This is a genomic window from Streptomyces sp. NPDC047880 (assembly GCF_040706515.1).
Lineage (GTDB): Bacteria > Actinomycetota > Actinomycetes > Streptomycetales > Streptomycetaceae > Streptomyces.
The window spans coordinates 165,959-222,792 of sequence record NZ_JBEZOK010000009.1 but is presented as its reverse complement, the minus strand read 5'-3'; the positions used below and the strand labels follow the sequence as shown (position 1 = coordinate 222,792).

49 protein-coding genes and 2 pseudogenes (2 of these 51 running past the window's edge) are annotated in these 56,834 nt (G+C 72.5%); 22 read left to right on the top strand and 29 right to left on the bottom strand.

Going from position 1 to position 56,834, the window contains the following annotated elements:
- A protein-coding gene (locus AB0937_RS16935) for an MFS transporter (RefSeq protein WP_366712548.1) crosses the window boundary here: on the bottom strand, positions 1-342 show its 5' portion. The gene continues 1,143 nt to the left of window position 1, outside the view; 342 of the gene's 1,485 nt are visible here — the first part of the coding sequence; it begins with the start codon at positions 340-342; the stop codon falls past the left edge of the window.
- A 257-nt stretch (positions 343-599) separates the two neighbouring features.
- Between AB0937_RS16935 and AB0937_RS16930 the strand changes: the two genes are divergently transcribed.
- The gene (locus AB0937_RS16930) at positions 600-1,205 is read left to right on the top strand and encodes a response regulator transcription factor (protein ID WP_366712483.1); all 606 of its coding nucleotides are present in this window, start codon (positions 600-602) and stop codon (positions 1,203-1,205) included.
- 274 nt (positions 1,206-1,479) lie between these two features.
- Here the strand turns inward: AB0937_RS16930 and AB0937_RS16925 are convergent, their stop codons facing one another.
- The 7 genes from AB0937_RS16925 to AB0937_RS16895 form a co-directional block, all read right to left on the bottom strand.
- Positions 1,480-2,883: a cytochrome gene (locus AB0937_RS16925; RefSeq protein ID WP_366712482.1), complete on the bottom strand. Its 1,404-nt coding sequence runs from the start codon at positions 2,881-2,883 to the stop codon at positions 1,480-1,482.
- A 131-nt stretch (positions 2,884-3,014) separates the two neighbouring features.
- The gene (locus AB0937_RS16920) at positions 3,015-4,121 is read right to left on the bottom strand and encodes an FAD-dependent oxidoreductase (protein ID WP_366712481.1); all 1,107 of its coding nucleotides are present in this window, start codon (positions 4,119-4,121) and stop codon (positions 3,015-3,017) included.
- Between the two features lie 161 nt (positions 4,122-4,282).
- Entirely contained in the window at positions 4,283-5,446 is a 1,164-nt protein-coding gene (locus tag AB0937_RS16915) for a substrate-binding domain-containing protein (RefSeq protein ID WP_366712480.1), read from the bottom strand.
- A 46-nt stretch (positions 5,447-5,492) separates the two neighbouring features.
- A complete protein-coding gene (locus AB0937_RS16910; RefSeq protein WP_366712479.1) occupies positions 5,493-6,551 on the bottom strand; it encodes an ABC transporter permease in 1,059 nt (352 codons plus the stop codon).
- Positions 6,548-8,098 (bottom strand): sugar ABC transporter ATP-binding protein, encoded by a 1,551-nt coding sequence (locus AB0937_RS16905; protein ID WP_366712478.1) that lies wholly within the window; start codon positions 8,096-8,098, stop codon positions 6,548-6,550. The genes AB0937_RS16910 and AB0937_RS16905 overlap by 4 nt, the downstream gene beginning before the upstream one ends.
- Before the next feature lie 103 nt (positions 8,099-8,201).
- On the bottom strand, positions 8,202-11,141 hold the full coding sequence (locus AB0937_RS16900) for a SpoIIE family protein phosphatase (protein ID WP_366712477.1): 2,940 nt from the start codon (positions 11,139-11,141) through the stop codon (positions 8,202-8,204).
- Positions 11,142-11,318: 177 nt separating this feature from the next.
- A complete protein-coding gene (locus tag AB0937_RS16895; protein WP_366712476.1) occupies positions 11,319-11,741 on the bottom strand; it encodes a YjbQ family protein in 423 nt (140 codons plus the stop codon).
- 173 nt (positions 11,742-11,914) lie between these two features.
- Between AB0937_RS16895 and AB0937_RS16890 the strand changes: the two genes are divergently transcribed.
- Complete coding sequence (locus AB0937_RS16890; RefSeq protein ID WP_366712474.1) at positions 11,915-12,991, top strand: NAD(P)-binding domain-containing protein; 1,077 nt, start codon at positions 11,915-11,917, stop codon at positions 12,989-12,991.
- Positions 12,992-13,013: 22 nt separating this feature from the next.
- Here AB0937_RS16890 and mltG read toward each other — a convergent pair whose 3' ends face one another.
- Both mltG and AB0937_RS16880 read right to left on the bottom strand, forming a co-directional pair.
- Entirely contained in the window at positions 13,014-13,859 is an 846-nt protein-coding gene (mltG, locus tag AB0937_RS16885; RefSeq protein WP_366712472.1) for an endolytic transglycosylase MltG, read from the bottom strand.
- A 43-nt stretch (positions 13,860-13,902) separates the two neighbouring features.
- Positions 13,903-15,705 carry an ABC transporter ATP-binding protein gene (locus AB0937_RS16880; protein ID WP_366712471.1) on the bottom strand — a complete coding sequence of 601 codons (1,803 nt, stop codon included), beginning with the start codon at positions 15,703-15,705 and terminating at the stop codon, positions 13,903-13,905.
- Between the two features lie 86 nt (positions 15,706-15,791).
- Between AB0937_RS16880 and AB0937_RS16875 the strand changes: the two genes are divergently transcribed.
- Complete coding sequence (locus AB0937_RS16875) at positions 15,792-16,241, top strand: MarR family transcriptional regulator (protein ID WP_366712470.1); 450 nt, start codon at positions 15,792-15,794, stop codon at positions 16,239-16,241.
- Positions 16,242-16,318: 77 nt separating this feature from the next.
- Here the strand turns inward: AB0937_RS16875 and AB0937_RS16870 are convergent, their stop codons facing one another.
- The 3 genes from AB0937_RS16870 to AB0937_RS16860 form a co-directional block, all read right to left on the bottom strand.
- A complete protein-coding gene (locus tag AB0937_RS16870; RefSeq protein WP_366712468.1) occupies positions 16,319-17,761 on the bottom strand; it encodes a cation:dicarboxylase symporter family transporter in 1,443 nt (480 codons plus the stop codon).
- Between the two features lie 175 nt (positions 17,762-17,936).
- Positions 17,937-19,541, bottom strand: coding sequence for a peptide-N4-asparagine amidase (locus AB0937_RS16865; RefSeq protein ID WP_366712467.1), 1,605 nt, complete (start codon positions 19,539-19,541; stop codon positions 17,937-17,939).
- A gap of 138 nt (positions 19,542-19,679) precedes the next feature.
- A complete protein-coding gene (locus tag AB0937_RS16860) occupies positions 19,680-20,411 on the bottom strand; it encodes a L,D-transpeptidase family protein (RefSeq protein WP_366712465.1) in 732 nt (243 codons plus the stop codon).
- Positions 20,412-20,775: 364 nt separating this feature from the next.
- Here AB0937_RS16860 and AB0937_RS16855 point away from each other — a divergent pair, with 364 nt between their 5' ends.
- The 4 genes from AB0937_RS16855 (at position 20,776) to AB0937_RS16840 (ending at position 25,363) form a co-directional block, all read left to right on the top strand.
- Positions 20,776-22,581 carry an ABC transporter ATP-binding protein gene (locus AB0937_RS16855; protein WP_366712463.1) on the top strand — a complete coding sequence of 602 codons (1,806 nt, stop codon included), beginning with the start codon at positions 20,776-20,778 and terminating at the stop codon, positions 22,579-22,581.
- A complete protein-coding gene (locus AB0937_RS16850; protein WP_366712462.1) occupies positions 22,578-24,359 on the top strand; it encodes an ABC transporter ATP-binding protein in 1,782 nt (593 codons plus the stop codon). The genes AB0937_RS16855 and AB0937_RS16850 overlap by 4 nt, the downstream gene beginning before the upstream one ends.
- A 252-nt stretch (positions 24,360-24,611) precedes the next feature.
- Positions 24,612-25,082 (top strand): DUF5709 domain-containing protein, encoded by a 471-nt coding sequence (locus tag AB0937_RS16845; RefSeq protein ID WP_366712460.1) that lies wholly within the window; start codon positions 24,612-24,614, stop codon positions 25,080-25,082.
- Between the two features lie 35 nt (positions 25,083-25,117).
- A complete protein-coding gene (locus AB0937_RS16840) occupies positions 25,118-25,363 on the top strand; it encodes a type B 50S ribosomal protein L31 (protein ID WP_366712458.1) in 246 nt (81 codons plus the stop codon).
- A gap of 45 nt (positions 25,364-25,408) precedes the next feature.
- Here AB0937_RS16840 and AB0937_RS16835 read toward each other — a convergent pair whose 3' ends face one another.
- A complete protein-coding gene (locus AB0937_RS16835) occupies positions 25,409-26,203 on the bottom strand; it encodes a metal-dependent hydrolase (RefSeq protein ID WP_366712456.1) in 795 nt (264 codons plus the stop codon).
- Between the two features lie 145 nt (positions 26,204-26,348).
- On the opposite strand from AB0937_RS16835, the gene AB0937_RS16830 reads away from it, so the two are divergent.
- From AB0937_RS16830 to AB0937_RS16820, 3 genes are all read left to right on the top strand, one after another.
- Positions 26,349-28,862 (top strand): DUF3516 domain-containing protein, encoded by a 2,514-nt coding sequence (locus AB0937_RS16830; protein ID WP_366712454.1) that lies wholly within the window; start codon positions 26,349-26,351, stop codon positions 28,860-28,862.
- 37 nt (positions 28,863-28,899) lie between these two features.
- On the top strand, positions 28,900-29,772 hold the full coding sequence (locus tag AB0937_RS16825; protein WP_366712453.1) for an acyl-CoA thioesterase II: 873 nt from the start codon (positions 28,900-28,902) through the stop codon (positions 29,770-29,772).
- 124 nt (positions 29,773-29,896) lie between these two features.
- Positions 29,897-30,793 carry a DMT family transporter gene (locus tag AB0937_RS16820; protein WP_366712547.1) on the top strand — a complete coding sequence of 299 codons (897 nt, stop codon included), beginning with the start codon at positions 29,897-29,899 and terminating at the stop codon, positions 30,791-30,793.
- 134 nt (positions 30,794-30,927) lie between these two features.
- On the opposite strand, the pseudogene AB0937_RS16815 reads toward AB0937_RS16820, so the two are convergent.
- The 4 genes and pseudogenes from AB0937_RS16815 to AB0937_RS16800 form a co-directional block, all read right to left on the bottom strand.
- Positions 30,928-31,711 (bottom strand): annotated as a pseudogene (locus AB0937_RS16815) (DNA-formamidopyrimidine glycosylase family protein); the annotation flags it as partial.
- A gap of 10 nt (positions 31,712-31,721) precedes the next feature.
- Complete coding sequence (locus AB0937_RS16810; protein ID WP_366712451.1) at positions 31,722-32,093, bottom strand: VOC family protein; 372 nt, start codon at positions 32,091-32,093, stop codon at positions 31,722-31,724.
- Between the two features lie 72 nt (positions 32,094-32,165).
- Positions 32,166-33,149, bottom strand: coding sequence for a DUF6397 family protein (locus AB0937_RS16805; protein ID WP_366712449.1), 984 nt, complete (start codon positions 33,147-33,149; stop codon positions 32,166-32,168).
- A gap of 177 nt (positions 33,150-33,326) precedes the next feature.
- Entirely contained in the window at positions 33,327-33,740 is a 414-nt protein-coding gene (locus tag AB0937_RS16800) for a roadblock/LC7 domain-containing protein (protein ID WP_366712448.1), read from the bottom strand.
- 104 nt (positions 33,741-33,844) lie between these two features.
- On the opposite strand from AB0937_RS16800, the gene AB0937_RS16795 reads away from it, so the two are divergent.
- Positions 33,845-34,273 (top strand): PPOX class F420-dependent oxidoreductase, encoded by a 429-nt coding sequence (locus AB0937_RS16795; RefSeq protein ID WP_366712447.1) that lies wholly within the window; start codon positions 33,845-33,847, stop codon positions 34,271-34,273.
- Positions 34,274-34,295: 22 nt separating this feature from the next.
- Here the strand turns inward: AB0937_RS16795 and AB0937_RS16790 are convergent, their stop codons facing one another.
- From AB0937_RS16790 to AB0937_RS16770, 5 genes are all read right to left on the bottom strand, one after another.
- Positions 34,296-34,901, bottom strand: coding sequence for an ATP/GTP-binding protein (locus AB0937_RS16790; protein ID WP_366712445.1), 606 nt, complete (start codon positions 34,899-34,901; stop codon positions 34,296-34,298).
- Between the two features lie 231 nt (positions 34,902-35,132).
- On the bottom strand, positions 35,133-35,558 hold the full coding sequence (locus AB0937_RS16785) for a DUF742 domain-containing protein (protein WP_366712546.1): 426 nt from the start codon (positions 35,556-35,558) through the stop codon (positions 35,133-35,135).
- Positions 35,559-35,580: 22 nt separating this feature from the next.
- Positions 35,581-36,018: a roadblock/LC7 domain-containing protein gene (locus tag AB0937_RS16780; RefSeq protein WP_366712443.1), complete on the bottom strand. Its 438-nt coding sequence runs from the start codon at positions 36,016-36,018 to the stop codon at positions 35,581-35,583.
- Complete coding sequence (locus AB0937_RS16775; protein ID WP_366712442.1) at positions 36,015-38,645, bottom strand: nitrate- and nitrite sensing domain-containing protein; 2,631 nt, start codon at positions 38,643-38,645, stop codon at positions 36,015-36,017. Before AB0937_RS16775 ends, AB0937_RS16780 begins: the two co-directional genes overlap by 4 nt.
- A gap of 104 nt (positions 38,646-38,749) precedes the next feature.
- Complete coding sequence (locus AB0937_RS16770) at positions 38,750-39,523, bottom strand: MHYT domain-containing protein (protein ID WP_366712441.1); 774 nt, start codon at positions 39,521-39,523, stop codon at positions 38,750-38,752.
- 172 nt (positions 39,524-39,695) lie between these two features.
- On the opposite strand from AB0937_RS16770, the gene AB0937_RS16765 reads away from it, so the two are divergent.
- A complete protein-coding gene (locus AB0937_RS16765) occupies positions 39,696-40,295 on the top strand; it encodes a class I SAM-dependent methyltransferase (protein ID WP_366712440.1) in 600 nt (199 codons plus the stop codon).
- Positions 40,296-40,331: 36 nt separating this feature from the next.
- Here the strand turns inward: AB0937_RS16765 and AB0937_RS16760 are convergent, their stop codons facing one another.
- On the bottom strand, positions 40,332-41,231 hold the full coding sequence (locus AB0937_RS16760; protein WP_366712439.1) for an oxygenase MpaB family protein: 900 nt from the start codon (positions 41,229-41,231) through the stop codon (positions 40,332-40,334).
- Between the two features lie 97 nt (positions 41,232-41,328).
- On the opposite strand from AB0937_RS16760, the pseudogene AB0937_RS16755 reads away from it, so the two are divergent.
- Positions 41,329-41,626, top strand: a pseudogene (locus AB0937_RS16755) (hypothetical protein).
- Between the two features lie 135 nt (positions 41,627-41,761).
- Positions 41,762-42,844 (top strand): hypothetical protein, encoded by a 1,083-nt coding sequence (locus AB0937_RS16750; RefSeq protein ID WP_366712438.1) that lies wholly within the window; start codon positions 41,762-41,764, stop codon positions 42,842-42,844.
- 58 nt (positions 42,845-42,902) lie between these two features.
- Here the strand turns inward: AB0937_RS16750 and AB0937_RS16745 are convergent, their stop codons facing one another.
- A complete protein-coding gene (locus AB0937_RS16745; protein ID WP_234749500.1) occupies positions 42,903-43,085 on the bottom strand; it encodes a hypothetical protein in 183 nt (60 codons plus the stop codon).
- Between the two features lie 158 nt (positions 43,086-43,243).
- On the opposite strand from AB0937_RS16745, the gene AB0937_RS16740 reads away from it, so the two are divergent.
- Positions 43,244-46,201, top strand: a complete 2,958-nt coding sequence (locus AB0937_RS16740) for a DEAD/DEAH box helicase (protein ID WP_366712437.1) — start codon at positions 43,244-43,246, stop codon at positions 46,199-46,201.
- On the top strand, positions 46,198-47,472 hold the full coding sequence (locus AB0937_RS16735) for an SWF or SNF family helicase (protein ID WP_366712436.1): 1,275 nt from the start codon (positions 46,198-46,200) through the stop codon (positions 47,470-47,472). The genes AB0937_RS16740 and AB0937_RS16735 overlap by 4 nt, the downstream gene beginning before the upstream one ends.
- Before the next feature lie 64 nt (positions 47,473-47,536).
- Here the strand turns inward: AB0937_RS16735 and AB0937_RS16730 are convergent, their stop codons facing one another.
- On the bottom strand, positions 47,537-47,887 hold the full coding sequence (locus AB0937_RS16730; protein ID WP_366712434.1) for a hypothetical protein: 351 nt from the start codon (positions 47,885-47,887) through the stop codon (positions 47,537-47,539).
- Between the two features lie 147 nt (positions 47,888-48,034).
- The gene (xylA, locus tag AB0937_RS16725; protein ID WP_366712432.1) at positions 48,035-49,201 is read right to left on the bottom strand and encodes a xylose isomerase; all 1,167 of its coding nucleotides are present in this window, start codon (positions 49,199-49,201) and stop codon (positions 48,035-48,037) included.
- Between the two features lie 130 nt (positions 49,202-49,331).
- On the opposite strand from xylA, the gene xylB reads away from it, so the two are divergent.
- From xylB to AB0937_RS16695, 6 genes are all read left to right on the top strand, one after another.
- Complete coding sequence (gene xylB / locus AB0937_RS16720; RefSeq protein WP_366712431.1) at positions 49,332-50,777, top strand: xylulokinase; 1,446 nt, start codon at positions 49,332-49,334, stop codon at positions 50,775-50,777.
- A gap of 15 nt (positions 50,778-50,792) precedes the next feature.
- Positions 50,793-52,001 (top strand): ROK family transcriptional regulator, encoded by a 1,209-nt coding sequence (locus AB0937_RS16715; protein ID WP_366712430.1) that lies wholly within the window; start codon positions 50,793-50,795, stop codon positions 51,999-52,001.
- A 225-nt stretch (positions 52,002-52,226) separates the two neighbouring features.
- The gene (locus tag AB0937_RS16710; protein ID WP_366712429.1) at positions 52,227-52,826 is read left to right on the top strand and encodes an N-acetylmuramoyl-L-alanine amidase; all 600 of its coding nucleotides are present in this window, start codon (positions 52,227-52,229) and stop codon (positions 52,824-52,826) included.
- A gap of 117 nt (positions 52,827-52,943) precedes the next feature.
- The gene (locus AB0937_RS16705; protein WP_366712427.1) at positions 52,944-53,345 is read left to right on the top strand and encodes a luciferase family protein; all 402 of its coding nucleotides are present in this window, start codon (positions 52,944-52,946) and stop codon (positions 53,343-53,345) included.
- 3 nt (positions 53,346-53,348) lie between these two features.
- A complete protein-coding gene (locus tag AB0937_RS16700) occupies positions 53,349-54,521 on the top strand; it encodes a bifunctional class I SAM-dependent methyltransferase/NUDIX hydrolase (protein ID WP_366712426.1) in 1,173 nt (390 codons plus the stop codon).
- Positions 54,522-54,649: 128 nt separating this feature from the next.
- The gene (locus AB0937_RS16695) at positions 54,650-55,882 is read left to right on the top strand and encodes a phosphodiester glycosidase family protein (RefSeq protein ID WP_366712425.1); all 1,233 of its coding nucleotides are present in this window, start codon (positions 54,650-54,652) and stop codon (positions 55,880-55,882) included.
- Positions 55,883-55,884: 2 nt separating this feature from the next.
- Here the strand turns inward: AB0937_RS16695 and AB0937_RS16690 are convergent, their stop codons facing one another.
- Positions 55,885-56,079 (bottom strand): hypothetical protein, encoded by a 195-nt coding sequence (locus tag AB0937_RS16690; protein ID WP_366712424.1) that lies wholly within the window; start codon positions 56,077-56,079, stop codon positions 55,885-55,887.
- A gap of 122 nt (positions 56,080-56,201) precedes the next feature.
- Positions 56,202-56,834: the 3' portion of a phosphatidylinositol-specific phospholipase C/glycerophosphodiester phosphodiesterase family protein gene (locus AB0937_RS16685; protein ID WP_366712422.1), read on the bottom strand. It continues 231 nt past the right edge of the window; the window shows 633 of its 864 coding nt (coding positions 232-864); its start codon lies beyond the right edge, outside the window; it ends in the stop codon at positions 56,202-56,204.

The window sequence follows — 56,834 nt, the reverse complement described above, 5'->3', positions numbered from 1 at the left end:
GATCAGGGCGAGGGAGGTCGGGGAGGCGATGGCGCCGCCGACGCCCTGGAGAGCGCGGGCACCGAGGAGTTGGCCGGCGTTCTGGGCGAATCCGCCGAGCAGGGAGGCGAACACGAAGAGCAGTACGCCGAAGACGAAGACGCGCCGCCGGCCGAGGATGTCTCCGGCCCGGCCGCCGAGCAGCAGCAGACCGCCGAAGGTGAGGGTGTAGGCGTTGACCACCCAGGACAGGCTCGTGGTGGAGAACTCCAGCGAACTCTGGATGTGCGGCAGCGCGATGTTCACGATGGTGATGTCGAGGACCACCATCAACTGGCACGAGGCGATGACGAGCAGAGCCATCGCGTTCCCGCCACCACCGGATTCCCTGGTGGTGGCCGCCTGTGGTGAAGCCGGCTGCGGGCTGCTGCCTGCGGTATCCACCGTTCGACGGTACGCCCGGCCCCCACACCCCACCACTCGATCACCGGCGGCCTCGGGCGGCGGCTCGCGCGGGGCCGTCCGGGGGCGGAAGCGGCCCGAACTGAAATGTCGGCGGTGTGCGGTGATAATCCGATCAAGGCGGCCTGATGGGCCGCGTACGGCGGAGAGGAGCGACCGTGATCCGCGTTCTTCTCGTCGAGCGGACTCGTCTCCTGCGGGGAGCGTTCGCCGCGCTGCTGTCGCGGGAGGACGACATCGAGGTCGTCGCCGAGGCCGAGGGCAACGGCGACGTGCTGGCGCGTGCCCTGGTGTGCCGGCCGGACGTGGCGGTGATCGGCGTGGATTCCCGGGAGGGCGAGGAGGTCGCCGTCCGCGGTGAGCTGCGGACGCGGCTGCCGGAGTGCCGGATGCTGCTGATGATGGCCTCGACGACCCCCGAGCGGCTGCGCCGCATGCTCGACCTGCGCGCGGCCGGTGTCATCAGCACCAACGCCCCGCCGGACCGGCTGGTCCACGGGGTTCGCAAACTGGTGCGGGGGCAGCGGTTCGTCGACCCGGAGTTCGCGCTGGCCGCGCTGGACGCGGGAGCCAACCCGCTGACCCCGCGCGAGGTGGAGGTGCTGCGGCTGACCGCCGACGGGACGCCCACTCGGGAGATCGCCGAGCGGCTGTTCCTGTCCGCGGCGACGGTCCGCAACCATCTGTCGGCGATCACCCGGAAGACCGGCGGACGCAATCGGATCGACGCCATCCGGATCGCCACGGAGTCGGGCTGGGTCTGAGCCTCACTCCCCCGCCCCGGCCCCCGCCCCGGTCCGCCCGTGACGGAGAGGGTGACGGAGAAACGGCCCCTGACACGGAAACGGCCGGGCAGGTCATCGAGGTGTACCTGCCCGGCCCCCGTGGGCCCTCGCGCCCTTTCCCGGGTCTGATACGAGCATCGCAGCACGGGAGCGCCGCCGGCCAGTACCTTTTGTCACGTCTGCGCTGTGAAAGCGTCATCCGGCAACCGTGAGGAACGCCTACGGGACGGGCGTTCGGCTCGGTCCCCGCATCTCAGCGTCCGCCGCGGATGAGGCCCGTCAGATAGCGCCACAGCGAGGAGCGCTGCCGGGCGGAGGGGTCGGGCAGGACCTCGTCGGCCACCCCGGGAGCGGGGTCGTCCGTCCACGGCCGCGGGGGCGGCGCGGAGGCGAGTTCGTAGCGCACGGGCAGGGAGCGCAGGCCGCGCATGAACGGTGAGGAGCGCCAGGGCAGTTGGTCGGCGGGCAGGGCGAGGTCGAGGTGGTCGAAGCGCTCGAAGAGGCGTCCCACTCCGGCCGCCGCGACCGTCGAGGCGAGCTCCCGGGCCGGGCACTGGCGCGGTCCCGCTCCCCAGGAGAGGTGGGCGCGGGTGCTGATGGTGGTGCCCGAGGCGACGTGGCCGGCGAAGAGCGGGTCGGCGTGGGCGGCGCCCGGGGAGACCCACACCGGGTCCCCGGCGCGGATGGTGTAGTCGCCGAGGGGGGTGTCCCGGGCCGCGAAGCGCGGGACGAAGTTGACCAGCGGCGGCTTGCGCATGACCACCCGGTTCATGCTCTCCCTGACCATCCCGGCGGACAGGCTGGCGCGCACGCTGGCTTCGCCCGAGATGACCTCCACCACGGTGTTGGAGATGAGGATGCCGACGTGGTCGGACGTCATGCCGAGCAGCATGAACAGCTCGCGGGCGAGCTGGTCGAGCGAGAGGTCCGGGTGGGCGGCCAGCAGGTACGAGGGGAAGTCGTCGCCCGGCTTCTCCAGCTTGTGCGCGGCCAGTTCGGCCAGGGTCGCCAGCAGGCGTTCCAGCGCGGCCTCGGCGTCCGGGCCGGCGTCGAGCACGCGCCACATGTCCATCAGCGCGTCGTCGCCCTGCGAGCCGGGGAAGCCCAGCAGATGGCTGGCCACCATCAGCGGCAGCGGCCGGGAGAACTGCGCGGACAGATCCGCGACCCCGGTCCTGCCGCCCTGCCCGACGAGGGTGATCAGTTCGTCGGCGTAGGCGGTGACGGCCGACTTCAGGCGCTTGGCCTGGGGGTGGCGGGGGTCCTGGAAGGGCTTGAGGGCGGCGTCCCAGGCGGTGCGCAGCGGGCGGTAGCCGGGGCCGCCCTGGATCAGGATGTGGTTGACCTCCAGGGAGGGTCCGAGCGGCCAGTCGGCGGGGACCCTGCCCTCGGTGCGGGCACGCCAGTTCTCCAGGCCCTTGGGCCAGCCGTCGTCGTCCTGGAGCACCTGGAGCGACTCGCGGTAGCCGAGCACCAGCCAGGCCGGCACCCCCAGGAGGTCGACCGGCGCGACGGGGCCGTGCTGCCGCCGGAGCCGCTCGTAGACGAGCGCGGGACGCGTCTCGTAGTCCCTGGTCAGCAGCGGTTCGGGCCGGAGTTCCTCCAGGCTCGTGCCGTCCAGGTCCACGGATCCGCCGTCACCCCGCTGGGATTCCATCCTCTTGCCACCCTCCGACACACCCTGTACCGGCACACCATCAGCCGGTAGCCGAAACGGTGGGGACCCTACCCCAGCGTGAACTCGCGGGTAACGACGGGGGTGGGGTGGCGGGGGCGGCCCGGCCGCGGTCAGGCGGCGGTGTAACCGAGTTGACGGCGCATGTAGGGGGTCAGCAGGCTCTTCGCCTTGGCCAGGGTGGTGGTGCGGCTGCCGAGCACGGCGGACTCGCCACCGGGCACGGGCAGCACGGTCAGTCCGTCGGCGGGTCCGAAGGGCACGATGAGCGGGGTGCGCCGGGTCGGGCGGTAGAGGCGCGGCTCCCTGCGGTGCTTGCCCGAACTGAGCAGGTAGGCACGGATGTTGTGGGCGGCCGTGTCGGCCTGGGCGAGGGCGGCGGGGGTGACCTTGAGTTCACTGACGTCGTTCACGTCCCCGACGGCGAACACGTCCGTCCTTCCTGCCACCCGGAGCGTCCGGTCGACCTTGACGCGGCCGGCTCCGTTGAGCCAGTCGCCGTGTCCGGCCAGGCGCAGCCAGAGGGTGTTCGGGGTGGTGCCCGTGGCCCAGAAGGACAGGTCGGCCTCGACGATCGCGCCGCGTGCGTCGCGGTAGGTGCCGAATTCGGTGCCGGGCGACATGAAGGAGTCGAGGCGCACCCGGACGTCGTGGGACTCCAGCCAGGCCAGTGCCTTGCGTCCCGGGCGGGCCAGGCCCGCGGAGTCGAGCAGCGCGGACCCGGAGTGGGCGAGGGTGACCCGGGCGTCGGGGCGGGCGAGGCGGATCTCGGCGCTGAGTTCGACGCCGCCGGGTCCGCCGCCGACGACCAGGACGTGCTCGGCCGTGGCGATGTCGCGCTGGTGCTCGGCGAACGACTTGGCCGCTTCCTCGGTGGTGGTGCCGGTGAAGCGGGCCGGCTCGGGGTAGTCGGCGCCGGTGGCGATCACGACCACGTCGTACGGCAGGCGCTCACCGGTGGCGAGGACGACCTGCCGCTCCGCGGTGTCGATGCGGACGGCCTTGCCGGTGACCACCCGGCCGTGGCGCAGCAGCCGGTCGTAGGGGATGAAGGGCGTGTGGGTCCACTCGGGGCGCACCCCGGCGCGCAGGGAGGCGACACGGTGGAAGAAGACCTCCTTGCGGTCGACCAGCGTGACCCGGGCCGTTCCGTCGAGCCGCCTGGCCAGCCGGACACCGGCGTAGCCGCCGCCGATCACCACTACGTCGCCGTCGTACACACCGAGTCTCCTGTACCTGGTGGGGGGAGCGAGGGCCGCCGCGGGCCCCGCTCGGTCGACCCTCGGCGGCCACTCGGCTGACGCGACAGTAGCGTTTGAAAGTTAAAGGAACTTCGGGATTCCGTGCATGTTCCGTGAAGGGATCGGTATCTGCCGTGCCGTCACTTCCCCCAGATCTTCCGGTAGGCCTCCCGGTATCCCGAGGGATCCCAGGCGGTGGCGCCTTGACTGTTGCGGGCGGTGGCGATGTGCACGGGGGCCACGTACCCGCTGTCGGGACGGCCGGAGAAGGCGCGGTTGAACTCGTCGACGATCTGCCAGCCCTGGAGGGACAGCGGCTCGGGCACGGTCGCGGCCTGGTACTGCCTGCTGTTGACGCGCTGGAAGGCCGACGGGTCGCCGTCGCCGGCCCCGATGTTGAACGGCGGGCCGGAGCCCTTCTCACCGGCGGCGCGGAAGGCGGGGGCGGCATCGGCGAAGTACAGGTCGTTGATGGCCACGGAGTGCGTCCAGAGGTCCTGGAAGCGGGAGAGCAGGGAGGAGATCTCCCGCGGGGTACGGCTGCTCGCGTCGGGGATCGGGATGTTCTCCACCGAGAGCAGCCGCACCCCCTGGCAGGCGGCCAGTTCCTTGCGGATCAGGTCGGACTTGTTCCGCGCGAAGGGGATCGACGCGTCGGTGATGAGCACGACCCCGGCACGGCCGTCGGAGTCCGAGATGATCCACTGCGCGCTGATGCGGGCCACGTCCCGGACACGTGTGGTGACGTTGGTGAAGAGGTCGGGCCGGCGGCTGGGGCCGGGGTCGGGGACCGCGTGCCAGCCGATGAGCGGGATGTCCTGTGCGGCGGCCCGGGCGGTCTGCCGGGCCGTCGAGTCGGGGTCGAACCCGCCGATGACGATGCCCGAGGGCCGCAGGGAGACGGCTTCGCTCATGGCCGCCTGGATGCCGGCCGGGGTGCCGCCGCCGTCGATCACCCGGACGTCCCACCCGATGGCCCGGGCGGCGTCCCGTACTCCGTTCGCCGCGCCCGCGACACCGGGGTTTGTCATGGTCTGGGCGACGTAGACGAGGTTCTTGCCGGACACCGCAGTCGGTCCGCCGGTGGGCCCTTCCCAGGGGATGTCGTTCCGCTCCGCCCGGGTGACGGCTTCGCGGGCCCGGGCGTGGACGGCGGGGCAGCCGCTCGGGCCCGTGGTGGTCTCGTCCACGTCGTCGGAAGAGCCGCGTTCGCAGCCGGTGAGGACGGCGACGGTGGCCAGCAGGGCGCACGAGGCGAGCCGCGCGGTGCGCACGGCGGGGGCGGCCTTGCGGGTGTGGTGCACGGGAGCTCCAGTGAGGGATCGACGCGGCGGGACCTGCCGTGGGGGCTCAGGGTGGGTCGGTGCCGCCCTGGCGCGCCGGAGGGGACGGGGGCGGCGCGGCGGGTGTGTCGCGCGCGGCGCCCCCGCTCAGCCGGCGGCGGGCGGCATAACCGGCCAGGCCCACGGCGATGAGCAGGGTCCCGCCGTTGAACAGCGGGACCGTCCAGAACTCGGCGCCCAGCTGGGCGATGCCGGTGAGGCCGACGGCCAGGACGGCGACGGCGACGACGGTGCCGAGGGCGTTGGGCCGGCCGGGCTTGATCGCGGTGGAGCCGAGGAGGGCGCCCACGAAGGCGGGCAGCAGGTAGTCGAGGCCGACGCTCGGGTTGCCGATCTGCTGCTGGGCGGCGAGCAGCACACCGGCGAAGCCGACGATCAGCCCCGAGGCGGCGAACGCGTGGACGGTGTACCGGCGGGTCGGGATGCCCATGAGGTCGGCGGCCCGCGGGTTCGACCCGACGACGTAGAGGTACCGGCCGAGCGGCAGCCGTTCCAGGACCAGCCAGAGGACGGCCGCGAGGGCGAGCACGTAGAAGGCGGGGACCGGGAGGCCGAGGAAGGAGGAGTCGTAAAGGTCGGTGAACGCCGGGGGCAGGCCCTGCGGCCCGGGGACGATCCGGCCGCCGTCGGTGATCCAGCCGGTCACGGCGTACATCATGCTGCCGGTGCCGAGGGTGGCGATGAAGGAGTCGATCCGGCCGAACTCGACGACCACGCCGTTGAGGACGCCCACGACCAGCCCACCGGCAAGCACGGTGAGGCAGGCGAGCGGCCAGGGCCAGTCCTCGTTGACGACGAGCTGCAGCACCATCACATGGGCCAGGCCGAGGCCGTAGCCGATGGAGAGGTCGAACGCGCCGGTGACGACGGGCACCATGGCGGCGAGTGCCAGGACCGCCGGGATCGACTGGTTGGAGAGGATCGAGTCGAGGGTGTCGAGCGTGGGGAAGGTGTCCGGCAGGGCCAGGGAGAAGGCCAGATAGAGCAGTGCGGTGAGGGCGAGCAGGCCGTAGGCGCCGATGTGGTGGCCGCCGGGCCGGCGCCGCGGCCGGGGCGGGGATGTCACGGGTGCCCGGCCGGGGACGGGGGCAGGGCCGAGGCCGCCCGGGTGAGTCCGGCGACGGTGAGGGCGGGGCCGCTCAGCTCGGCCGTCACGGTTCCGCGCACGAAGACCAGCGTGCGCCGGCACACGCTCGCCACCTCCTCGAAGTCGGTCGACAGCAGCAGCACCGCGAGGCCCGCGTCCAGCGCCTCGTGGAGCAGGCGGTGGATCGCGGCCTTGGCGCCGACGTCGACGCTCGCGGTCGGCTCCTCCAGGATCAGCAGCCGCAGGTCCGTCCGCAGCCAGCGGCCGAGCACGACCTTCTGCTGGTTGCCGCCGGACAGGGTGGCGAGGGGTGTCTCGGTGTCGCGGGGGCGCACCGAGAAGCGGTCGAGCAGGGCGGCGGCCCGGGCGCGTTCGCCACGGGGCCCGATCCAGCGCGGCGCGGATCCGCCTCCCGCTCGCGGGTTGGCCAGGAGGTTCTCCCGTACGGTCAGCTCGGCGAGGCAGCCCTCACGCAGCCGGTCGCCCGGCACCAGACCGGCTCCGCGGCCGACGGCCTCCGCGACGGTGCGGGGCCGGTACGGCCGCCCGTGCAGCACGGCCCGTCCCTCCAGGAGCGGGCGGGCGCCGGCGAGGGCGCGGCCGAGGTCCATGTGTCCGGCGTCGGACAGGCCGACCAGCCCGAGGACTTCCCCGGCGGCGAGTTCGAGGCTCACGGGCCCGGCCCGGGCGGTGCGCACGCCGTCGAGGGTCAGGACGGGGGCTGCGCGGTCCGCCGTCACAGTGGGCCGGTGGGCGGCCGGTTCTTCCGTCTCGCCGACGATGTCGCGGACCAGTCGCTCGGGGCTGTGTCCGGCGAGCCGGCCGTGGCTGACGAGCCGGCCGTCGCGCAGGACGGCGAAGGTGTCGGCGACGCGGTAGACCTCGTCGAGGCGGTGACTGACGTAGAGGATCGCGTGTCCGCCATCGCGCAGGTCGTGCAGGACGCGGAAGAGCCGGGCGCAGTCCGCGGCGGGCAGGCGGGCGGTCGGCTCGTCGAGGACGATGAGCCGTGCGTGTGCCGCCAGGGCCCGGGCGATCGCCACCAGGGAGCGGTCGGCGGGTGAGAGGTCGGAAACCGGCGTGCCGGGATCGAGGTGCGCGGCGACGACGCGCAGGGCCGCTACGCAGCGCGCGCGGGTGCGCCGCCAGGAGATCAGCCCCGACCGGCGGCCGTACCCGTTGGTCAGGGCGATGTTCTCGGCGACCGTCATCCACTCCACGAGACCGAGGTCCTGGTGGATGAACGACATGGCCCGGGTGGCGGCGGGGCTGCCGAGGGGCTCCCCGGCGACGGTGACCTGCCCCGCTTCGGCGTGGTGGACTCCGGCGAGGATCTTGATGAGTGTGGACTTCCCCGCCCCGTTGGGCCCGAGGAGGGCCAGGACGCTGCCGGGGTGGACGTCGAGGTCGGCTCCGGCCAGCGCGACGGTACCGCCGAACCGTTTACTCAGTCCGCGGATCCGGACCAGGGGTTGCGGCCCGAAGGCCGAAGCCGTCTCCGGGGGCGGGTCGGGAACGTCGCGCACGCGATCAAATTACAGCATTTCAGGCATTTCTCGGCCTGTTGCGGCACCAGCCCGCTGCGGCACCGAGGGGAAGGGCCTCCCGGTCACCTGGCTGGGACTCGTCTCACGCCGCGTCGAGCCCGCACTCGGCCCAGATCACCTTGCCCTCGGGCAAGTAGCGGGTGCCCCAGCTCTGCGACAGCTGGGCGACCAGGAACAGGCCGCGCCCGCCCTCGTCCGTACTGGCCGCACGGCGCAGGTGCGGTGCGGTGTTGCTGGCGTCGGAGACCTCGCAGATCAGGGTCCGGCCGTAGAGGAGCCGCACCCGGATGGGCTCGGCGCCGTGCCGGACCGCGTTGGTGATCAGCTCGCTGAGGATCAGCTCCGCGGCGAACGCGGTCTCGTCGAGCCCCCAGCCGGACAGCCACCGCACGGCGGACGCCCGCACCTCGCCGACCAGCGCCGGGTCGGCGGACAGCTCCCAGGTGGCGATGCGGCCGGGGTTCGCGGCGTGGACGCGGGCGACGAGCAGGGCGATGTCGTCGTGCGGATGCGCGGGCGCCACGGTGTCCAGGACGGCCCGGCAGGTCTCCTCCGGGGCGCGCTCGGGATGGGCCAGGGCCTCGCGCAACTGCTCCAGGACCACGTCGACGTCACGGTGCCGGTCCTCGATGAGCCCGTCGGTGTACAGCACGAGCTGGCTGCCCTCGGGAAGGTCGACCTCGACGGCGTCGAAGGGCAGGCCCCCGAGCCCGAGCGGCGGCCCGGCCGGCAGGTCGGGATAGGTGACGGCGCCGTCGGGGCGGACGAGCGCGGGCGGCGGATGACCGGCGCGTGCCATCAGGCACCGCTGCTCCGCCGGGTCGTAGATGGCGTAGAGGCAGGTCGCACCGATGACGCCGACGCCCTTGCCGTCGGGGTCCTCCCGGTCGAGGCGGCCCACGAGGTTGTCCAGATGGGTAAGGACCTCGTCCGGCGGGAAGTCCAGCTCGGCGAAGCTGCGGGCGGCGGTGCGCAGCCGGCCCATGGTGGCCGCGGAGAGCATGCCGTGGCCGACGACGTCACCGACGAGGAGACCGACGCGCGCGCCGGGCAGGGGGATGACGTCGTACCAGTCGCCGCCCACGTCGGCCTCGGCGGGCAGGTAGCGGTGGGCGACCTCGACGGCGTCCTGGTCGGGCAGACCGTGCGGGAGGAGCCGGCGCTGGAGGGCCAGGACCATGGTGCGTTCGTGGGTGTAGCGCCGGGCGTTGTCGATGGACAGGGCCGCACGGGAGGCGAGTTCCTGGGCCAGGGAGCGGTCGTCGTCGCCGAAGGTGCCGCCCGAGCGGTAGAAGGTGGCGACGCCCAGGACGACACCGCGGGCGAGCAGGGGCACCGCGATGAGGGAGTGGACGTGGGCCAGCAGGCGGGCGGTCGGCTCGGGGTCCTGGGCGAGCCAGCCCGCGGCGGCCTTCAGGTCCGGTTCCAGCACGGCCTCGCGGCTGCCGAGGCAGCGCAGATGGGGCGTGGCGGGGCCGAAGTCGATGCGCTTGCCGGGCGGAGTGAAGGGCAGATCCTCACGGATGCCGTGGACCACCGTGCGGCGCAGATCGGCGAGCGGGTCGGCGGGCTCCTCGCCGCGCAGCACGGCGTCGGGCAGGTCGATGGTGACGAAGTCGGCCAGTCCGGGGACCGCGGTCTCCGCCAGTTCCTCAGCGGTGCGGCGCACGTCCAGGGTGGTACCGATGCGGGTGCTGGCCTCGGACAGCAGCTCCAGGCGCCGACGGGCCGCCAGGGCGTAGGCCCCGACCTGCGGCTCTCCGAGCATCACCAGCCCCCGGGCCGCACCGGCCTCCTCGGACCGCCCGCCCGCGGCGCGCCCGCCTCCACTGCCCGCGCGGGCTCCGCCGGGCTCGGGACCGCTCCGGGCCTCGACGCCCGTGACGGCGGCACCGGGCTCGGCGAGACCCTGCCCGTCCGCTTCGCCGGGCCCCGCCGCCGCACCCTCTCCCTCGGCCGTCACGGTCGGGGCGGGGGCGGTGTCGAGTCGCCCGGGCGGCAGGGTGAGCGCCGGGCGCGCGGCGGACAGCGGGACCGTGGGGGCGGTGAGGCCGGACAGGTCGTCCGTCTGATGCGGTATGACGAGCGGCTCCCCCGTGGGCAAGCCGGGCAGCACAACCTCGATGGCGATGCCCCGCACACCGGAGCCGCTCGTCACCGGGCGGCTCACCAGCGTCACCCGCCGGCCGTCGGGCAGGGTCACCTCGATGGCACCGCGCTGCGCGCCGGCGATCAGCTCGGCGGCCCGCTCCTGGAGGATCGCCTGGTCACGGGGATGGAATACGTCCGCCAGGGCGTCCAACGCCACGCCACGACGCGGACGGGCGTCCCCGGCTCCGGCGGCAAGGTACGTCCGAAGCAGGGCCCGTTCGCGCGCGGAACTCTGCCCGAGGAGCCGCCGCTCGATGCCCTCGGCGGCCCGGCGGATGGCGACCCCCAGCGCGGGCCGTTCGAAGGTGGGTGGATATCCGAGGCACAGGACACCTTCGATGCGGCCGCTGAGCGGGTCCCTCACGGGCATCGCGACACAGGCGTTCCGCTGTGCGCGCTCGGCGAAGTGCTCGGCGCCGTGGACCCGGATGAGCTGCCGTTCCGTCAGGGCGAGCCCGATGCCGTTGGTGCCTGCGACCTGCTCGGCGAACACGAATCCCGGGACGATCTGGAGGTCCGGGAGGCTCCGGGTCATCGCCGGGTCCGCGAAGCGGCGCAGCAGGACCGTCCCGTTGGCGTCGGCGACCGAGATGTTGACCGGGCTGCCGGCGAACGTGGCCTGCAGCCGGTCGAGCACCGGCACGGCGGCCCGGACAATACGTCCGCCCGGGTCGAAGTCCTCCCGATAGGGGAGGTCGAAGGTGTCCGGCGACAACCCCAGGGACCGGCAGCGCTGCCACGAGTTCAGGATGGACGTCCGCACGCCCGTCTCTACGGGCTCGCCCTGGAGGAAGAGCTCACGCAGACTGGCGGGTCCCGTGCCATCCGTCGCACGCCCCGCCGGCCTGGGTTCCTCGCCGGACCGAACCACGCTTCGCCTCACTTGCGCCCGCGGAAATCCGCAGCTCGGGAAGAGAATCTGGCATTGATGAGAATACGGGCATTATGGTCGGGCGTCACGGCGCGCCGGGGCATACGGGGCCGGCGCCGGAGGCCGGCCGGGGCGAACGGGGCCCTCGGCCGGAGGCCGGGCGGGGCGCAGCCGTGCTCACCCCAGGAAACTCAGGCGCACCTTGCGTTCCGGGTTGTCCTTGTTGGTGTCCACCAGGCACACCGACTGCCAGGTGCCGAGCTCCAGCCGGCCGCCCAGCACGGGCAGGGTGGCGTGCGGCGGGACGATGGCTGGCAGCACGTGGTCGCGGCCGTGACCCGGGCTGCCGTGGCGGTGCTGCCAGCGGTCGTCGGCGGGCAGCAGGGTGTGCAGGGCGGCCAGAAGGTCGTCGTCGCTGCCCGCGCCGGTCTCCAGGACGGCGATGCCGGCCGTCGCGTGCGGAACGAAGACGTTGAGGAGGCCGTCACGGCCGGCGGCCGCCTCACGCAGGAAGGACTCACAGTCGCCGGTGATGTCGAGGACCCGCTCCGCGGTACCGGTGCTGACGTTCAGGACTCGGGTGGTGAAGACATCTGACATGCCCCCATCCTGACGCACGCGCCGGGCCGCTCCGTGCCGGACTCCGGTTCGGCGCGCCTCCTGCCGTCGTCCACGCGTGCCGGCAGCGCGGTGACCGTGAAGGGCCACGCCACCGCCCGGACGGGAAGATCCACGCCGGGAAGATCCACGGCTCCGCAGCGGTTAGTGGAAATGTGAACAACATGCGCGAGGTCGACGTGGTCGTCACAGGCGCGGGCCAGGCAGGTCTGGCGGCCGCCTATCACCTGCGGCGATCGGGTTTCGAGCCGGACCGCGACTTCGTGGTGCTGGACCACTCCCCCGGCCCGGGCGGCGCCTGGCAGTTCCGCTGGCCGTCGCTGACGTACGGCAAGGTGCACGGGATGCACGCGCTGCCGGGCATGGAACTCACGGACGCGGACCCGCGGCGGCCGTCCGCCGAGGTGATCGGCGAGTACTTCGACCGCTACGAGCGCACCTTCGACCTGCGGGTCAGGCGCCCGGTGGACGTGCGGGCCGTGCGCGAGGGGCCCGGCGGGCGCCTGCTCGTTCAGACCACGGACGGCGTGTGGTCGACACGGGCGCTGATCAACGCGACCGGTACCTGGGACCGGCCGTTCTGGCCACGCTATCCGGGCCAGGAGACGTTCAGGGGGCGGCAGTTGCACACGGCGCAGTACCGCGGGCCCGAGGAGCTCGCCGGGCAGCGGGTCGTGGTAGTGGGCGGCGGCGCCTCGGGGACCCAGCATCTGCTGGAGATCGCCTCGTACGCGGCGGCCACGACCTGGGTGACGCGGCGCCCGCCCGTCTTCCGCGAGGGACCCTTCGACGAGGAGGCGGGCCGTGCGGCGGTCGCGCTCGTCGAGGAACGGGTACGGCAGGGCCTGCCGCCCCGCAGTGTCGTCTCGGTCACCGGGCTGCCGCTCAACGACGCGATCCGGCAGGGCATCGAGGACGGGGTACTCGACCGGCAGCCGATGTTCGACCGGATCACGCCCACCGGTGTGGAGTGGGCCGACGGGCGTCACATCGAAGCCGACGTCATCCTCTGGGCCACCGGCTTCCGCGCCGCCATCGACCACCTCGCCCCGCTCCGGCTGCGCGCCCCCGGCGGCGGCATCCGTATGGACGGCACACACGCGGCAGCCGACCCCCGCGTCCACCTCGTCGGCTACGGCCCTTCGGCCAGCACCATCGGAGCCAACCGGGCCGGACGCGCGGCCGTACGGGACATCAGGCGACTGCTGGAGCGGGAGCCGGCCGCGGCGTGACCCGGGCGGGGACACAGGGCAGTCACCCGGCGGCCGGTGCCCCGCTCTTCTTGCTGTGGGCGTTGAACTCGGCGACGTTGCGCTGGTGTTCCCGGTAGTCCGCCGTGAAGCGGGTGTCGCCCGGCCGGACCGTGACGAAGTACAGCCAGTCGCCCGCGGGCGGATTGACGGCCGCGCGCATGGCCTCCTCGCCCGGGCTGTCGATCGGCGTGGGCGGCAGGCCCATGCGCTGGTACGAGTTGTAGGGGCTGTCGATCCTGGTGTCGCTCTCCGTCGTGCGGAGGGTGGAGCGGTTGAGGGCGTAGTTGATGGTGGAGTCCATCTGCAGGGGCATGCCGCGTTCCAGGCGGTTGAAGATGACCCGGGCCACCTTGCCCATGTCGGCCCTGGTGGCCGCCTCCGCCTGGACGATGCTCGCGATGGTGACGGCCTGGTACACGTTCATGGCGTTGCGCTGCGCCCCGGCGGCGATGGGCGCGCCGTTGAACTTCTGGTTCGCGGTGTCGACCATCGTCGCCAGGAGCTTCTCCGGCGTGGCCTTCTCCTGGAGCGGATACGTGGCCGGGAAGAGGTAGCCCTCCGGATTGCCCTCGGCGTCGTTCGGAAGTTTCAGCGCGGCCTTGTCCAAGGACTTCTTCGTACTGCCGGCGGGCAGGGCCAGGGCTTTGTCGATGGCCGCGTACACCTGGCTCGCGCGCCATCCCTCGGGGATGGCCAGGGTCGTGGGCCGGCTCTCTCCCTCGCTACCCAGGGTCAGCAGCGGCACCGCCACGGCGGTACCGACCACGACGGCTCCGGTCGCGACGAGGACGATGCGGCCCCGGCGCGTCAGTCGAATCGCGCTCCGTGGCGGAGTGTTGTTCTGCATGCGGGCACGGTAACCCGCATATCGTCATAAACCCGGCATATTTTCATCTTGTCGGTTCCAGTTGGGCGTCCCGGCGTACCAGCGCCGCGTACCGGCCGCCCTCCTCCAGGAGCTCCTCGTGCGTGCCGCGTTCGACCGCGCGGCCGGAGTCGAGGACCACGATCTGGTCGGCCGCCCGCACCGTCGACAGCCGGTGGGCGATGGTGAGGGTGGTGCGGTTGGCCGACAGGGCGTCGATGGCTTCCTGGACGGCGGCCTCGGTCCGGGTGTCCAGCGCGCTGGTGGCCTCGTCGAGGATGAGGACCGGAGGGTCGCGCAGGATGGTGCGGGCGATGGCCAGTCGCTGCTTCTCACCCCCGGAGAAGCGGTGCCCCCGTTCGCCGACGACGGTGTCGTAGCCGTCGGGCAGGGCCGCGATGTGGTCGTGGATCTGCGCCGCCTTCGCCGCCTGGTGGAGCTCCTCCTCGGTGGCGTCGGGCTTGGCGAAGCGCAGGTTGTCGGCGACCGAGGCGTGGAAGAGGTAGGTCTCCTGCGAGACGACGCCGACCGCGCGTGCCAGGGTGTCGAAGTCCAGGTCGCGGACGTCGGTCCCGTCGAGGGTGACGCGGCCGCCGGTGACGTCGTAGAGCCGGGGCACCAGATAGCCGAGCGTGGACTTGCCGGCGCCGGTGGAGCCGACGAGGGCGAGGCTGCTGCCCGCCGGGACGGTGAGGTCGATGCCGTCCAGGACCGGGCCGTCCTTGCCGTCGTAGCCGAAGGAGACGTTCTCGAAGCGGACCTCGCCCTTGATACGGTCGAGGCGCACCGGGTCGGGGCGTTCGGTGATGTCGATCGGCAGGTCGAGGTACTCGAAGATGCGCTGGAAGAGGGCGAGCGAGGTCTGGATCTGCACCCCCGTCGAGAGCAGGCTCACGGCCGGGCGGAACAGGCCCTGCTGAAGCGAGACGAAGGCGACGATCGTGCCGATGGAGACCGCGGGACCGCCCAGCTGGAGGGCCATGCCGGCGGTCCAGTAGATGACCGCGGGCAGGGCGGCCATGACGATGGTGATGACGGCCATGCGCCATCGCCCGGCCATGTTCGACCGGACTTCCAGGTCGACGAGTTCCTCGGACTCCTCGGCGAAGGATCTGGTCAGCGAGTCCGAGCGGCCCATCGTGCGGCCGAGCAGGATGCCGCTGACGGAGAGCGACTCGGTGACGGTGGCGGCCATGGCGGCCATCTGCTTCTGGCGCTGGGTGGTGATCTTGCGGCGTTCGTTGCCGACGCGGCGGCTGATCCACACGAACACCGGCAGCAACAGCAGCGAGACGACCGTCAGGCGCCAGTCGAGGGCGATCATCGCGACGATCGTGGCGACCACGCTGGTGACGTTGGAGACCAGCGAGGTCGCAGTGGAGGTGACGGTGGCCTGCATGCCGCCGATGTCGTTGGCGATGCGGGACTGCACCTCGCCCGTGCGCGTGCGCGTGAAGAAGGCGAGGGACATGCGCTGGAGCCGGCCGTAGACGGCGGTACGCAGGTCGTGCATGACGCGCTGGCCGACCGTCGTCGAGATCAGGGTCTGCAGGACCCCGAAGACACTGGTGAGGACCGCGCTGAGGATCATGCCGAGGGCGAGCAGGCTCAGCAGCCCCGTGCGCCCCTCGGGGATCGCGACGTCGAGGATCTCCTTCAGCAGGAAGGGCGTGGCGACCGAGACCAGGGACGCGGCGCCGACCAGCAGGCCGACGATCGCGAGACGGCCCCGGTAAGGGCGGAAGAGGCCGAGGATGCGGCGGACCTGCCGGGGCTGCTCCTTCGAGTCGGCCGGCGGGGTCCAGGGGGCTTCACGGTCGGGATGCATGGGCTCCTACGAGGGATGCGGCGGATCGGATCACAGCTCATTGTTACCTATACTCACAATGAACGGCATCCTGATATTGTTCCCGCATGACCATGCCCGACCCCGACGGTCTGCTCGCCGAGCAGTTGCTGCGGCTCACCCGCAGGGTGCACCGCATCCAGAAGCGGCATCTGGAGCACCGCGAGCTGGGCATCACCCCGGCCCAGTCCCGGCTGCTGCGCACACTCGCGCACTGGGGTTCGCCGCCGCGCATGGCTGATCTGGCGGAGCGCCTCGAGGTGGTGCCACGTGCCGTGACGACCCTGGTCGACGGTCTGGAGGCGAGCGGCAAGGTGCGCCGGGTCCCGGACCCGGCGAACCGGCGGGTGATCCGCATCGAGCTGACGGACGACGGCCGGGGCGCCCTGCGCGAGCTGCGGGCGGCACGCAGGTCGGCCGCGGAGGAGATCCTCGCTCCACTGACGGAGGATCAGCGCGAGGCGCTGGGCGGCTTGTTGAACACATTGATCGACGGAGACCCTGCGCGACCCTGCTGACGGGCCGGGACACGAAGCGGGCCGTGACCGTCGCCCTCCTGTGGGTGCGAGAGCCACGGCCCGCATGCGCCGATTCCTCAACCGGACTCGGGCGCGGGCTCCTTGAGCTCTTCGAGTCCCTTGGGCTTCTGCGCCGGGACGGCCGACGCGAAGGACCCGGCGTCGAACTCGCCGTCGGCTGCCTTCAGTTCACCGTCCCTCTTCTCTGTACCGCCGTGCGGCGGCGAGACGTCCTCCCCGTCGAGGGTCCGCTTGGCCCGGTCGATACCCAGGGCCCCCTCCCAACGGGACACTGCGAAGACGGCCACGCAGTTGCCGAGCAGGTTCGTGACCACGCGCATCGAGTCCATGATGCGGTCCACACCGAGCAGCAGCGCGACGGCGCCGGCGGGAATCGCCCCGAGGGACGAGGCGGTGGCGGACAGGGCGAGGAACGCCGAACCCGGGATGCCCGCCATGCCCTTGCTGGTCAGCATCAGCACCAGCACGACGGTGACCTGCTGGCCGAGGCTGAGGTCCACACCCACGGCCTGGGCGATGAACAGCGTGCCGATGGACAGGTAGAGGGAGGCGCCGTCGAGGTTGAAGGAGTAGCCGGTGGGGAGGACCAGACCCACGGCGTCGTCGCGGGCACCGGCCCGGCGCAGCTTCTGCATCACACGCGGCATGACCGACTCGGTGGACGCGGTGCCGAGCGCGAGCAGCATCTCCTCGCGGATGTAACGCAGGAACTTCCAGAGGCTGAGCCCGGTGACGGCCTTCAGGGCGACGCCGAGCAGCGCGAGGAACAGCGCCGCGGCCACGTAGCAGAGCACGATGAGCTTGCCGTACGTCTTCATCACGCCCAGGCCGTAGTTGCCGACCAGGTGGGCCATCGCGCCGAACACCGCGAGCGGGGCCAGCCGCATGATGAAGCCGACCACGGCGAAGATGATCTCCTGGGCCTGCTCGATCGCGGGCAGGATCTTCGGCACCTTGGTGTGCCCGAGGTGCAGCAGGGCGGCGCCCACCAGGCAGGCCAGGATGAGGACTTGGAGCAACTCGTTCTCGGCGAAGGCGCCGACGAAGCTCTGCGGCAGGGCGTTCAGCACGAACTCGGTCGTCGTCGGCAGATGGCCGCCGCCCGTCGTCTCGTCGACCGCCGCGGCGTCGAGCGAGGAGGGATCGACGTTCATGCCCCTGCCCGGGCCCACGACGTTGGCCGCGACGAGGCCGATGACCAGCGCGGCCGTGGAGGCGATCTCGAACCAGACGAGGGCCTTGACCCCGATTCGGCCGAAGGCCTTCAGGTCACCGGCCTTGGCGATGCCGACGACGACCACGCAGAACACCAGCGGCGAGATCACGGTCTTGATGAGCCGGGTGAAACCGTCGCCGAGCGGCTGGAGAGCCGTGGCCGTGTCGGGCCACAGCTTTCCGACGACGATTCCGAGGACGAGCGCGCAGGAAACCTGCGCGAAGAGCGAGGTGCGTAGAGTGCGTGCGACGCGTCGCGGGAGGGACGGTACGGTCGGCGGCACGAAGCCTCCTAGGGGGACGGGACGCACAGAAGCCGGAGGGGGCTTCTGCGATGCGGAATATCAATTCCGTTACCGGCCACCCTGAAGGCTGTCTTGATCGCGCACAAGACCGCAACGTTTCCGCCAAGTAAAAGCGTCATGAGTGGCGCACGTCACACGCACCCCCCTGGTCACCTCAGCACCGGCTGCGGTCCTCCGTGAGCACCCCCTGTGCCGTCGACAGGGTGCGGTCATGGCAACTGCCCGGGCCGTACAGGCGGTAGCGCTCACTGGTGGTGCCGACCGCGTGGCGCTGGTCGCGCGGCACGTTCGCCGTGTAGGTCGCGTCGCCGGTGTACGAGTGGTCGAGCCGTGACCAGGTGGTGGGCCGCCCTCCGTGAGTTCCGACGACCGTGGCGCGGTCGCCGAGGGCCAGCACGGTGCGCAGCCGGTCGCCCGCTCCCAGGCTGGTCGTGCCGTCCATCGCGTAGGCCCGGTGAGTGCGCGTGGTGAGGCCGTCGACGGTCACCGTCTCGTCGTCCGTCCAGGTGGCTTCGAGGGCGTCACGCGTCTCACCGTCGGTCCAACGGTGTGTGGAGGTGCCGGTCAGCGAGCGGGTGACGGTGGTCCGCACGCGACCGCGGGAGGTGTCGACGTAACCGCCGACGGTGAGCCCATGCGCGCCCTCGGCGGCCACCACGTGCTCCGAACCGGGCGTGTACACCGACGAGTCGGTGAGGTCACCCGCCTTGTGCACGGTGAGCTTGCCGGTGATCCGCTCGCGCTGCTCGTCCTGCCAGACCAGGACGTTCACGGGCGTGCTCCAGCCGCTCCGCCCCTCGGGCACGCCGGTCACCGTGACCTCGACGCGGTGCCGTCGGCCGTCGTTGAGGACCCCGGCGAAGGGGGTGAGGTCGTAGGTGATGGGCTTGACGTCGAAGGCGCGCGGGCCCGGGGTCACGTACCAGAGGAACGGGTTGGACCAGCCACCCGTCCATACTGTCGGGAACGGGGTGGCGATGCCGGCCAACCGGCCGTCGACGCTGATCTGCACCTCACGGTAGGGGCCTCGGCCGGCCTTGCAGGAGTACGGCGCCGGTTCGGGCACCGTGAGGTACCAGTACTCCTCACAACCGCCGCCGGACCCGGTCGCGTACACCTCGGCGAGGATCCGCTCGCTGTTGCGCGGGGTGGCGAGGGCCGAGTCGCCGTCGAGGGTGAGGACCCGGTCGGGGCTCGCGCCGTCGGGACGGCCCGGGTAGAACGTCAGCGTGACCTCGACGTCGAGGACGCCCGTGTAGGTGTCGTCGACGACGTTCCCGATGAGCATCTCAACGTCCCGGCTCGTGCGGAAGGTGTCGCTGTAACGCGTGACGTCCTTCTCCACGGACCACTCGATGCCGTCCGGCGACGGCTGCGGTGTCGACGTCCGGAAGATCTCGACGCCGCCGACGCGGAGATGGCCGAGCCGGTCGTACTGACGGCCCTTGACCTTGCCGTCGAGCCGCAGCACCACCTTGCTCCATCGGCCGCCGCAACCGCCGGGCGGGGTGTAGGTGCCTCGGTAGGGGGTGAAGTCGCGGAACTGCGCCCGGGCGAGGGTGACTTCGCAGGACTTTCCGGCGGGCTTCTCCACCGGCGGGGCGGCCGTGACCGGGTCGTGCCAGTCGGTGCCGAACTCGGCGGGGACGCCGGCCGCCCGGGCCGGGCCGTCCACCGCACCGGCCGGGCCGGTCCCGAGGAGGATGCCCGCCAGGAGGGCCGCCCCGGCGAGCATGGACATGACGATCCGTCTCTTCATGGGCGGAGTTCTACGGGGAGTCGGCCAACCGCGCAATGACGACCGGGGGCTGTCGTTCGGATCAGGCCGCAGGAAAGCGACGGTGCTGTCCAGTGCCGGTGAGCGAGGGCTGGTGCGCCTTGATCCGAACGACAGAGCCTAGACCGCCAGGTCCGCCCTGTCCCCCATCACCACCACGGGACGCTGTCGCGGGTCGAGCGTGCGCAGCAGGTACCTCATCGCCGACTCGGACACGCTGACACAGGCCGACGTGCCGCTCCCGTGGTCCATGTGCAGCCAGATCCCGCCACCTTTCTTCTCGCCCTCGGGGCGGGTCTGGTCGTTCGGCGGGGTGCCCTTGACGCGGTTGTAGTCGATGGCGATGACGTAGTCGAAGTCGTGCCAGTGCGACTTGGCCCACCAGCGCGGGGCGGCGAAGGCGGCGGAGCGGGTGTACGGGAGCGCGGAGCCCGGGTCCGGCAGCACGCCGCCGGCGTCGCTGAGGGTGAACACGCCCACGGGGCTGCGGTCGTCGTCCTCGTGGTGGTCGGTGGTCCAGCCCTTCTTGCCGTTGTGCCCGGCCCAGCCGCGCTCCCGCTGCCAGACCGAGCCGTGCCTGGTGTACAGAACGACCGTGGAGTCGGCGGAGTCCTTCCCCTCGCCGTAGACCGCGACGACCTGGCGGGAGCCGGTCGGGATCCGCCGCTGGAGCCCGTAGCCGACGCCGGGGATGCGGGTCGGGTCGGCCGTGGCCGCGTGGGTGCGGGCCGCCGGGCGCGCGGCGTCCGTCCCGCCACCGCCCTCCGCGCCGCCGCAGGCGGACAGAGCCGTCAGGAAAGAGGCGAGGACCGCCGTCGCGGCCACCGCTCGTCGTACGCCACCACTGTGCATCGCTCCATGGTCGCACCGCGCCCAGCGTGACGGCAGGTTGAGGTCGCACGCACGACGGCGTGCCGTGCGGGCAGGACGGCCGGTTCGCGCCCGGCCGTCGGCCGGTTGCGGGCGCGGGACGGCCGGATTCTGCCCGGCTGCCTGCCGATTGCGCACGCTGGACGGCCGGTTTGCGCCCGGCTGCCGGCCGGTTGCGGGCGGCGGGCGGCCGGTTCCTTGCGGCGGAGGGAAAACCGTTTGCCTCCGGCCGCGTCGCAACGCGAACCTGTCACGGTTTGCTGCCGTCGTCGGCTTGCCGCCCCACTCCCCTGCCGACCCGCCGCCTCCCACCCCTTCGCCCCCTGACACGAGCCACTGGGACGTCATGCAGATTCAAGACCTTCCGTATCCCGACCCGGGCGTCCCGGACGCGCGTTCGGGCCCTCGATTCCTGTGGTGGCTCTTCCGGAACCAGCTGGGCGGACAGCTCAAGTCGCTGAGCTGGGGGCTGCTGCACTTCGCCTCCGTCGCCGCCCTGCCGTTCTGTGTGGGGGTCGCGGTGCAGGCCGTCGTCGACCGCTCCGGCTCCCGGCTCGCCCTGGCGGGCGGCCTGCTGGCACTGGCCTGCGCCGGCAACGCGGTCGGTGACACCTTCCTGCACCGCACCGCGATCACCAACTGGATCACCGCGGCCGCCCGCGTCCAGCAACTGCTCGCCCGCAAGGCCGCCCATCTGGGCTCGGCGCTGACCCGGCGGGTCGCGGCCGGTGAAGTGGTGGCGGTGTCGACGGGCGACGTCGAGAAGATCGGCTGGTTCGTGGAGGCCCTGTCCCGCTTCACCGCGGCCCTGGTCACCATCGTGCTCGTCTGCGTCGGCCTGCTCGTCTACCAGCCGGCGCTCGGCGTCGTCGTCGCCGTCGGGCTGCCCGCGCTGGCGCTCGCCGTACTGCCGCTCCTGCCCCGCGCCACCCGACGCGCCGACACCCAGCGCGAGAAGGCCGGACGCGCCACCGAACTGGCCTCGGACACCGTCGCCGGTCTGCGCGTGCTGCGCGGCATCGGCGGTGAGGAACTGTTCCTCGACCGCTACCGCAGCGCCTCCCAGGAGGTACGTCACGCGGCCGTGCGCAGCGCCCGGATGTGGTCCCTGATCTCCGCGATCCAGGTCCTGCTGCCGGGACTGCTGCTCATCGCCGTCGTCTGGCACGGGGTGGGGCTGGCGCGCGAGGGCCGGATCACCGTCGGCGAACTGGTCACCGTCTACAGCTCGGTCATGGTCCTCACCTACCCGCTGCGGCACTTCGAGGAGATCGCCATGGCGTACTCCTTCTCCAGGCCCTCCGCCAAACGGGCCGCGGGAGTGCTGTCGCTGGAGCGGCCTACCGACACCGCGGGATCGCGCGCGGGTGAGGTCCCCTCGGGTGACCTGTACGACCCGCGGACCGGGCTCCTCGCACCCGCCGGCCGGCTCACGGCCGTGGTGTGCGGTGACCCGGACGCGGCGGGTCTGCTGGCCGAGCGGCTGGGCGGACACCCGTCCCGGCCGGGCACCTCGGTGCTGCTGGGCGGGGTGCCCCTCGACGAACTCCCGCTGGACAGCGCCCGTACGGCCGTCCTCGTCCAGGACAAGGACCCGGTGCTGCTGTCCGGGACGCTGCGCGAGCTCCTCGACGTCCCCGCGTCGGGCGCCGTCCGGCCCCGGGAGGCGCTGGCCGCCGCGCAGTGCGACGACGTGCTGGCGGCGCTGGTGCAGGGCTCGCTGGACGCGGCCGACCCGATGGACGCCCGGATCACCGAACGCGGCCGGTCGCTGTCCGGCGGTCAGCGCCAGCGGCTCGCGCTCGCCCGGTCGCTGATCACGGACCCGGAGGCGCTCGTCCTGGACGAGCCGACCTCGGCCGTCGACTCGCACACCGAGGCACGGATCGCGCAGGGCGTACGGGAGTTGCGCGCGGGGCGCACGACCGTGGTGTTCACCTCATCCCCGCTGCTGCTGGACCGCGCCGACCGGGTCGTGTTCCTGCACGACGGCGAGGCCGTGGCGGTCGGCGCCCACCGCGAACTGGTGCGTACCGAGCCCCGTTACCGGGCGGTGGTCACGCGTGAGACGGACGAAGAGGCCGCACTGGGCGGCTCCGTCGCCCTGAACGACGTACTGCAGGAACTGGAAGAGATCGAGGAGAAGGCATGATCGGCGTCGCGCCACCGGCGTACGACCCGGCGGCCCCGACGACGGCGAACACCCTGCCGGTCGGCGCCCCCGAGACCGTGCGCGCCTACGTGGCCGAACTGCTGCGCCGGCACCGGCGGGCGTTCCTGCTGCTGGTCGCCGTGAACACGGTCGCCGTGATCGCCTCGATGGCCGGTCCCTGGCTGCTGGGCGGACTGGTGGAGCGGGTCTCGGCCGGGGCCCGGGACCTGCGGCTGGAGCTGACCGCCGGGTTCTTCGTGGCCGCACTGGCCGTGCAGGCCGTGTTCGTCCGGCAGGTGCGGCTGCGCGGCGCGATGCTGGGCGAGCGGATGCTCGCCGACCTGCGCGAGGACTTCCTCGTCCGGTCGGTCGGGCTGCCGCCCGGGGTGCTGGAGCGGGCCGGGACCGGCGACCTGCTGTCCCGCATCACCACGGACATCGACCGGCTCGGCAACGCCATGCGCGAGGCCGTGCCGCAGCTGTCGATCGGTGTGGTGTGGGTGGTCCTGCTGATGGGCGGCCTGGTGATCACCGCGCCGCCGCTGGCGCTGGCCGTGCTGCTCGCCCTGCCGCTGCTGATCGCCGGCTGCCGCTGGTACTTCCGGCGGGCGCCCTCGGCCTACCGTTCCGAGGCCGCCGGGTACGCCGCCGTGGCCGCCGCGCTCGCCGAGACCGTGGACGCCGGGCGCACCGTCGAGGCCCACCGCCTCGGGGAGCTCCGCGTCGCGCTGTCGGAGCGCCGGATCCGGGAGTGGACGGCCTGGGAGCGGTACACCCTCTGGCTGCGGTCGGTGCTCTTCCCGGTCATCAACGTCACCCACGTGACCGTGCTCGCCTCGGTCCTGCTGGTCGGCGGTGTGTTCGCCCTGCGCGGGTGGATCGACGTCGGCCAGCTGACCACCGGCGCGCTGATCGCCCAGATGCTGGTCGACCCGGTGGGCATGATCCTGCGCTGGTACGACGAGCTCCAGGTGGCCCAGGTGTCGCTGGCCCGGCTGGTCGGGGTCCGGGACATCGAGCCGGACGCCGGGGATCCGTCGGTGGCCCCCGAGGGACGCCAGGTGCGGGCCGACCGCGTGCACTTCGGCTACCTGGAGGGCGTGGACGTCCTGCGCAAGGTGTCCCTGGAGGTCGCCCCCGGCACCCGGCTGGCCCTGGTCGGCCCGTCGGGCGCGGGCAAGTCCACGCTGGGCCGGCTGCTCGCCGGGATCTACGCGCCCCGGGACGGCCGGATCAGCCTGGGCGGGGCGGAGCTGTCCCGGATGCCGGCCGAACACGTCCGCTCGCATGTGGCTCTGGTCAACCAGGAGCACCACGTCTTCGTGGGCTCCCTGCGCGACAACCTCCGGCTCGCTCGGACCGGCTCCGTCGACGCCGAGCTGTGGGCGGCGCTGGGCGCGGTCGACGCCGACGGCTGGGCCCGCGCGCTGGAGGACGGCCTGGACACCGAGGTCGGCTCGGGCGGTCTGACGCTCACCCCGGCCCAGGCCCAGCAGATCGCGCTGGCCCGCCTGGTTCTGGCCGACCCGCACACGCTGGTCCTGGACGAGGCGACGTCCCTGCTCGACCCGCGCGCCGCCCGCAACCTGGAACGGTCCCTGGCCCGGGTTCTCGACGGCCGCACCGTCGTCGCCATCGCCCACCGGCTGCACACGGCCCACGACGCGGACGTCATCGCCGTCGTCGAGAACGGCCGGATCAGCGAGCTGGGCAGCCATGACGAGCTGGTCGTGGCGGACGGCCCGTATGCGGCGCTGTGGAGGTCGTGGCACGGCTGAGTCGAGCCACGGGTGCGTCGTCCCACACGTGCGTCGTGCCATGAGTGACGGAAGGAGCGCGGAGCCCGCTCCGGGAGGGCCACCGGGTCCTTGGCGTTGCGCGGTCCCGAGCCGGGGTGGAAGGCTGGAATCAGGCACCGGCTCGGGGGAACGTCCGGGAACCAGTGGTTCGGGCGGCGCCAGTGCTCCGTGCGGCGGCGGCCCGGCGCGGGCCCCGTGAGAGCGGGCCCGTCCCACCCCCTGGAGGTACCCGTGAACAGCTCCGACGGCTGGGGAGACGACGTCTACCAGCCGGACCAGGACGAGCAGAGGGAGGACACGGGGCTGCTCGACGCCGAGGACACCCTGGAGTACGACGGCGTCGAGGATCCCCTGGACCGGGGATGGTCCCCTCCTGAACGGCCCTGGGCCGTCGAGCACCTCGGTGTGACGGCGGCCGAGCGGCAGCGGGGCGAGACGCTGGACCAGCGGCTGTCCGAGGAGCTGCCGGATGCCGCCGTTCCCGACGGCGACGGCCTAGGGGACTGCGCGGGCACCGACGGGGAACTCCTGGACAACGAGGTCGGCGCCACGCGCTCCGGCCGGCTCGTGGCACCCGACGAGGGCGCCCACGAGGACGACGAGGAGGCACTGGTCGCCATGGACGTGGGCATCGACGGCGCCGCCGCGTCGGCCGAGGAGGCCGCCGTGCACATCGTCGACGAGGACACCCTGTCCGGCTGATCGCAGGACCGGCCCGAGCCGTTCGAGGAGCATCCATGCAGCAGGACAAGCAGCCCGACTACCACCCGGTCGTCTTCCGCGACCGTGCCGCCGGGTATGCGTTCCTCACCCGGTCCACCGCGACCAGCGACCAGACCATCGAGTGGGACGACGGGGAGACCTACCCGGTCGTGGACGTGGAGATCTCCTCGGAGAGCCACCCCTTCTACACGGGCAAGGCCCGCACGGTGGACTCGGAGGGCCGGGTCGCCGCGTTCGAGCGACGCTACGGCGGCGGCTGAGGCTCCTGGGGGGCTCCTGCGGTGCGGGGCCCCGGGTGGCGGGGCTCAGATGAAGTTGAGCGCCGCCGCGCACCCCACCCCGCCGAGCAGCATGAACACCGGCATCAGCACCTTGAGCTCGACCCAGCTGCCCGCCCGGAACCGCATGGCCTTCGGCGGCCCGACCGGGTACCAGCGCTTACGGCCGACCGGGATGGGCCACAGGATCGGGCAGCCGGACACGGTGAGCGCATCCCCGATGTCGTGCACGATCGCGCCCAGCACCACCGGCAGGCCGAGCCACAGGTACTCCTGGCCCGGTGCCGTGAACAGCCAGTCGGCGCCGTTGCCCGGCTTGTCCAGGACACCGGCGAGGATCCACGCGGTGGTCGCGGCCAGCAGCCACACCAGGACGTCGCTGCTGGAGCCGCGCGCCGCCCGCCACAGCAGGCCCTCGATGGCCAGGACCAGGTGCACGAAGAGAACCGCGAGCACCCCCCAGCGGTCACTGGTGATCGCCACGACCGAGGTGCCCGCACCGATCAGGACCGCCCACAGCCAGGTGTGCGTCAGCGTGCGGTGCCCACCGGAGCGGCGCGGGTCACCCTGCTTCTTGGTGGCCTTGTAGACGGCGTACGACAGCTTGTCCACGATCTCGCACAGCCAGCGCGACAGCGGTCCGAAGGACCGGGAGATGGTGGCCGCCTTGTGGTCGAGGTCCGGGGCCAGGGCGGCTCCGGCGCAGATCAGGGCGCCGACGAGGAGGACCGGCCAGGGCATCGGGTGCCCGGCCGCCGCGGCGGCCGCGCCGACGCCGAGCCAGGCGGCGGCTCCCGACAGTGAGTGTGCTGGTCCCATCATGGCCGCTGCCCGCCCCATTCATCGTGTGCCGCTGTCCAGTTGACCGGGCGTGCTGACGTCCCGCCGGCGCCCCAGCGTAGCGTTCGTGATCTTCGGGCCCGCAGCCGATTCCCGCATCGGGCACCGGGCCAGGCAAGATGGGGGCGTGACCCTCATCGATCAGCTGCCGCGGACCCCCGACCCCGACGCCCTGTACGAAGCCTTCGAGTCGTGGGCCGGCGAGCGGGGTCTCACGCTCTACCCCCACCAGGAGGAGGCGCTGATCGAGGTGGTCTCCGGCGCGAACGTGATCGTGTCGACGCCCACCGGTTCCGGCAAGAGCATGATCGCGGCGGGCGCGCACTTCGCGGCCCTCGCCCGTGACGAGGTCACCTTCTACACCGCGCCGATCAAGGCCCTGGTGTCGGAGAAGTTCTTCGAACTGTGCAAGATCTTCGGCACCGAGAACGTCGGCATGCTGACCGGCGACGCGTCCGTCAACGCCGACGCGCCCGTCATCTGCTGCACCGCCGAGGTCCTCGCGTCGATCGCGCTGCGCGACGGCAAGGACGCGGACGTCGGCCAGGTCGTGATGGACGAGTTCCACTTCTACGCCGAGGGCGACCGCGGCTGGGCCTGGCAGATCCCGATCCTGGAGCTGCCGCAGGCGCAGTTCGTGCTGATGTCGGCGACGCTCGGGGACGTCTCCTTCTTCGAGAAGGACCTCACCCGCCGCACCGGCCGCCCCACGGCGGTGGTCCGCTCGGCGACCCGCCCCGTGCCGCTGTCCTACGAGTACCGCTACACCCCGCTCACCGAGACCCTCACCGATCTGCTGTCCGCCCGGCAGGCCCCCGTATACATCGTGCACTTCACGCAGGCGCAGGCCGTGGAGCGGGCGCAGGCGCTGATGAGCATCAACATGTGCTCGAAGGAGGAGAAGGAGCAGATCGCCGAGCTGATCGGCAACTTCCGCTTCACCACCAAGTTCGGCCGCAACCTCTCCCGTTACGTCCGGCACGGCATCGGAGTGCACCACGCCGGCATGCTGCCCAAGTACCGGCGCCTGGTGGAGAAGCTCGCTCAGGCCGGTCTGCTGAAGGTCATCTGCGGCACGGACACGCTCGGTGTCGGCGTCAACGTCCCCATCCGCACGGTGCTGTTCACCGCCCTGACCAAGTACGACGGCACTCGTGTACGCACCCTGCGGGCCCGGGAGTTCCACCAGATCGCGGGCCGGGCCGGGCGCGCCGGTTACGACACCGAGGGCTTCGTCGTCGCGCAGGCGCCCGAGCACGTCGTCGAGAACGAGAAGGCCCTCGCCAAGGCGGGCGACGACCCGAAGAAGCGCCGCAAGGTCGTCCGCAAGAAGGCCCCCGAGGGTTTCGTCGCGTGGTCGGAGCAGACCTTCGAGAAGCTCATCGCCTCCGAGCCGGAGCCGCTGACGTCCCGGTTCCGCGTGACGCACACGATGCTGCTGTCGGTGATCGCCCGCCCCGGCAACGCCTTCGAGGCGATGCGCCGGCTGCTGGAGGACAACCACGAGCCGCGCAAGCAGCAGTTGCGGCACATCCGCCGGGCCATCGCCATCTACCGCTCGCTGCTGGACGGCGGCATCGTCGAGAAGCTCGACCAGCCGGACGCGGAGGGCCGCATCGTCCGGCTCACGGTCGACCTCCAGCAGGACTTCGCCCTCAACCAGCCGCTGTCCACCTTCGCCCTCGCCGCCTTCGAGCTGCTCGACCCCGAGTCGCCGTCGTACGCGCTCGACATGGTGTCCGTCGTGGAGTCCACACTCGACGACCCGCGGCAGATCCTCGCCGCCCAGCAGAACAAGGCGCGCGGCGAGGCCGTGGCCCAGATGAAGGCGGACGGGGTCGAGTACGAGGAGCGCATGGAGCGCCTCCAGGACATCACGTACCCGAAGCCCCTGGAGGAACTGCTCTTCCACGCGTACAACACGTACCGCAAGAGCCACCCCTGGGTCGGCGACCATCCGCTGTCGCCGAAGTCGGTCATCCGTGACATGTACGAACGGGCGCTGTCCTTCACCGAGTTGGTGTCCCACTACGAGCTGGCCCGCACCGAGGGCATCGTGCTGCGCTACCTCGCCAGCGCCTACAAGGCCCTCGACCACACCGTCCCCGACGACCTCAAGTCCGAGGACCTCCAGGACCTGATCGCCTGGCTGGGCGAGATGGTGCGCCAGGTCGACTCCAGCCTGCTGGACGAGTGGGAGCAGCTCGCCAACCCCGCGGAGATGACCGCCGAGGAGGCCCAGGAGAAGGCCGACGAGGTCAAGCCGGTCACCGCCAACGCCCGCGCCTTCCGCGTCCTGGTCCGCAACGCCATGTTCCGCCGTGTGGAGCTCGCCGCCCTCGACCAGGTCGGCGAACTGGGCGAGATGGACGGGGAGTCCGGGTGGGACGCCGACGCCTGGGGCGAGGCGATGGACAAGTACTGGGACGAGTACGAGGATCTCGGCACCGGCCCCGACGCCCGCGGCCCCAAGCTGCTGCTCATCGAGGAGGAGCCGGACAACGCCCTGTGGCGGGTCCGGCAGATCTTCCACGACCCGAACGGCGACCACGACTGGGGCATCAGCGCGGAGGTCGACCTCACCGCCTCGGACGCCGAGGGCCGCGCGGTGGTCCGCGTGACCGACGTCGGCCAGCTGTGACGGGCCGGGCAGCAGCGACCACAGGAGAATCACACCCATGACGACGAACCCGGCCGAAAGGCTCGTCGACCTGCTCGACCTGGAGCAGATCGAGGTCAACATCTTCCGCGGCCGCAGCCCGCAGGAGTCTTTGCAGCGGGTCTTCGGCGGGCAGGTGGCGGGGCAGGCGCTGGTCGCCGCCGGCCGCACCACGGAGGGCGACCGTCCCGTGCACTCGCTGCACGCGTACTTCCTGCGGCCGGGCATCCCGGGCGTGCCGATCGTCTACCAGGTCGAGCATGTGCGTGACGGCCGGTCGTTCACCACCCGCCGGGTCACGGCCGTGCAGCAGGGCCGCACGATCTTCAACCTGACCGCCTCCTTCCACAAGCCCGAGGAGGGCAGCTTCGAGCACCAGCTGCCGCCGGCCCGCACGGTCCCGGACCCGGAGTCCCTGCCCACGGTCACGGACGAGATCCGGGAACACCTGGGCGCGCTGCCCGAGCAGCTGGAGCGGATGGCCCGCCGCCAGCCCTTCGACATCCGCTACGTGGACCGGCTGCGCTGGACCGTCGAGGAGGCCCGGGACGCCGATCCGCGCAGCGCCGTGTGGATGCGAGCGGTCGGGCCGCTCGGCGACGATCCGCTCGTGCACACCTGCGCCCTCACCTACGCCAGCGACATGACCCTCCTGGACGCCGTCCGCATCCCCGTCGAGCCGCTGTGGGGCCCGCGCGGCTTCGACATGGCGTCTTTGGACCACGCGATGTGGTTCCACCGCCCCTTCCGCGCGGACGACTGGCTCCTCTACGACCAGGAGTCGCCGATCGCCGTCGGCGGCCGTGGCCTGGCCCGGGGCCGGATCTACGACCGTGAGGGCCGTCTCGTCGTGTCCGTGGTGCAGGAGGGGCTCTTCCGGAAGCTGGGCTGATCCGGTCCTCACCGTCCGGGGCCTCCTCGCCGGGCTCCGATCGCGCCCCCGACCGGATCCGGCGACCATGGCAGGGACAGGCACCGCCGACGTCGCACGCCCGCCGATACGGGAGGTGACCACACTGCACACCGTGCTCCCCGTCGTGTTCGCCATCTGCGCCGCCTTCAGCAACGCCGTCGCGACCGTGCTGCAACGCAAGGCCGCACTCACCGTGCCCGCCTCCCAAGGGTTGCGGGCCGGGCTGATCGCCGATCTGCTGCGCCGGCCGGTGTGGCTGGCCGGCATCCTCGCGGTGATCGGCGCCGCCGTCTGCCAGGCGCTGGCGCTGGCCACCGGGCCACTGACGATCGTGCAGCCGCTGTTCGTGCTGGAGCTGCCGCTCACCCTCATCGTCGCCTCCTTGCTGATGCACCGGCGTCTGCCGGGCAGGGGCTGGCTGGCCGTCACGGTGGTCGTGGTCGGTCTGGCGGTCGCGCTCGCCGCCGCCTCCCCCGCCGGCAACCGCACCCATGTGGCGCTGGACCGCTGGATCCCCGCGCTCACCGTCTGCGCGGGGGCCGTCGCCGCCCTCGCGGTCGCCGGCCTCCGGCGCCCGGAGGGCCGGGCCCGAGCGGCCTGTCTGGGTGCCGCGACGGCGATCAGCTACGCGGTGACCGCCGCGCTGATGAAGGCCGCCACCCACATCCTCGACGAGCAGGGCCTCGTGGGCTTCCTCACCGCCTGGCAGACCTACGCCTTCGCCGCAACGGGCGTCTGCGCGCTGTTCCTGCTGGAGAACGCCATGCAGGCCGGTCCGCTGGTCGCCTCGCAGCCCGCGCTCACCCTCGGCGACGCCCTGGTGAGTCTCGCCCTCGGCATCACGCTGTACGAGGAAACCGTCCGCTCCGGCTGGTGGTTGCTGCCCCAGTTGCTCGGTGTCGCGCTGATCGCGGCGGGGGTGTTCGCGCTGGCGCGGATTCCGTTCACCCAGTCGCTGGTGGCTCCCGACGAGGAACGCGAGACCGCGGCGGCACCCTGAGCGGAGTCCTGCCCCCTCCGAGACGGGTTGCCCGAGGCCCGAGCCGCGTCCGCGACGGCCGGCTGCTGTCCGGGGCCGACCGGTCGACCGAACTCCGGTCGGTCATTGCCGCCAGGGTCGGGAGCCGGCCCGTTACCCGTTGGCTGGCACCGCGGAACACCACACCGTGCCCCGCCCCGCCATACGCGACCTGAGCAGCCGCGTACCGCATCGCGGGCACCTCGGGTCACGGTCGTCGCGGTGGCCGGTGAAAGAGGAATCACGCGGTGGCACGCAACCGGCGGTGACGGACGAGCGCAGGGTGCGGCGCATCTCGCCGTACAGGCGCCGGCGGTCCTCCTCTGACAGGTCACGAGCTCCCCGGTCGGGGCGCAGCCGGGCCCGCCAAAGGATCTCGTCGGCGAGCAGATTGCCGAGTCCGGCCAGCACCGACTGGTCGGTGAGCGCCGTCTTGAGACGCCCGCGGCGCGCCGAGAGCACCTGATCGAACTCCGTACGGTCCGCGGCCAGCGCATCGGGCCCCTGTCCCTTCAGCAGCCGGTCGATGTCCGACTCGTCGTGGGCCAGCCAGAGCCCCCGCAGTTTGCGCTGGTCACGGAAGCGCAGTTGACGGCCGCCGCCCAGGGTGAACAGGACGCGGTCATGGGGCTCGACCGGATCGTCGGCGTGCCCGCAGACCAGCCGCCCCGTCATGCCGAAGTGCAGGACGAGGGTGGGGCCCCCGGTACGGGCCAGCAGCCACTTACCGCGCCGCTCCGGCGCGCCGAACCGCCGCCTTTCGAGCGCGTCCCGCAGGCGCCGGGCGTCGACGCCGTGCAGGACTCCCGGGTCGCGCACCTCGACGCGGCGGATGACACGCCGCTTGGCGCACGACTCGAGGACCTGCCGGAAGCCCTCGATGTCGGGAAGCTCGGGCACGACCGGCGCGTCAGTTCTGCTGGAGCACGGAGAGCACGTTCCCCGCCGGGTCGGTGAACCAGGCGATCAGCGGGCCGCCGCCGCGGAAAATACCCTTGTCGTCCGTCTTGAGGTGGTCGTAGCGCTCGAAACGCACCCCTCTCCTGCCGAGCTCGTCGACCGCGGCCTCGATGTCGTCGACCGGGAAGTTGAGGATCGTGAACGTCGCCGGCGCGTGGTCCGGCTTGGGGTAGACCAGGGTGTCCCGGTCACCCGCGAGGTGCAGGATCAGCATCCCGTTCTCCTCCGACACCCGGAGCCCGAGCGTATCGGCGTAGAACGCCCTGGCCGCGTCGATGTCGTTCACCGAGAACCCGCTGAACGCCTTCGTCGTACCGAACATGGTCGCCTCCCGGACATCAGTCTCCTCAGGGCCGGATCCCCGCGCATCCGGAACGTCCTCGGCCAGGCCGGTCTACCTGTGGTGACGCGGTGCCGCCGGGGTCACCGGACCGGCCCGTCGGCCTCTGCGGCGGAACCAGCTCAGCAGGCCGTGGGGAGGGGTAGAGCGGGAGGACGGGGGCCGTTTCGCCTCCGGAGCCGAAGCCAGAGCCGGAACCGGGGGTGACGTGAGGCGTCGTGAGGCCGAGGAGGGTGCCGGGGAAGGCGTCCCCGCCTCTGGGTGATGCCGTCGGGCCGCTTCCATCGTGTGGGTCAAATCCGCGCGGAACCAGGCCACCTCGTCCCGGTCGCTCGCCGTCATGAGCTTCTCGGCCAGCTCGGCGGTGGGTGAACCAGGGGCGCCGTGCGCAGGGAGCCGGGGACGGCAGCGGGCCAGGCGTGCCCGCTCGTGCGGATCCTGGACGACATCCTCCACGTCGGCCGGGTCCAGGAGGGAGGCGACCGCTGCCACGCGCGCCCAGGGGTCGTCTCCCGCCTGCCGGGTGAGGAACCCGACGTGACGCCCTCGCCAGTTGCGTGGCCGTCGGTCCATTCCGGCCTTCAGCCTTTCCCGGATCTCCGCCGGAGTGTGGCGGGCGGTCAGCAGCCGCGCGTTGCTCCTTTCGGCCGCGAACTGCCGTAGTTCTTCGGCCAGATACAGCCAGACGACGGTCCGGTAGCGGTTCAGGTAGAACGTCACCGGAACCAGCAGGCCGTAACGCGCGAGGCTCGTGAACCTGGTGGGCGCCACCTCCATCAGCCTGGCGCCCTCCGTGGTGCCGACCGTGGCGACGCGCTCCCGCAGGGCGTCCGGGAAACCCTCTCCGGAGCGCAGCCGGTCGATCTCGGCCCGCGCCACACGACTGCCCCCGCCCCCTTCGTCGGGAACGGTCCGGATGAGCCCCAGGTTCACGGCGAGATCGAACTCGCGCCGCTTGAGCTCCAGTTCACGAGCGGCCCGGCTCGGGACGACGCAGGCGAGGCGGTCGGATGTGGATGTGGTGCTGATACGTGCCATGGCCGGTCTCCCCCGTGGAGTCAGCGGCTGCCGGCGTCGGCGATCGCGGTGTGCGATCGCCGGGTGCGACAGCCAGTGCGATCACCGTGTGCGATCGCCTGAAAAAAACCGTAGCCGCTTCGGCGGATCGCGTGGCGAGCCTGTGGATAACTCCACGGGAGATGACGAACGTGCAGGTCAGAGGTCTGTGATCGGTTTGTGTCCGGGCTGGCGCGCGTCGACGTCGAGACGCTCGCCGACTCGGTTGACCAGCAGTGTCATCTCGTAGGCGATCTGGCCGATGTCGGCCTCCGCGCCGCTGAGGACGCACAGACAGCTGCCCGTCCCGGCCGCGGTGACGAAGAGCACCGCGTCGTCGAACTCGATCATCGTCTGCCGCACGCTGCCCGCGCCGAAGTGCCGCCCGGAGCCCTTCGCCAGGCTGTGCAACCCGGACGACACGGCCGCGAGGTGCTCGGCGTCCTCGCGGCGCAGTCCGGTGCTCGCGCCGGTCACCAGGCCGTCGTTGGACAGGACCAACGCGTGCCGCACTTCGTGAACGCGCTCGGTCAGGTCGTCCAGCAGCCAGTCGAGTCCCTGGTTCTGCGCCATCTTCCGATCTCCCCGTTTTCTCCCCGTGCGATTCCCGTCCTGGCCGGAGAATCTCCATCTCAGCCTTCACCACGACCGCAGCCGGGGCAAGGAGGATGAGAGCCATGACAGAGAAGATGACCGACACGCAATGGCGGGAGTTCGTGTCCCACGGCACCCGCACCGCAAAGCTCTCCACGGTCCGGGCCGACGGCAGCCCGCACGTGGCTCCGATCTGGTTCCTGCTGGACGGGGACGAGGTGGTGTTCAACACCGGCAAGAACACGGTGAAGGGGCGCAACCTGCTCCGGGACGACAGGATCGCCCTGTGCGTGGACGACGACCGGCCGCCGTACTCCTTCGTGGTGCTGCGCGGCCGTGCCCGGGTCTCCGAGGACCTCGACGAGATACGGCACTGGGCGACCCGGATCGGCGCCCGGTACATGGGCGAGGAGCGCGCCGGGGAGTTCGGCGCGCGCAACGGCGTACCCGGTGAACTCCTCGTCCGTGTCACCGTCGAGAAGGTGCTGGCGGAGCGGGACGTCGCGGACTGACCGCACACAGCGCTCGCTGCGGTCAGCCGACCGAGTCGAGCAGCCGGGCGGTGTGCATCCGCCCGGCGTACTCGACGAGCCGGATCAGCACCTCCTTCCCCGAGTCGCGGTCACGGGCGTCGCACAGCACCACGGGCGTGCCCCTGTCGAGGTCGAGTGCGCGCGAGACGTCCGTGGCGCCGTGCCGCCGCGTGCCCGCGAAGCAGTTGACGGCCACGACGAACGGGATGTGCCGGTGCTCGAAGTAGTCGACCGCGGGGAAGCAGTCCTCCAGGCGGCGGGTGTCGGCGAGGACCACCGCGCCGAGTGCCCCTTGTGACAACTCGTCCCACAGGAACCAGAAGCGGTCCTGGCCCGGCGTGCCGAACAGGTACAGGGAGAGGCCCGACCGGATGGTGATGCGCCCGAAGTCCATGGCGACGGTCGTGGTGGTCTTGTGGTCCACGCCGTCGGTGTCGTCCACCGTCTGCCCGGCTTCGCTGAGGAGTTCCTCGGTGCGCAGCGGCCGGATCTCGCTGACGGCTCCCACCAGCGTGGTCTTGCCCACGCCGAATCCGCCGGCGACCAGAATCTTCAACGCCAGTGCGGCGGACTCGCCGCCCGGGTCGTCGGAGTGCTCGGAGACCATTGATCACTTCTCTCAGGAGTGCCGGGTGTCTGGAGTGCGTGGGTGTCGGAGTGCCTGGCGTCGGTAGTGCGCAGAGGGTGCGAGGGTGCGCGCAGTGCGTGGGTGAGTGGGTGAGTGGGTGTGCGGTACGTGGGTGTGCGGTGTGTGGGTGCGTGTGTGTGGTGCGTCGGTGGGCGCCGGGCGCGGTTGTCGGGACTGCGAGCTGGGTGTGGTTTCCGTCGGTGCGTGGGGCTACAGCGCTCTCAAGCCCTCGATCACCTCGCGCAGGATGCGTTCGTCGGGCAACTGTGCCGGTGGTACCGGTCGGCTGACGGTGACGCAGCCGAGTTCCAGGAGATCTCCGAGGAGGACCCTGACCACACCGACGGGCAGGTCCGCGCCCGCGGCGAGTTCGGCCACCGACTGGGTCTCCGGGCGGCAGAGGTCGAGGAGGTTGCGGTGTTCCGGGCCGAGCGGGACGTCCTCCACTCCGGGTGCCCCAGGGTCAAGAGTGACCAGGGCGATCAGGTCGAACCGTACGCCGGTGGGACCGGGCCGGGTGCGTCCGCCCGTCATGGCGTAGGGGCGGACGAGCGGGCCGGCCTCGTTGTCGTACCAGTGGCTGCCCTCTTCGGCGCTGCCCTCTTCGGACGGGGCGCTCGTCATGTCCTCGGTCATCTGCACGGACCGTTCTCCCGGTTCATCCGGCGGCGGGTGGCCGCGCGGCCGCGCGGGGAGCCGTACCGAGGTGCTCACCGACGCGTCTGACCAGGCGTGCCATCTCGTAGGCCACGAGGCCGATGTCGGCCGTGACCGCGGTGAGCAGGGCGAGGCAGGATCCGTCGCCCGCGGCGGCGACGAACAGGAAGCCCTCGTCCATCTCCACCATCGTCTGGCGGACTCCCCCGACGCCGAAGTGCCGCCCCGCGCCCTTGGCGAGGCTGTGGAAGCCCGAGGCGACCGCGGCGAGGTGCTCGGCGTCCTCACGGCGCAGGCCGGTCGAGGCGCCGACGGCGAGGCCGTCGTTGGACAGCACCACGGCGTGCCGGATGTCGGTCGCGCGGAGCACCAGATCGTCCAGCAGCCAGTCGAGTTCGCCGGAGCGCGCGGCGGACTGGGTGCTCGGGTCCTGGATCATGCGGGGTCTCCTTCGCTGCTGTCCTTGCCCGTAGCGGGGCCGGAAGTGGTGCCACGGCCGGGTTGTCTGCCGCCGCCGCGCGCCCAGCCGTCGCGGTAGGCGGCCATGCGGTCCCTGGCCAGTTCGGGCGTCCGCTCGTGGTCCCGGGGGGCGGATACCGATGGTTGGTCCTCGGGTCGCTCGGCGCGCAGTTGCGGAGCGAGGCTGGCCTGACGTACCCGGCGCGGGAGGTCGTCGGAGTCTTCGGGCTTCTGCGGTGGGCGGTGCAGTCGCAAGGTGGCGACTCCTGGAGGTGGGGTCTGACTCGGGGTCTCCAGATGACGCGGGGTGTCCGCGTGACCTGGGCTGTCAGCATGAGCAGGGGTGTCCGCGTGAGCCGGAGTGTCCGCGTGTCGTGGGGTCTGCGCGCGGCACGCGGCCTCGGTCTCCACGAGGGCCGGCACGGGGGCCACGAGGGCGCGCCGGTCCCCCCGGGCGGGTACGGCGTCCTTTGCCGGGGCCTCGTCGGGAACGGACGCGCGGGCCCGTTCCCCGGGCTGCCGAGCGGGTTCCGCCGCTTCGGGGGTCCGTGGTGCCGTGCCTGTGTGGAGCAGCGCGGTGGGCAGCAGGACGACCGCGGTGGTGCCGCCGTACGGAGAGGTCCTCAGGTGGACCTTGACGTCGTGCCGGGCGGCGAGCCGGCTGACCACGAACAGGCCGAGCCGGTCACTGTCGAACAGGTCGAGCGCCTCCGACTGGGCGATGCGGCGGTTGGCCTCCGCGAGGGTCTCCTTGCCCATGCCGAGGCCACGGTCCTCGACCTCCACGGCGTAGCCGTTGCCAACGGGTTCACCGGTGACGCGCACACGCGTGTGGGGCGGGGAGAACTGGGCGGCGTTCTCGATGATCTCGGCCAGCAGGTGGGTGAGGTCGGCGACGGCGGCGCCGATGACGGCTGCCTCGGGGAGTTGCCGTACCTCCACGCGCGCGTAGTCCTCCACCTCGGAGACGGCGGCGCGGACCACGTTCGTCAAGGAGACCGGCATGCGCCAGGCCCTGCCGGGGGCCGCACCGGAGAGGATGATGAGGCTCTCCGCGTGGCGTCGCATGCGGGTGGTGAGGTGATCGAGGCGGAAGAGGTCGCTCAGCTCGTTCGGATCGTCGGAACGGCGTTCCATGCTGTCGAGGAGGGCCAGCTGCCGGTGGACGAGGATCTGGCTGCGGCGGGCGAGGTTGACGAAGACGCCGGAGATGCCGCTGGCGAGTTCGGCGCGTTCCACGGCGGCCCGCAATGCCGCGCGGTGCACGGTCGTGAGGGCCTCGGCGACCTGTCCGGTCTCATCGTCCGCGGGCGCTCCCGGCGGGGCCTCGGCGTGGATGTCGATCTCGTCGCCCGCGCGCAGTCTGCGCATGGCGTCGGGCAGTTTGCGCCGTGCGATCTCCAGGGCGCTGTTGCGCAGCCCCTCCAGTTCCACCACGAGGCCGCGTCCGATGCGCACGGAGATGACGAGCGAGGCTGCGACGGCGGCGAGGCCGAGCAGGAGGGCGGCTCCGGCCGGGGTGAGCAGTCCTCGGGTGAACGGGTCGGCCCGCTCCGCGACCCCGCGTGCCGCGTCGTCCTCGAAGGTGCGCATGCCGTTCTGCACGCGCGCGTGGGCCGCGTTCCAGGTGCTTTCGGGCACTGCTTCGACTGCCTTCGCACCGGGCCCGTGGCTGAGGACCCCCTCCTCGGCGTCGCCCAGACCGGCGTATGCGCTGCTGTCCGCGAGGCTCTCCCACGCGGAGCGTTCGGTGCCGCTCAGATCCGCGACGGCCGATGCGGTGAGGGTGCGGCGCAGGTCGACGGCGCCGGTGAAGAGCCGGAACCGATCGCCGGTCAGGGCGCCGTCCAGCCGGGCACTCGCCAGCACCGCGTCCTCCTGGGCCAGCGCCTCGCCCGCACGGGACAGTTCGAGCAGCACACGGGCGTCGGAGCCGAGGTCGGCGTCGCGGATGCCGGTGAGGGCTCCTCCGACACCGAACGCGGCCGAGATGGTCCGGGTGTAACGGTCGTACGTCTCGGCCCAGCCCGCGCGCCGGTCCTTCACCGCGGTGCGCAACGGCCGCAGCTGCTCGGCACCGGAGACGAACGTCCTCAGCCGTTGGGCGACCGCGGCGGGCAGTTCCCCGCCGTCGGCGACGGTGGTGCCGTTTCCGAGCCGTAGTTTCGCGACGGCCCGGTCGGTGCGCCGGGCGAGCTCGTCCAGTTCGTCGGTGCGGACGGCTGGGGGGTCGGTGGCGTGACGTACGGCGGCCGCGCGTTCCGTCTGGAGTGCGGCGAGGGCGGCGGAGACGGGGGCCCGGACCGTGGCGTCGACGCGCTGGACCTGTCGCAGCCGGGAGATGTCCTGGGCGGTGGTGACGGTGGCGTACCCCCACAGGGCCAGCAGGGAGACGACCGGCACCATCAGCAGACAGACGATCTTGGCACGTACGGTGCGGGGGCGTATGTGCCAGCGCTCCGCCCGCGCGGGCGCCGCGTCCGGTGCGGCGTCCGACGGCGTGCCGGGGCCCTCGTCGGCCGGTGGCCCGGCATGCGCGCGGCGGCCGCGCACGGGCGGGGACGGCGCCTCGGCGCCGGCTGTGGGGGTCCTACGGGATGTGCGCATGGACTCCTCGCTCGGAAGTGGATCGGAGGACTGAGGGCCGGCGTCCCGGCCGTCCCTGCTGGGACCGCATGGGCTCGAGCGCATGACCCGACGGGGTGCCGTGGCTAGGACGCGGCGCTCCGCACCGGCCGCTGCGCGGACGCGGACGCCGCCCGCTCGCCCGCCGTCGGCGACAGCGCGACGAAGGCCGAGGTCAGGAAGAGGTAGGAGCCGAGGCCGACGGCGAGCGGGAAGATGAACTGCATCGCCGACGCCCCGGGCAGGACCTCCCCGGAGGGCGTCACGCGCACGCCCACCGCGAACATCCCGGTGTAGTGCATGCTGCTGACGGCAGCGCCCATGATCAGGGACGCGATGGTGACCGCCACCGGTGACTTGATGTTGAGGGCCGCCCACAGGGCCGCTGTGGCGGCGACGACGGCGATCAGCACGGAGAGCGCGACGAGCAGCGGGTCGTAGGTCACGTCCCCGTGCAGCCGGACGGCCGCCATACCCAGGTAGTGCATGCTCGCCACTCCGAGGCCGGTGGTGAGCCCGCCGGCGAGCAGGGCACGGGCACGGTCCTTGCTGTAGCCGACGGCGAAGACACCGGCGCAGACGACGACCATGGCGACGAGCAGGCTCAGGAGGGTGAGCGGCACGTCGTAGCGGATGTCGGTGCCGGTGACGCCGAAGCCGAGCATGGCCACGAAGTGCATGGTCCAGATGCCGGAGCCGATCGCCGAGGCGGCGGTGACGAGCCAGTTGCGGCGTGAGCGTCCGGTGGTGGCGAGCGCGCGGACGGTGCAGCGCAGACCGAGCGCGGCGCCTGTGCAGGCCATCACGTACGACAGTGCGGGGGTCAGCCACCCCAGGGCTGCGTGGTCCAGGTGTCCCATGGCCTCGGGACGGTAGACCCGGCCGGGGCGCGCGAAGGGCGTGCAGTTCGAAAGCTTCTGGAATATGACCCAAGGAGACACCGGAACGATCGGGTCACGCTCGAACGTGTGCACCGAGGTGTCCTCCGTGCCGGTGAAGCGTCCTCCGTGCCGGTGGGGAATCATGCGGTACATGAGCGACGAGCAGACGCGTGTCCAGGAGTTCTTCACCGCCCGCGCCGCCGACTGGGACAGCCGCTTCCCCGATGACGGTCCGGCCTACGCGGCCGCCGTCGACGAGCTCGGACTGCAGGCCGGCGACCGGGTGCTCGACGCGGGGTGCGGCACCGGACGCGCGCTGCCGCCGCTGCGAGCGGCCGTGGGGCCCTCGGGGGTGGTCCTCGGGGCCGACCTGACGCCGGCCATGCTGCGGGAGGCGGCACGGGCCGGTCGCGACCGTGACGGGCAGTTGCTGCTCACGGATGTCGCCGCGCTGCCCCTGCGCTCGCGGTCGCTGGACGCCGTGTTCGGCGCGGGTCTGATCTCGCACCTCGGGAACCCGGCCGAGGACCTGCGGGAGCTGGCGCGCGTGGTGCGCCCCGGCGGGGTGCTGGCGCTGTTCCACCCGATCGGCAGGGCGGCGCTCGCGGCCCGTCACGGCCGGGCGCTCACCCCCGGCGATCTGCGTGCCGAGCCCAATCTCCGTCCACTGCTGGCCGGTTCGGGGTGGCGACTGACGTCGTACGCCGACGAGGAATCCCGTTTCCTGGCGCTCGCCGTGCGTGAGGACTGAGCGGGGCGTCAGCCCGATGTCGGCCTCGGTTCGGTATCAGCCCGCCTCGCCGTCCGGTGCGGCGTGCCGTACGGGACACCCGCGGATGCCCGGGACCGGACGGGTGCCCAGGTCGGCGATCCGGTAGCCGTACGGGTAGCTCTTGATCTCCCGGTTCTGGCGGGCGAAGTGCGGGGCGCGCCGGGGCGGCAGCAGGCGGACGACGCGGCCCCGAAGGCGGACGGCGCGGCGCACCCACGCGCGCGTGGCGGCACCGGGCGGGGTGTAGCGGAAGGCGTGCAGCAGCGAGTCGTCGAGCAGGGCGAGGGTCGTGGTGCGCAGGAGGGGAGCGAGGGCGGCGGGGTACCAGGAGGCCATCAGAGCGAGCGTGGCGTCCGAGACGCGGCGGGCTTCCGCGTCCCAGGCGAAGTGGGCGGCCTCGTAGGAGTCGAGGCCGCTCTCGAACTCCTCGTAGGTCTCGGGGATGTCCTTGATGCCCATGTGCCGGCCCAGTGTTCGGTAGTGGACGACGGAGGCGATGGTCTCGTGGCGGGACATCCTGCGCCAGCCGTAGGCGTCGATCCACCGCTTGGGCATCACGACGAACGTGCACAGCACGTAGCGCATGTCGTCGTCGCTGATGTCGTAGCTGCGGTGCATCCGGTTGATGCGGCGGATCGCGGTCCTGCCCGGATCGCTGCCGAAGCCGTGCTCGACGATGGTGTCCAGGAGCAGCGCCGTGTCGTCGTAGCGCTTCTGGGCCCGGTCCGTGAGCTCTGCCGTGCGGGCGAGCAGCCGGCCGATGGCCGGTACGGCGTAGGTGCGGTACAGAGCCAGCTCGAGGGCGCGTGTGAAGTCCCAGGGGAACTCGTACGCCACGCTGAGCCGGTAGATCTCCGTGGCCTCCTCGTACGGGTCCATCCGCCGGATCTGTTCGAGCCGTGAGAAGCGCCTCACCGTGCCGTCCCCCTTCTGTCACAGGTTCTTCAACTTTACGTTGGTGACGACGAGATGAACGACCGGGCACGGCCGGCACAGGGGGAAGGTGGTCAGCATGTGGGGCAGGTTCCGCAAAGCGGGGGGGAAGGGTCGCCGATGCCTTGCGCACGGAGCCGAAGGCGGGTGGGGACAGGCGTCCGCACAATCTCTTCGAGGCGGCGGCGACCTACGTCACGGCCCGCACGGAGGACGATCAGGAGCGGGCCGAGGAAGCGGCCGGCTGGGTGTCGCCGGAAGCCCTGTCGTTCGGCGTGAACGAGTTGGCCTGCCGGGCCGTGGTCGCGCTGGCCCGTGAGCACGGCCGGTCGCCGGAGGCCGTGGCGCGCGAGTTGCTGGGGCTGCCCGCGGCATGATGGGCGGGCCCCGGACGGCCGATTCGCCCCGTCCGCCGGAAAACTGCAGCTCCGAGTGCGCGGGCGAGGCGGTGACAAGGGGCTTCCGCGCGCAATAGGGTGCGCGCCGGTGGACGAACCGATGGGGAGGCTGGGATGGCCGGGACGGACGAGGAAGCCGTCGCCGCCGCGGACGATGCGCTCTATGTGCTCACGGCGGTGCTGCTGACGCCGGCGAAGTTCCCGAGCGTGCTGGGCGACGACTACCCCGAGGCCTGCGCGGCGCTCGGTCTCGCGCCGCTCGCCGACGGGTACGGGCTGGTGCTCGGCCAGGACGGCGAGGGCGCGCGGTGGACGGTGGCCATCGACGACGTCTCGCTGGTAGCCGTCGCGATCGCGTCCTGGGACTGCGGCATGGAGTACGAGCTGTCCCCCGACGAGCGCACGGTCGTCGCAGCCCTGCCCGGGTGGCCTCTCGCGGTCGCCGTCGCGGCCCCCGGGGTGCCCGCGCCGCACGATCCGGGTCCGGAGGCGGACGACCGGCCCCCGCTGGCCCCGCCGGACACCAGCGTCTGGGGCCCGGCCCAGCGGCGTCTGGGCGCGGACGAGATCGCGCTCCAGTGGGCGACGTGGCGGGAACAGGTCGACGACTCGGAGTTCCCGGCGCCGGGAACTCCGGAAGCCTCCGCGCTCCCGGGGGACGGAGGCACGACGGCCGGCGCCCCGAACGGAGGCAACGCGGCCGGCACCCCGGACGGACGCGACGCGACCGAGAGCCCGGACGGACCCGACGCGACCGAGGCCCCGGAGGGACGCAGCAGACCGGCCGACGGCCCAGACGGACCCGACGCGACCGAGGCCCCGGACGGACGCAGCAGACCGGCCGACGGCCCGGACGGACGCGACGCGACCGAGAGCCCGCAGGGGCGCGGCTCGGCCGACGGTCCCGGTGCGACCGCGCCGCAGGGCGGCCACAGCGGCATCCGGCGCGTCCTCGCCGAGGTCCGCGCGTACATCGACTCGCCGCCGCCGCTGGGCCGGGTCCGGTCGTCCTTCGCGCCGGGTGACGCCCGGACCCTGCGGGCCGACGGTCCGGGCTGGTCACTCGTCGCACGGACCGACGACATCGCCTTCGTGCTGCTCGACGAGGAACCCGGCGAGGTCCTGCCGGTGGGCAGGGGGCCGGAGCTGCCTGGCCTCCTCGAGGCACTGGACAAGATGGCCGTGCGACCGAACTGAGCCGGTTCGGCCGGGCCCGTCGCGGTGCCCGGCCGGGCCGTGAGAGACCGGCGGCTGCTCAGCGGCCGAGCTCCTTGCGGGTGGCGCGGCGCAGCCGGCGCCGCTGTGAGGGGTCCAGCGTGAGGTACGCGGCGGCCGGGACGCCCAGGATGATCAGGAGCGATGCCCACCAGGGCAGCCAGATCAGCAGGATGAGCCCGACCGCCACACCGCCCGCGGCGATCTTGGCGTTGTTCGACATGACTGTCGCCTCCTTCGCGGCCATTGCCGCTCTCTGTCTCGAAAACGGACCCGCGTTCACGGCGGTTCCGGACCGCGACCCTGAGACATCCCTGAGGTGCGCCCCCGACGCACCCCTGAGACCTCCATGGTGACCCAGCTCACAGGTCAGCCATACCCATGCGCGCCGGAAGTGCTGTACTCTCGGCGACTCCGCGCACGCTAGTCAAATTTGAGGACTCAGTCATAGCCGAGCATCCGAATCCCCCGGCTCCTTCCTCCGACGACTCCGAACTGGCCCTGTGCCACACCGTTTTCCTGCCCGGCGACCCCGCACGCACCGGCAGCGTCGCCTTCTGGCGCCCCGACGGCGCCGCGCCCCCGACGGTGGCGTCCGCCTCCGTGACGGACCTGACCGTCGTGGTGCCCCACGACGGCCAGGTCGAGGAAACACGTCTGCCCGCCGTCCTGATGCCGGTGTGCACGGCCCTGCCGGTCCTCACCCGCGCGCGTGCCCACGGACGCGGGCACCGGTCCGCCGTCTTCTGGGGCGCGGCGGCCCTGCACGCCCTGCAGCTCACCGCACGGGGGCTGCTCCTGCCGGGGCTGTCATTCGCCGACCACGACGCCTGGCGCACGGGTCCGCTGCGCGCCCGGGACATCGAGGCCGTGCGCAGCCTCGCGGCCGCAATGCCGCCGGAGGCGCACGCCGTGCCCCTGAAGGACACACGGCCGCTGCGGCTGCCCGACCCGGAGCAGCTCCTGCGCGCCTTCCTCGACGCGGTCGCCGACTCCCTGCCCCGCTCCCCCGCCGCGCCGCTGGTGACGGGCGGCCCCGCCTACGCCTCGCCCGAACCGGTGCGGCTGCCCGAGCAGCGCGCCTGGGCCGCCGATGTCGCCGCCGGCCACGACGCGGGCGTGCGGCTGTCGCTGCGGATCGAGGCGGACGGCCTCACGGACGGGGCGGACGAGGAGACGGCCGTGACGTTCCGAGCCGTGCTGCAGGTGCACAGCGTCAGCGATCCGGCGCTGGTCGCGGACGCCGCGGACGTCTGGGCGGGAACCTTCGGCGAGGCCTTCGGCCCGCGCGCGCGGATGGACGCGCTGCTCGCCCTGCGCCGTGCGGCCCGGGCCTGGGCCCCGCTCACACCGCTGCTGTCGGCGGCCGTGCCGGACGCGGCCGAACTCGCCGACGAGGAGGTCACCGACCTCCTCGGAGCGGGCGCACGCGCGCTGAGCGCGGCCGGGGTCGACGTGCACTGGCCGAAGGGCCTGTCCCGTGAGCTCAGCACGCACGCGGAGGTGGGGCCTGACGGCGTGGGGCCCCACGACGGCGCGTCCGACGGCGAGGCTGCCTCCGGCGCGGCCCCCGCGGTCATGCCGTCGGTCCTGTCCTCCGACGCACTGCTCGCCTTCACGTGGTCGTTCGCCCTGGGTGACAGGCGACTGGATCGTGAGGAACTGGACCGGCTCGCCGAGGCGAAGCGCCCGATCGTACGGCTGCGCGACCAGTGGGTCCTGATCGACCCTCAAGAGGCGCGCCTGGCCGGCTCACGGCAGGACGGCAAGGTGACCCCGGTGGACGCACTGGGCGCCGCCCTGACGGGGTCCGTGGAGGTGGAGGGGCGCCGGGTCGAGGTACGGCCCACCGGATGGCTGGCGGAACTGCGGGAGCGGCTCGCACGCCCCGAGGGGCATCAGCCCGTCGAGCAGCCCGCCGCCCTGGCCGCCACCCTGCGGGACTACCAGAGGCGCGGCCTCAACTGGCTCGCGAGCATGACGTCGATGGGCCTGGGCTGCTGTCTCGCCGACGACATGGGACTCGGCAAGACGATCACACTGATCGCGCTCCACCTGCACCGGCAGTCCGACGCACGGTCCGCGGGACCCACCCTGGTGGTCTGCCCGACGTCCCTGATGGGCAACTGGCAGCGAGAGGTCGAGCGGTTCGCGCCCGGCACCCCGGTGCGGCGCTTCCACGGGGCCCGGCGCACTCTGGAGAACCTGACGGACGGGGAGTTCGTGCTCACCACGTACGGCACGATGCGCCTGGACGCGTCCCGGCTCACCGGCGTGCCATGGGGCCTGCTCGTCGCGGACGAGGCCCAGCACGTGAAGAACCCGTACTCCTCGACCGCGCGGGAGCTGCGCTCCATCGGCGCACGCGCGCGCGTGGCGCTCACCGGCACCCCCGTGGAGAACAACCTGTCGGAGCTGTGGGCGATCCTCGACTGGGCGACTCCGGGCCTGCTGGGCCGGCTCGGCGCCTTCCGCCGACGGTACGCGGAGGCCGTGGAGGGGCGCCGGGACCCGGCCGCGGCCGACCGGCTGACCCACCTCGTACGGCCGTTCCTGCTGCGTCGCCGCAAGTCGGACCCGGGGATCGCGCCCGAACTGCCGCCGAAGACCGAGACCGATCACGCCGTGTCCCTCACCCCGGAGCAGGCGGCGCTGTACGAAGCGGTGGTGCGCGAGGCGCTCGCGGAGATCTCCGGCGCCGGCCACATGGCCCGGCGGGGCCTGATCGTGAAACTGCTGACCGGACTCAAGCAGATCTGCAACCACCCCGCGCAGTACCTCAAGGAGGAGCGCCCCCTGATCACCGGACGCTCCGGGAAACTCGAACTGCTGGACGAACTGCTCGACACGATCCTCGCCGAGGACGCGGGCGTACTGGTCTTCACCCAGTACGTGCAGATGGCCCGCCTCCTCGAACGGCATCTGGCCGCCCGCGGCACGCCTTCGCAGTTCCTGCACGGCGGGACGCCCGTCGCCGAGCGCGAGGCCATGGTGCGGCGCTTCCAGGACGGTGAGGTTCCCGTGTTCCTGCTGTCGTTGAAGGCGGCGGGCACCGGGCTGAACCTCACCCGCGCCGAGCACGTCGTGCACTACGACCGCTGGTGGAACCCTGCCGTCGAGGCGCAGGCCACCGACCGCGCGTACCGCATCGGCCAGACCCGGCCCGTGCAGGTGCACCGGATCATCGCGGAGGGGACCATCGAGGACCGCATCGCCGAACTGCTGCTGCGCAAGCGGGAACTGGCCGATTCGGTCCTGGGCTCGGGCGAGGCGGCGCTCACGGAACTGACGGACGCGGAACTGGCGGATCTGGTCGAACTGCGAGGGGACCTGCGATGACTCGGCACGAGGTCGACACGGAACGCACTTTCGCCGCACTGCCGCCCGCGCACGGGCGGAGCTTCGCGCAGACCTGGTGGGGTCAGGCGTGGCTGACGGCCCTGGAGGGTACGGCGCTGGACTCGGCGCAGCTCAAGACGGGCCGCCGGCTCGCCCGCGCGGGTGCGGTCGGTGCGGTGTCGGTGCGCCCGGGGCGGTTGACGGCCGTCGTCCAGGACCGCGACCGCACGGCGCACCGGGCCGATGTGCTGCTGGAGGAGCTCTCGTCCGAACAGTGGGAGCGATTTCTGGACATGGCGGCCGAGCGGGCCGGTCATGTGGCGGCGCTGCTGGACCGGGAGATGCCGCCGCACCTGGTCGAGGACGCGGCGGAGGCGGGCCTCGACCTGCTGCCCGGCCTGGGTGACCTGGAGCCGGAGTGCGACTGCGAGGCCTGGGACCACTGCGGGCACACGGCGGCGCTCTGTTACCAGGTGGCGCGGCTGCTGGACCAGGACCCGTTCCTGCTGTTGCTGATGCGGGGCCGCGCCGAGGGCACGGTGCTGGACGATCTGCAAAGGCGCAGCGGTGCGTCCGTCGCGCAGGCGTCGGTGCAGGAGGGCGTGGACGCGGCGGAGGCGTATGCGGCAGGTGACATCCTCCCCCGGTTGCCGCCTCTGCCCGAATGGCCCGACGAGCCGGGGGTGCCGCCGTCCCTGGACACCGGGACGCCGCCCGCCGCCGGGGTCGACCCGGCCGCGCTGGAGTTCCTGGCCGCGCGGACGGCCGTGCTCGCCCACGGCCTGCTCGGGGAAGCGCTGGACGGCGGCTTCCGTGCGGAGTTGCCGCTCGCGCAGGACGCGGTGCGGCTGGCTGCGGGCGATCCGGGGCGGGACGTGGCCGGCCGGCTCGCCGAAGGGTCGGGGCGTGGCCCTGAGGGGCTCGCGACGGCCGTCCGTGCCTGGCGTCACGGCGGCACGGCCGCGCTGTCCGTCCTCGACGACGAGTGGCGGGTGGGAGGCGAAACGCTCGCACGCGCGCGTGCCTCGCTGGACTCGGCCTGGGACAGCGACGAACGGCCGGAACTGCGGGCGCGGGGCAACCGTTGGACACTCGTCGACGCACCGGTCCAGCTGCGCCTCGGCCGGGACGGCCGCTGGTGGCCCTACCGCAAGGAGGGCGGCCGATGGCAGCCCGCGGGAGGAGCCGCCCACGACCCGGCCACGGCTCTGGCCTCGGTGACGGCCCCCGCCTCGGCGGAAATCGTCCCGGCGGAAGGGGAACCAGCGTAGGAGGAGGATCCCGCCGGTGAGGAGGCCTCGTGAGGAGGCCACGGTCGCCTCGCCGGAGACGGCCTCAGGGCAGCAGCTCGCCGGGATCCAGGGATGGGACGAGCGATTCGAGGCCGCTCGGCAGATCACTCGGCAGACCCCTCGGCAGCCGGGTCGGGAAGCCCGACGGCAACCGGGTCGGCAGCTCGCTCGGCAGCCTGGAGGGCAGCTCCGTAGGGATGCCGAAGGACGGCGCGGGTGTGCGGTTCGTGCTGTCGCCGGACGGCCTCTCGTCCGACGAGTCGCCCCTGTCCGAGGCCATGAGCACCACGAGTGACACGGCTGCCACGGCCACGAGCACGGCGAGCAGGATGAGCAACGGGTTTCGGCGCCGGGGTGGCCCGGGCGGGTGGGGCGGTACGGGCGGCAGGGCCATACCGAACAGGGTCGCCGCGAACCGCCCGGCCCGGGAGAGGCGCACGGAAGCTGATGCGGAATCAGGGCGTGGATCGCATGATTCCGCAGCACGACGGGCCCCTCGGCCGGCCGGAGCGGCCGGCCGAGGGGCCCGCACGCGCGTGGCTCAGCCGCGTGCCCCCAGCAGGTGGTCCATGGCCAGCTGGTCCAGGCGCTCGAACGCCATGCCGCGCGCGGCGGCCGCCTCCACGTCGAACGACTCGAACGCCGACCGGTCGGCGAGCAGCGCCTGGAGGCCGTCCGCCGCGGTGGGCTGGGCCAGCTCGTCCAGACGGGCCGCGCGCAGCGCCTCCTGCACCTCCGGATCGGCACGGAAGGAAGCGGCGCGCTCCTTGAGGATGAGGTAGTTGCGCATGCAGCCGGCCGCCGAGGCCCAGACTCCGTCGAGGTCCTCGGTGCGCGGCGGCTTGAAGTCGAAGTGGCGCGGTCCGGTGTACCCGGCCGACTCCAGCAGGTCGACCAGCCAGAACGCGGCGCGCAGGTCACCGGCGCCGAAGCGCAGGTCCTGGTCGTACTTGATGCCGGACTGGCCGTTGAGGTCGATGTGGAACAGCTTGCCCGCCCACAGGGCCTGAGCGATGCCGTGCGGGAAGTTCAGCCCGGCCATCTGCTCGTGGCCCACCTCGGGGTTCACGCCGTACAGCTCCGGGCGCTCCAGGCGCTCGATGAACGCCAGGGCGTGGCCCACGGTCGGCAGCAGGATGTCGCCGCGCGGCTCGTTCGGCTTGGGCTCGATGGCGAAGCGCAGGTCGTAGCCCTGGGAGGTGACGTACTCGCCGAGCAGGTCGAAGGCCTCCTTCATCCGGTCCAGGGCCGCACGGACGTCCTTGGCGGCGCCCGACTCGGCTCCCTCACGGCCGCCCCAGGCCACGTACACCTGGGCGCCGAGCTCGACGGCGAGGTCGATGTTGCGGATGGTCTTGCGCAGGGCGTAGCGGCGCACGTCGCGGTCGTTGGCCGTGAACGCGCCGTCCTTGAAGACCGGGTGCGTGAAGAGGTTGGTGGTGGCCATCGGGACCTTCATGCCCGTGGCGTCCAGTGCCTGCCGGAATCGCTTGATGTGGTTCTCGCGTTCGGTGTCGCTCGAGCCGAACGGGATCAGGTCGTCGTCGTGGAAGGTGACGCCGTGGGCGCCCAGCTCGGCCAGGCGCTGGACCGTCTCGACCGGGTCGAGGGCACGCCGCGTGGCGTCGCCGAAGGGATCCCGTCCCTGCCAGCCGACGGTCCACAGGCCGAAGGTGAACCTGTCCTCGGGGGTGGGCTGGAAGCTCATTCCGCGGCTCCTTGCTCGCTGGGCTATTTCGTCATGCCGATTTACAAATTAGTATGCGGGCACCTCTCTGGGAAGAGACAAGGTGCCTCCGAACGGAGTCACGTGCCCGCGCGCGATAGGGAGAAGCCCGATGTCAGCAGCCGAGGGTCCGCTCGTCGTCGGTGTGGACTCGTCCACCCAGTCCACCAAGGCGCTGGTCGTCGACGCGTCCACCGGCCGGGTGGTCGCGAGCGGCCAGGCGCCACACACGGTCTCCTCGGGGGCCGGGCGAGAGAGCGATCCGCGCGAGTGGTGGGACGCGCTGTGCGAGGCCCTGCGCCAGTGCGGGGATGCGGCGCACGAGGCCGCAGCGGTGTCGGTCGGCGGGCAGCAGCACGGCCTCGTCACCCTGGACGGCCGGGGCGAGCCGGTGCGGCCCGCCCTGCTGTGGAACGACGTGCGTTCGGCACCGCAGGCCCGCCGGCTGACGGAGGAGCTGGGGGGAGCGAAGATCTGGGCGGAACGCACCGGAAGCGTCCCCGCCGCCTCCTTCACGGTCACCAAATGGGCCTGGCTGACCGAGCACGAACCCGAGGCCGTCCGGACCGTCAAGGCCGTGCGCCTCCCCCATGACTACCTCACCGAGCGGCTCACCGGGCAGGGCACGACGGACCGCGGCGACGCCTCCGGGACGGGCTGGTGGGCGTCCCGGACGGAGTCCTACGACGAGGCGATCCTGGCGCACGTGGGGCTCGACCCGGCCCTGCTGCCGCGCGTGGTCCGGCCCGGCGAGATCGCGGGCACGGTGCGCGACAGCCACGATCTGCCGTTCTCCAAGGGCACTCTGGTCGCGCCCGGCACCGGCGACAACGCCGCCGCCGCGATGGGCCTCGGGGTCCGTCCCGGTGTTCCGGTCATGAGCCTCGGCACCTCCGGCACGGTGTACGCGGTCTCGCGGCGGCGGCCCGCCGACCCGAGCGGCACGGTGGCGGGTTTCGCCGACGCCCACGGCGACTGGCTGCCCCTGGCCTGCACCCTGAACTGCACGCTCGCCGTCGACCGCGTCGCGGCGCTGCTGGGGCTGGACCGCGAGGCCGTGGAGCCCGGCACGGCCGTGACACTCCTGCCCTACCTGGACGGCGAACGCACCCCGAACCTGCCGCACGCCTCCGGCCTGCTGCACGGCCTGCGGCACGACACGACCGCCGGGCAGCTGCTCCAGGCCGCCTACGACGGTGCCGTGCACTCCCTGCTCGGGGCGCTCGACCTGGTCCTCGACGAGGACGCGGACCCCTCGGAACCGCTGCTGCTGATCGGCGGTGGCGCCCGGGGCACCGCTTGGCAGCAGACCGTGCGGCGGCTCTCGGGCCGTCCGATCCAGGTGCCCGAGGCCAAAGAACTGGTCGCGCTCGGCGCCGCCGCACAGGCCGCGGGGCTGCTGACCGGGGAGGATCCTGCGGCGGTCGCGCGCCGCTGGGACACGGCGGCCGGGCCGGTCCTCGAGGCCGTCGAGCGGGACGAGGAGACGCTGTCCAGGATCTCCGGGGTACTCTCCGACGCGGCTCCCCTGCTGGAGCGCTCCACGGACACTCACTGAGGACTGGCGTCAGGCATGACCGCACCGCTGCACGAGGCCCGTCCCGCCGGGCCGGGAGGCGCACTGCCCGACACCCAGCAGGGCATGCGCCGCCGCAACCTCGCCCGCGTCCTGCACGCCGTCCGTGCGCAGGGGCCGCTGTCCCGGGCCGCCGTCGCCTCACGGATCGGCCTGACCCGGGCAGCGGTCTCGACGCTCGTCGACGAGCTCATCCGCTCCGGCCTTATCGAAGAGCTCGGGCCGGAGCGGCCCGGCCGGGTGGGCCGGCCCGGTTCCGCACTCGCCGTCAGCGGACGCGGTCCGGCCGGCATCGGCGCGGAGGTGGGTGTCGACCATCTCGCGGTCTGCGCGGTCGACCTGCGCGGCACGACCAGGGCGCGGGCGATACGGCAGGGAGCGAACCGCGGCCGCTCCCCTCGCCCCGTGCTCGCGGAGCTCACCGAGCTGATCCGGCAGGTCGTCGTCGAGGCGGAGGGTGAGGGCCTGTACCCGGCCGGACTCGCCGTGGCCGTGCCGGGTCTGGTGGCGCGTGACGCCCGGACCGTCGTGCGCGCCCCGAACCTCGGCTGGCACGACACCGACCTCGGCCCGCTGCTGCCGGCGGACACCCCGCTGACCGTGGACAACGAGGCCAACTTCGGTGCCCTCGCCGAACTCTGGCTGGGTGACGGCACCCCCCGCGACTTCCTGCACGTCTCCGCGGAGATCGGCATCGGCGCGGCGGTCGTGGTGGACGGCGGGCTGCTGCGCGGCACCCGCGGATTCGCGGGCGAGTTGGGGCACGTGCCCGTCCGGCCGGACGGACCGGAGTGCGCCTGCGGCGGACGGGGCTGCCTGGAGCAGTACGCCGGTGAGGAGGCCGTGCTGCGAGCGGCCGGTCTGGAACCGGACGAGGACCGGGTCGGCCTGCTCGCGGGACGCGCCGCGGAGGGCGACGAGGACGTACGGCGGGCCCTGCGCGACGCGGGTACGGCACTCGGCGTGGCCCTGACCGGGGCGGTCAACCTGCTCGACCCGGAGAGCGTGGTCCTGGGCGGGGAACTGTCCGGGCTCGCGCCCTGGCTGCTGCCCTCGCTGCGGGACGAACTGGCGCGGCGTACGGCAGGCCCGGCGTGCCCCGTGTCCGTGTCACGGCTGGGCCCCGAGGGGCCCCTGCTGGGGGCCGCCCACTCGGTGGTCCGGGCGGTGCTGGACGACCCGGGAGCGTTCGCCGGGCAAGCCTGAACCGGCGCGCCCCGACGGTCGCCGCCGAGGCTGCTCGTGCCCCGGCCACCCGACCGGGTGAGGGAGTTGTCCACATCCACGGGCCCGTCCACCGCTTCGTGCCGCTTTCTCCCAGCCGACCGGCAGTCGCCATAACGTGATCACGCGAGCCCGGACCGCAACGGCCGCAGCTCCGCGCAATGGAGCACGAGACACCCTTCAACCGAGCCCGGAAGGCACACAGTCATGCGTCGGACCACCCTTTTCCCCAGCAGGCGAGGCATCCTCGCGGGCGCCGCCCTCACCGCCCTCCCCTCCACCCTGCTCTCCGGCACCCGCGCCGAAGCGCGGTCCCGGACCGTCGATCACCCCGGGGCGGCGTGGCAACCGGCGAGCCGCAGCAACTACACGCCGTCGAACCGGCCACGCGCCCATCCGCTGCGCTACGTGATCATCCACGTGGCGCAGACGACGTACGCCGGCACGCTGTCCGTCTTCCGCAACCCGGGGATGAAGGTGTCCGCGCACTACGTGGTGCGTTCCTCCGACGGGCGCGTCGCGCAGTGCGTGCGCGAGTCCGACATCGCCTGGCACGCGGGCAACTGGGACTACAACACCCGCAGCATCGGCATCGAGCACGAAGGCTGGGTGGATCGGCCCGGGTACTTCACCGACGTGATGTACGAGCGGTCGGCCCGGCTGACCGCGGAGATCTGCCGGCGGTACGACATCCCGAGGAACCGCGCGCACATCATCGGTCACCACGAGGTGCCGGGCAGCGACCACACCGACCCGGGCCGGCACTGGGACTGGAAGCGGTACCTCAGACTCGTCAAGGCCGCCTGAGAAACGCGCTCTTCACGTCCGCCCGCGTGCCCGGTGGTCCCCTTGATCCACCTCACGTCCCGGTTACGAATCGCTCAACCTCTGGTTGCGGACCGGTGAGCAGGCGACGATGGGGCCATGACTCTGGCCCAGCGCGCCCTGGAGCGCCTGCAGGCCTGGCCCGACCTGATGGCGGGCCCGGCGAGTTGCGGCACCGGAAGGGCGCTCCGTTCCGTCCGTGACGAGATCGTCCACTTCCACTCCGCACGGGACGTGGACCTCCATCTCACCCGCCGGGCCGTGCAGCGCTTCCACTACGACCTCGCCGGTTCGAGCGCGATCCATCTGGTGCCCGGATCGTCCTGGGTGACGGTCCACCTCGACTGCGAGGCGGACGTCGACCTGCTGCTGAGTCTGGTGAGCATCGCCCTCAAGGCCCACCAGACACCGCCCGCCGCCGACGAGGACGGGCCGCGGCTCGCCGGGTGCAACTTCCACCGGGTCACGGTGCTGCCGCGTGACGCCGTGGCGGGCGGCTGAGCCTTGGGAGAAGCACCGGAGGCGGTCAACGCCGAGGTCTGGGACGCGTACGGGACACACCATCTGCGACGGGGCACGAAGCCGCCCGAGGCGACGCGGATCGACTGGGGGTTCGAGGGCGGCGGGCCGGGGTGCGAGATCCTCGGGGAGCTGACGGGCCGACGGGTGCTGGACCTCGGTTGCGGTCCGGCCCGGCACGCCGCTCATCTGGCCGGGGCCCACGGGGCGCTGGTGGACGCGGTCGACGCCTCGGCCGGGCAGTACGAACGAGCCCGTGCCCGCCACGGCTCGCTGCCCGGGCTGCGGCTGGTCCTCGCCGACGCGGTGGAGCACCTGCGCTCGGCAGAGCCGTACGACGTCGTCTACTCCGTCAACGCCGTTCCGTACGTCGATCCGCACCGGCTGCTGCCCGCCCTCGCCGGGGCGCTCCGGCCGGGTGGCACGCTCTGCTTCACCGTGCTGCACTCCAACAGGCGGGGTGACGGGCCGTCGGACCGGGTCGCGGCCCGGCCGGAGACCCTGTGGCTGGCCGGCGGTGGTGCGGTCACGGTCCACATGTGGGTGCTCACCCCGGAACTCTGGACGGAGCTGCTGACCGAGTACGGGCTGCGCGTGGAGGGGATCGACGTCCTCGACACCCCGGAGGACGGCAACAGGGCCTCCTACCGGCTCTTCCGGGTCACCCGGCCCGTCCGGGTCTCCTCCCGGCCGCGGGTCGACAAGCCGCCGCTCGCGCACGCCGCGCTCGGAGTCGGCGCCATCGTGTTCGGACCACGGGGGCTGCTTCTGGGCCGGCACCGGCGAGGTACGTGGGAGCTGCCCGGCGGGACGGTGGAGCCCGGAGAGTCGTTGCGGGGGACGGTGGTCCGCGAGCTCGGCGAGGAGACGGGGCTCGCGGCGCGGCCCGGGGACGTCCGGCTGCTCGGGACGCTGCTGGACGACGCGGGCGGTGTCGTCCGTATGACCGTGGCCGCCCGGGTCACCGCCTGGCGGGGTGAGCCGTCGGACCAGCCCGGGGAGCGCGTGGGCCGCTGGCGGTGGTTCGCCCTGGACCGCCTGCCGGAGCAGCTGTTCGTGTGCAGCGCGCAGGCCCTCACCCTGTGGCGGCCCGGTCTGCCGATCGACCACACGCCGGCGTACACCACGCCGTTCGGCACCGGAACGGGCGACGGCTGAAGCACCCGGACGGGTTGCGTATTTTCAGCCGTTCCCGCGTAGTGCGCGCGCAGCCGCCCTGCCGGACCCCGCGGTCTGGTGCACTGCCTCTGAGGTTCCCGACTTTTGACGAGGCATCAGGGGGCGCGGTGACAGGTCGTCGCAGACCAGGGGGAGCGGGCAGAGCGGTACTGGCGTTCCTCACGGCGTTCGGGGCACTGACCGGCGCGGCACTGGTCGGGGCGGCTCCGGCCGGCGCCGTCCAGAAGGGCGGACGGGTCGCTCCGGGCGTGACGTACGAGGAGTTCGACATCAAGGCGGCGAAGGGGGTGACGCACGCGCATGTGCTGAGGGTGGACCTCGGCAACCCGCGGGTACGCGTCGATCTGCTGTACCCGGGGGCCGTGGCCTCGCGCGCGACGGTCTCGGCGATGGCGAACACCCGGGGCGCGGTCGCCGGTGTCAACGGTGACTTCTTCAACATCACCGAGACGCAGCACCCGGGCGTCGAGGCGACCGGAGCGAGTGTGGGTCCGGCGATCGCGTCCGGGCGGACGCTCAAGGCTGCCGTGCCGAACGGACAGCGCTTCGGGCCGGCGTTGCCGGCCGGCACGACCACCGAGGACGTGTTGGGCGTCGGCGCCGACGGACGGGCGCGGCTGGACCGGCTGACGCTGGCCGGTTCGGTCCGTACGGCCGAGACGCGGCTGCCGCTCGGCGGACTCAACCAGTACGCGCTGCCGGTGGGTTCGGTCGGTGCCTTCACCCACGCGTGGGGCAGTGCGTCCCGGGTGCGCGCCACGTGCGGCACGGACACGGACCGTGCCGCGCCGTGCAGCACGGACACCTACGAGGTGACGGTCCGCCACGGCAAGGTCGTCTCGGCTGCCGACACCCCGGGCAGCGGCCCCGTCGCCGCGGGGACCACCGTGCTGGTCGGGCGTGAGGCGGGTGCCCAGCAGCTGCGCAAGTTCTCCACCGGCGAGGCGGTGGAGGTCGAGCACGAGCTGGTGGCGGCGGACGGCGTCGCGTACCGGTTCGCTCTCGGCGGCTATCCGGTGCTCTCGGGCGGACAGCCGCTGCCGGGGCTCGACAACACGACGTCGGCCGTCCGTACGGCCGTGGGGATCGCCGACGACGGGCGCTGCCTGGTGCTGCTCGCCCTGGACGGCGCCCCCGCCTACCGCAGCGGCCTCACCATCGCCGAAGTCGCCGGCACGCTGCGGGACCTGGGTGCGCGGGACGCCTTCAGCCTGGACGGCGGCGGTTCGTCGACCCTGGTCGCGCGGAAGTCCGGCGCGAGCAGCGTGTTCGTGCGCAACCACCCCAGTGGCGGTGCCGAACGGCCCGTGGCGAACGGCATCGGCGTGTTCTCGCGGTGATCTCAGGGCCGCAGGCCGCTGACGATCTCCGCGGTCGCGGTGAGCCCGCTGTTGATGGTGGGGGCGATGCTGGTGCTCGCCAGGGAGAAGCCGAGCAGCAGGCAGACCAGCGCGTGGGAGATCTTCAGTCCGCCGTTGCGCAGGAAGATCACCGCAAGGATCGTGAGCAGCAGCACCACAGAGATGGAAATGGCCATCGTCAACTCCTCCGCCACACCGCCACGTCCGGTTCACGGTGTTCGGCCGTAAGTGTGGCGTAGTAGAGGGTTCGTCCGGGCGGCTGACCTGTCCGCCGAACGTGTGGTGTCCCGCTGCCGCGCTAAGCGGTCCGCCGGGCGTCGAGGAACGCCTCCAGGCCGGCGAGGTCGTCGGTGTTGAGGTGGTCGACGCCGGCGGCGAGGAGTTCACCCCACAGCGCATCGCGGGCGGGCCCCGGCAGGTCGGGGGTGGCCCAGAACCGCACCCTCTGTCCGCGTGCGTGGGCGGCCCTGACGATGCCCCGCAGCTTCTGCCGCTCCGCGTCAGGGAAGGGGCCGACGCCCTGCCAGGTGAAGTTGAGCACCCAGTTGTCGCTGATCAACGGGATGAACGAGGCGGGCGCCGGGCCGCCGAGGTCGGTGAGACGACCGTCGTAGAAGGCGCGCCGGACGGTCTGGGCCTCCATGGGCGCGCGGGCGGCGCGATCGCCTGAGACGACGGCGGTGACCGGACCGCGGACGACGCAGCCGCGCGCACAGGTGGTGAACAGGTGCCCGTATCGCCGGAGGTGGCGGTCGAGTTCGCGGTAGGTCGCGGCGCCCTCCGTCTTGATGTCGATGAGCAGCTGCAGCGAGCCGCGGCGCCCCCGGTACACCGAGCCGTGATGGGCACGGACGCGGGCGGCGAGCGGGTCGAGATAGAGGGCCTCCAGGGTGCGGGACGGGTCGAGATCCTGGGGGTCGTGGGCGACGAG

What these genes read in the sequence shown, in the direction of transcription:
- AB0937_RS16925 (WP_366712482.1), bottom strand. Translation starts at nt 2,883, where the DNA reads ATGGAATCCCAGCGGGGTGACGGCGGATCCGTGGACCTGGACGGCACG.
- AB0937_RS16895 (WP_366712476.1), bottom strand. Translation starts at nt 11,741, where the DNA reads ATGTCAGATGTCTTCACCACCCGAGTCCTGAACGTCAGCACCGGTACC.
- mltG (WP_366712472.1), bottom strand. Translation starts at nt 13,859, where the DNA reads ATGCAGAACAACACTCCGCCACGGAGCGCGATTCGACTGACGCGCCGG.
- AB0937_RS16880 (WP_366712471.1), bottom strand. Translation starts at nt 15,705, where the DNA reads ATGCATCCCGACCGTGAAGCCCCCTGGACCCCGCCGGCCGACTCGAAG.
- AB0937_RS16875 (WP_366712470.1), top strand. Translation starts at nt 15,792, where the DNA reads ATGACCATGCCCGACCCCGACGGTCTGCTCGCCGAGCAGTTGCTGCGG.
- AB0937_RS16865 (WP_366712467.1), bottom strand. Translation starts at nt 19,541, where the DNA reads ATGAAGAGACGGATCGTCATGTCCATGCTCGCCGGGGCGGCCCTCCTG.
- AB0937_RS16860 (WP_366712465.1), bottom strand. Translation starts at nt 20,411, where the DNA reads ATGCACAGTGGTGGCGTACGACGAGCGGTGGCCGCGACGGCGGTCCTC.
- AB0937_RS16855 (WP_366712463.1), top strand. Translation starts at nt 20,776, where the DNA reads ATGCAGATTCAAGACCTTCCGTATCCCGACCCGGGCGTCCCGGACGCG.
- AB0937_RS16850 (WP_366712462.1), top strand. Translation starts at nt 22,578, where the DNA reads ATGATCGGCGTCGCGCCACCGGCGTACGACCCGGCGGCCCCGACGACG.
- AB0937_RS16840 (WP_366712458.1), top strand. Translation starts at nt 25,118, where the DNA reads ATGCAGCAGGACAAGCAGCCCGACTACCACCCGGTCGTCTTCCGCGAC.
- AB0937_RS16835 (WP_366712456.1), bottom strand. Translation starts at nt 26,203, where the DNA reads ATGATGGGACCAGCACACTCACTGTCGGGAGCCGCCGCCTGGCTCGGC.
- AB0937_RS16825 (WP_366712453.1), top strand. Translation starts at nt 28,900, where the DNA reads ATGACGACGAACCCGGCCGAAAGGCTCGTCGACCTGCTCGACCTGGAG.
- AB0937_RS16810 (WP_366712451.1), bottom strand. Translation starts at nt 32,093, where the DNA reads ATGTTCGGTACGACGAAGGCGTTCAGCGGGTTCTCGGTGAACGACATC.
- AB0937_RS16805 (WP_366712449.1), bottom strand. Translation starts at nt 33,149, where the DNA reads ATGGCACGTATCAGCACCACATCCACATCCGACCGCCTCGCCTGCGTC.
- AB0937_RS16800 (WP_366712448.1), bottom strand. Translation starts at nt 33,740, where the DNA reads ATGGCGCAGAACCAGGGACTCGACTGGCTGCTGGACGACCTGACCGAG.
- AB0937_RS16795 (WP_366712447.1), top strand. Translation starts at nt 33,845, where the DNA reads ATGACAGAGAAGATGACCGACACGCAATGGCGGGAGTTCGTGTCCCAC.
- AB0937_RS16790 (WP_366712445.1), bottom strand. Translation starts at nt 34,901, where the DNA reads ATGGTCTCCGAGCACTCCGACGACCCGGGCGGCGAGTCCGCCGCACTG.
- AB0937_RS16785 (WP_366712546.1), bottom strand. Translation starts at nt 35,558, where the DNA reads ATGACCGAGGACATGACGAGCGCCCCGTCCGAAGAGGGCAGCGCCGAA.
- AB0937_RS16780 (WP_366712443.1), bottom strand. Translation starts at nt 36,018, where the DNA reads ATGATCCAGGACCCGAGCACCCAGTCCGCCGCGCGCTCCGGCGAACTC.
- AB0937_RS16775 (WP_366712442.1), bottom strand. Translation starts at nt 38,645, where the DNA reads ATGCGCACATCCCGTAGGACCCCCACAGCCGGCGCCGAGGCGCCGTCC.
- AB0937_RS16770 (WP_366712441.1), bottom strand. Translation starts at nt 39,523, where the DNA reads ATGGGACACCTGGACCACGCAGCCCTGGGGTGGCTGACCCCCGCACTG.
- AB0937_RS16765 (WP_366712440.1), top strand. Translation starts at nt 39,696, where the DNA reads ATGAGCGACGAGCAGACGCGTGTCCAGGAGTTCTTCACCGCCCGCGCC.
- AB0937_RS16750 (WP_366712438.1), top strand. Translation starts at nt 41,762, where the DNA reads ATGGCCGGGACGGACGAGGAAGCCGTCGCCGCCGCGGACGATGCGCTC.
- AB0937_RS16745 (WP_234749500.1), bottom strand. Translation starts at nt 43,085, where the DNA reads ATGTCGAACAACGCCAAGATCGCCGCGGGCGGTGTGGCGGTCGGGCTC.
- AB0937_RS16740 (WP_366712437.1), top strand. Translation starts at nt 43,244, where the DNA reads ATGCGCGCCGGAAGTGCTGTACTCTCGGCGACTCCGCGCACGCTAGTC.
- AB0937_RS16735 (WP_366712436.1), top strand. Translation starts at nt 46,198, where the DNA reads ATGACTCGGCACGAGGTCGACACGGAACGCACTTTCGCCGCACTGCCG.
- AB0937_RS16730 (WP_366712434.1), bottom strand. Translation starts at nt 47,887, where the DNA reads ATGGCCCTGCCGCCCGTACCGCCCCACCCGCCCGGGCCACCCCGGCGC.
- xylA (WP_366712432.1), bottom strand. Translation starts at nt 49,201, where the DNA reads ATGAGCTTCCAGCCCACCCCCGAGGACAGGTTCACCTTCGGCCTGTGG.
- xylB (WP_366712431.1), top strand. Translation starts at nt 49,332, where the DNA reads ATGTCAGCAGCCGAGGGTCCGCTCGTCGTCGGTGTGGACTCGTCCACC.
- AB0937_RS16715 (WP_366712430.1), top strand. Translation starts at nt 50,793, where the DNA reads ATGACCGCACCGCTGCACGAGGCCCGTCCCGCCGGGCCGGGAGGCGCA.
- AB0937_RS16710 (WP_366712429.1), top strand. Translation starts at nt 52,227, where the DNA reads ATGCGTCGGACCACCCTTTTCCCCAGCAGGCGAGGCATCCTCGCGGGC.
- AB0937_RS16705 (WP_366712427.1), top strand. Translation starts at nt 52,944, where the DNA reads ATGACTCTGGCCCAGCGCGCCCTGGAGCGCCTGCAGGCCTGGCCCGAC.
- AB0937_RS16690 (WP_366712424.1), bottom strand. Translation starts at nt 56,079, where the DNA reads ATGGCCATTTCCATCTCTGTGGTGCTGCTGCTCACGATCCTTGCGGTG.